At 38.0% G+C, this 57200-nt stretch carries 61 protein-coding genes and 1 other annotated feature (1 of these 62 only partly in view); of the genes, 46 read left to right on the top strand and 15 right to left on the bottom strand.

Annotated elements, in window-relative coordinates:
- The 7 genes from adhE to HMPREF2988_RS09930 all read left to right on the top strand — a co-directional run.
- On the top strand, positions 1–383 hold the 3' portion of the coding sequence (adhE, locus tag HMPREF2988_RS09960; protein WP_002341075.1) for a bifunctional acetaldehyde-CoA/alcohol dehydrogenase. It extends 2215 nt beyond the left edge of the window; the window shows 383 of its 2598 coding nt (coding positions 2216–2598); its start codon lies beyond the left edge, outside the window; it ends in the stop codon at positions 381–383.
- A gap of 230 nt (positions 384–613) precedes the next feature.
- Positions 614–1720 (top strand): beta-galactosidase BglB, encoded by a 1107-nt coding sequence (locus HMPREF2988_RS09955; RefSeq protein WP_002309738.1) that lies wholly within the window; start codon positions 614–616, stop codon positions 1718–1720.
- Positions 1721–1736: 16 nt separating this feature from the next.
- On the top strand, positions 1737–2765 hold the full coding sequence (locus tag HMPREF2988_RS09950; RefSeq protein ID WP_070770577.1) for a TRAP transporter substrate-binding protein: 1029 nt from the start codon (positions 1737–1739) through the stop codon (positions 2763–2765).
- Between the two features lie 5 nt (positions 2766–2770).
- Positions 2771–3250, top strand: coding sequence for a TRAP transporter small permease (locus HMPREF2988_RS09945; protein WP_002329716.1), 480 nt, complete (start codon positions 2771–2773; stop codon positions 3248–3250).
- 15 nt (positions 3251–3265) lie between these two features.
- The gene (locus HMPREF2988_RS09940; RefSeq protein WP_002329715.1) at positions 3266–4561 is read left to right on the top strand and encodes a TRAP transporter large permease; all 1296 of its coding nucleotides are present in this window, start codon (positions 3266–3268) and stop codon (positions 4559–4561) included.
- A gap of 10 nt (positions 4562–4571) precedes the next feature.
- On the top strand, positions 4572–5396 hold the full coding sequence (locus tag HMPREF2988_RS09935) for a sugar phosphate isomerase/epimerase family protein (protein WP_070770576.1): 825 nt from the start codon (positions 4572–4574) through the stop codon (positions 5394–5396).
- Between the two features lie 163 nt (positions 5397–5559).
- Complete coding sequence (locus HMPREF2988_RS09930; protein WP_002293388.1) at positions 5560–6459, top strand: AraC family transcriptional regulator; 900 nt, start codon at positions 5560–5562, stop codon at positions 6457–6459.
- Positions 6460–6575: 116 nt separating this feature from the next.
- On the opposite strand, the gene HMPREF2988_RS09925 is transcribed toward HMPREF2988_RS09930, so the two are convergent.
- Positions 6576–7445, bottom strand: coding sequence for a helix-turn-helix domain-containing protein (locus HMPREF2988_RS09925; RefSeq protein WP_070770575.1), 870 nt, complete (start codon positions 7443–7445; stop codon positions 6576–6578).
- A 152-nt stretch (positions 7446–7597) separates the two neighbouring features.
- On the opposite strand from HMPREF2988_RS09925, the gene rhaB reads away from it, so the two are divergent.
- From rhaB to HMPREF2988_RS09875, 10 genes are all read left to right on the top strand, one after another.
- Positions 7598–9058, top strand: coding sequence for a rhamnulokinase (gene rhaB / locus HMPREF2988_RS09920; protein WP_070770574.1), 1461 nt, complete (start codon positions 7598–7600; stop codon positions 9056–9058).
- The gene (rhaA, locus tag HMPREF2988_RS09915; protein WP_070770573.1) at positions 9055–10311 is read left to right on the top strand and encodes an L-rhamnose isomerase; all 1257 of its coding nucleotides are present in this window, start codon (positions 9055–9057) and stop codon (positions 10309–10311) included. Before rhaB ends, rhaA begins: the two co-directional genes overlap by 4 nt.
- A gap of 13 nt (positions 10312–10324) precedes the next feature.
- Positions 10325–11170: a rhamnulose-1-phosphate aldolase gene (rhaD, locus tag HMPREF2988_RS09910; RefSeq protein ID WP_002293380.1), complete on the top strand. Its 846-nt coding sequence runs from the start codon at positions 10325–10327 to the stop codon at positions 11168–11170.
- A gap of 1 nt (position 11171) precedes the next feature.
- Complete coding sequence (gene rhaM, locus HMPREF2988_RS09905) at positions 11172–11483, top strand: L-rhamnose mutarotase (RefSeq protein ID WP_002315598.1); 312 nt, start codon at positions 11172–11174, stop codon at positions 11481–11483.
- Between the two features lie 81 nt (positions 11484–11564).
- A complete protein-coding gene (gene fucO, locus HMPREF2988_RS09900; RefSeq protein ID WP_070770572.1) occupies positions 11565–12716 on the top strand; it encodes a lactaldehyde reductase in 1152 nt (383 codons plus the stop codon).
- Between the two features lie 126 nt (positions 12717–12842).
- Entirely contained in the window at positions 12843–13601 is a 759-nt protein-coding gene (locus HMPREF2988_RS09895; RefSeq protein WP_070770571.1) for an IclR family transcriptional regulator, read from the top strand.
- 99 nt (positions 13602–13700) lie between these two features.
- A complete protein-coding gene (locus HMPREF2988_RS09890; protein WP_070770570.1) occupies positions 13701–14345 on the top strand; it encodes a bifunctional 4-hydroxy-2-oxoglutarate aldolase/2-dehydro-3-deoxy-phosphogluconate aldolase in 645 nt (214 codons plus the stop codon).
- Between the two features lie 6 nt (positions 14346–14351).
- Positions 14352–15359 (top strand): sugar kinase, encoded by a 1008-nt coding sequence (locus HMPREF2988_RS09885; protein WP_070770569.1) that lies wholly within the window; start codon positions 14352–14354, stop codon positions 15357–15359.
- 15 nt (positions 15360–15374) lie between these two features.
- Positions 15375–16217 carry a 5-dehydro-4-deoxy-D-glucuronate isomerase gene (kduI, locus tag HMPREF2988_RS09880; protein ID WP_002288239.1) on the top strand — a complete coding sequence of 281 codons (843 nt, stop codon included), beginning with the start codon at positions 15375–15377 and terminating at the stop codon, positions 16215–16217.
- A 19-nt stretch (positions 16218–16236) separates the two neighbouring features.
- A complete protein-coding gene (locus tag HMPREF2988_RS09875) occupies positions 16237–17040 on the top strand; it encodes a gluconate 5-dehydrogenase (protein ID WP_002320630.1) in 804 nt (267 codons plus the stop codon).
- Positions 17041–17157: 117 nt separating this feature from the next.
- Here the strand turns inward: HMPREF2988_RS09875 and fni are convergent, their stop codons facing one another.
- Genes fni through mvk form a run of 4 tightly spaced genes read right to left on the bottom strand, consistent with a single transcriptional unit; the run spans position 17158 to position 21222 of the window.
- Positions 17158–18213: a type 2 isopentenyl-diphosphate Delta-isomerase gene (gene fni, locus HMPREF2988_RS09870; RefSeq protein WP_070770568.1), complete on the bottom strand. Its 1056-nt coding sequence runs from the start codon at positions 18211–18213 to the stop codon at positions 17158–17160.
- The gene (locus tag HMPREF2988_RS09865; RefSeq protein ID WP_070770567.1) at positions 18210–19295 is read right to left on the bottom strand and encodes a phosphomevalonate kinase; all 1086 of its coding nucleotides are present in this window, start codon (positions 19293–19295) and stop codon (positions 18210–18212) included. The genes fni and HMPREF2988_RS09865 overlap by 4 nt, the downstream gene beginning before the upstream one ends.
- 12 nt (positions 19296–19307) lie before the next feature.
- Complete coding sequence (mvaD, locus tag HMPREF2988_RS09860) at positions 19308–20285, bottom strand: diphosphomevalonate decarboxylase (RefSeq protein ID WP_010731799.1); 978 nt, start codon at positions 20283–20285, stop codon at positions 19308–19310.
- Positions 20278–21222, bottom strand: coding sequence for a mevalonate kinase (mvk, locus tag HMPREF2988_RS09855; RefSeq protein ID WP_010731800.1), 945 nt, complete (start codon positions 21220–21222; stop codon positions 20278–20280). Before mvk ends, mvaD begins: the two co-directional genes overlap by 8 nt.
- A 315-nt stretch (positions 21223–21537) precedes the next feature.
- Between mvk and HMPREF2988_RS09850 the strand changes: the two genes are divergently transcribed.
- Positions 21538–22197, top strand: coding sequence for a deoxynucleoside kinase (locus HMPREF2988_RS09850; RefSeq protein ID WP_002293362.1), 660 nt, complete (start codon positions 21538–21540; stop codon positions 22195–22197).
- 83 nt (positions 22198–22280) lie between these two features.
- The gene (locus tag HMPREF2988_RS09845; RefSeq protein WP_002313988.1) at positions 22281–23186 is read left to right on the top strand and encodes a magnesium transporter CorA family protein; all 906 of its coding nucleotides are present in this window, start codon (positions 22281–22283) and stop codon (positions 23184–23186) included.
- Position 23187: 1 nt separating this feature from the next.
- On the opposite strand, the gene HMPREF2988_RS09840 is transcribed toward HMPREF2988_RS09845, so the two are convergent.
- A complete protein-coding gene (locus HMPREF2988_RS09840) occupies positions 23188–23820 on the bottom strand; it encodes a pentapeptide repeat-containing protein (protein WP_010722337.1) in 633 nt (210 codons plus the stop codon).
- A gap of 150 nt (positions 23821–23970) precedes the next feature.
- Positions 23971–24096: a sequence feature (ribosomal protein L20 leader region), on the top strand.
- 43 nt (positions 24097–24139) lie between these two features.
- On the opposite strand from HMPREF2988_RS09840, the gene infC reads away from it, so the two are divergent.
- The 6 genes from infC (at position 24140) to HMPREF2988_RS09810 (ending at position 29777) form a co-directional block, all read left to right on the top strand.
- Positions 24140–24664: a translation initiation factor IF-3 gene (infC, locus tag HMPREF2988_RS09835; RefSeq protein WP_002293357.1), complete on the top strand. Its 525-nt coding sequence runs from the start codon at positions 24140–24142 to the stop codon at positions 24662–24664.
- Positions 24665–24735: 71 nt separating this feature from the next.
- Positions 24736–24936, top strand: coding sequence for a 50S ribosomal protein L35 (gene rpmI, locus HMPREF2988_RS09830; RefSeq protein WP_002289309.1), 201 nt, complete (start codon positions 24736–24738; stop codon positions 24934–24936).
- 52 nt (positions 24937–24988) lie between these two features.
- Positions 24989–25348, top strand: a complete 360-nt coding sequence (rplT, locus tag HMPREF2988_RS09825; RefSeq protein ID WP_070770566.1) for a 50S ribosomal protein L20 — start codon at positions 24989–24991, stop codon at positions 25346–25348.
- Positions 25349–25598: 250 nt separating this feature from the next.
- Entirely contained in the window at positions 25599–26936 is a 1338-nt protein-coding gene (locus tag HMPREF2988_RS09820; protein WP_002329694.1) for a hypothetical protein, read from the top strand.
- A gap of 47 nt (positions 26937–26983) precedes the next feature.
- Entirely contained in the window at positions 26984–29113 is a 2130-nt protein-coding gene (locus tag HMPREF2988_RS09815) for a hydantoinase/oxoprolinase family protein (protein WP_002315613.1), read from the top strand.
- The gene (locus HMPREF2988_RS09810) at positions 29088–29777 is read left to right on the top strand and encodes a hypothetical protein (RefSeq protein WP_070770565.1); all 690 of its coding nucleotides are present in this window, start codon (positions 29088–29090) and stop codon (positions 29775–29777) included. Before HMPREF2988_RS09815 ends, HMPREF2988_RS09810 begins: the two co-directional genes overlap by 26 nt.
- A gap of 272 nt (positions 29778–30049) precedes the next feature.
- Here HMPREF2988_RS09810 and HMPREF2988_RS09805 read toward each other — a convergent pair whose 3' ends face one another.
- Entirely contained in the window at positions 30050–30736 is a 687-nt protein-coding gene (locus HMPREF2988_RS09805) for a GntR family transcriptional regulator (protein WP_002312480.1), read from the bottom strand.
- 334 nt (positions 30737–31070) lie between these two features.
- On the opposite strand from HMPREF2988_RS09805, the gene HMPREF2988_RS09800 reads away from it, so the two are divergent.
- Entirely contained in the window at positions 31071–31355 is a 285-nt protein-coding gene (locus HMPREF2988_RS09800) for a hypothetical protein (RefSeq protein WP_070770564.1), read from the top strand.
- Positions 31352–31780 carry a hypothetical protein gene (locus HMPREF2988_RS09795; protein WP_070770563.1) on the top strand — a complete coding sequence of 143 codons (429 nt, stop codon included), beginning with the start codon at positions 31352–31354 and terminating at the stop codon, positions 31778–31780. The genes HMPREF2988_RS09800 and HMPREF2988_RS09795 overlap by 4 nt, the downstream gene beginning before the upstream one ends.
- A gap of 295 nt (positions 31781–32075) precedes the next feature.
- Here HMPREF2988_RS09795 and HMPREF2988_RS13800 read toward each other — a convergent pair whose 3' ends face one another.
- The 3 genes from HMPREF2988_RS13800 to HMPREF2988_RS09780 form a co-directional block, all read right to left on the bottom strand.
- Positions 32076–32243 carry a hypothetical protein gene (locus HMPREF2988_RS13800; protein WP_002292624.1) on the bottom strand — a complete coding sequence of 56 codons (168 nt, stop codon included), beginning with the start codon at positions 32241–32243 and terminating at the stop codon, positions 32076–32078.
- A 77-nt stretch (positions 32244–32320) separates the two neighbouring features.
- Positions 32321–32761, bottom strand: coding sequence for an acyl-CoA thioesterase (locus tag HMPREF2988_RS09785; RefSeq protein WP_070770562.1), 441 nt, complete (start codon positions 32759–32761; stop codon positions 32321–32323).
- A gap of 3 nt (positions 32762–32764) precedes the next feature.
- Positions 32765–33610, bottom strand: coding sequence for an NAD(P)H-hydrate dehydratase (locus HMPREF2988_RS09780; RefSeq protein ID WP_070770561.1), 846 nt, complete (start codon positions 33608–33610; stop codon positions 32765–32767).
- Between the two features lie 148 nt (positions 33611–33758).
- On the opposite strand from HMPREF2988_RS09780, the gene pepV reads away from it, so the two are divergent.
- Positions 33759–35177, top strand: a complete 1419-nt coding sequence (gene pepV, locus HMPREF2988_RS09775; protein ID WP_002329689.1) for a dipeptidase PepV — start codon at positions 33759–33761, stop codon at positions 35175–35177.
- A 75-nt stretch (positions 35178–35252) separates the two neighbouring features.
- Here pepV and HMPREF2988_RS09770 read toward each other — a convergent pair whose 3' ends face one another.
- From HMPREF2988_RS09770 to HMPREF2988_RS09755, 4 genes are all read right to left on the bottom strand, one after another.
- Positions 35253–36455 carry a hypothetical protein gene (locus HMPREF2988_RS09770; RefSeq protein WP_070770560.1) on the bottom strand — a complete coding sequence of 401 codons (1203 nt, stop codon included), beginning with the start codon at positions 36453–36455 and terminating at the stop codon, positions 35253–35255.
- Positions 36442–38229 carry a DUF6020 family protein gene (locus tag HMPREF2988_RS09765; RefSeq protein WP_070770559.1) on the bottom strand — a complete coding sequence of 596 codons (1788 nt, stop codon included), beginning with the start codon at positions 38227–38229 and terminating at the stop codon, positions 36442–36444. The genes HMPREF2988_RS09770 and HMPREF2988_RS09765 overlap by 14 nt, the downstream gene beginning before the upstream one ends.
- 12 nt (positions 38230–38241) lie before the next feature.
- On the bottom strand, positions 38242–39195 hold the full coding sequence (locus HMPREF2988_RS09760) for a glycosyltransferase family 2 protein (protein ID WP_002374319.1): 954 nt from the start codon (positions 39193–39195) through the stop codon (positions 38242–38244).
- Between the two features lie 184 nt (positions 39196–39379).
- A complete protein-coding gene (locus HMPREF2988_RS09755) occupies positions 39380–39730 on the bottom strand; it encodes a PepSY domain-containing protein (protein WP_002292629.1) in 351 nt (116 codons plus the stop codon).
- A 199-nt stretch (positions 39731–39929) separates the two neighbouring features.
- Between HMPREF2988_RS09755 and pepA the strand changes: the two genes are divergently transcribed.
- From pepA to ytpR, 4 genes are all read left to right on the top strand, one after another.
- A complete protein-coding gene (gene pepA, locus HMPREF2988_RS09750; RefSeq protein WP_002294156.1) occupies positions 39930–41009 on the top strand; it encodes a glutamyl aminopeptidase in 1080 nt (359 codons plus the stop codon).
- Between the two features lie 142 nt (positions 41010–41151).
- On the top strand, positions 41152–41472 hold the full coding sequence (locus HMPREF2988_RS09745) for a thioredoxin family protein (protein ID WP_002292632.1): 321 nt from the start codon (positions 41152–41154) through the stop codon (positions 41470–41472).
- 21 nt (positions 41473–41493) lie between these two features.
- Complete coding sequence (locus tag HMPREF2988_RS09740; RefSeq protein WP_002292633.1) at positions 41494–41958, top strand: universal stress protein; 465 nt, start codon at positions 41494–41496, stop codon at positions 41956–41958.
- 204 nt (positions 41959–42162) lie between these two features.
- Complete coding sequence (gene ytpR / locus HMPREF2988_RS09735) at positions 42163–42768, top strand: YtpR family tRNA-binding protein (RefSeq protein ID WP_070770558.1); 606 nt, start codon at positions 42163–42165, stop codon at positions 42766–42768.
- Positions 42769–42873: 105 nt separating this feature from the next.
- On the opposite strand, the gene HMPREF2988_RS09730 is transcribed toward ytpR, so the two are convergent.
- Positions 42874–44163 (bottom strand): S1C family serine protease, encoded by a 1290-nt coding sequence (locus HMPREF2988_RS09730; protein ID WP_002290101.1) that lies wholly within the window; start codon positions 44161–44163, stop codon positions 42874–42876.
- Between the two features lie 427 nt (positions 44164–44590).
- On the opposite strand from HMPREF2988_RS09730, the gene rlmH reads away from it, so the two are divergent.
- From rlmH to HMPREF2988_RS09660, 14 genes are all read left to right on the top strand, one after another.
- Positions 44591–45070: a 23S rRNA (pseudouridine(1915)-N(3))-methyltransferase RlmH gene (rlmH, locus tag HMPREF2988_RS09725; protein ID WP_070770557.1), complete on the top strand. Its 480-nt coding sequence runs from the start codon at positions 44591–44593 to the stop codon at positions 45068–45070.
- 201 nt (positions 45071–45271) lie between these two features.
- Complete coding sequence (locus HMPREF2988_RS09720) at positions 45272–46555, top strand: PDDEXK-like family protein (protein WP_070770556.1); 1284 nt, start codon at positions 45272–45274, stop codon at positions 46553–46555.
- A 30-nt stretch (positions 46556–46585) separates the two neighbouring features.
- The gene (locus HMPREF2988_RS09715) at positions 46586–47203 is read left to right on the top strand and encodes an RHS family protein (RefSeq protein WP_002336125.1); all 618 of its coding nucleotides are present in this window, start codon (positions 46586–46588) and stop codon (positions 47201–47203) included.
- A 108-nt stretch (positions 47204–47311) separates the two neighbouring features.
- Entirely contained in the window at positions 47312–47620 is a 309-nt protein-coding gene (locus HMPREF2988_RS09710; protein ID WP_070770555.1) for a DUF960 domain-containing protein, read from the top strand.
- A 26-nt stretch (positions 47621–47646) separates the two neighbouring features.
- Positions 47647–47946, top strand: a complete 300-nt coding sequence (locus HMPREF2988_RS09705) for a 4'-phosphopantetheinyl transferase (protein ID WP_070770554.1) — start codon at positions 47647–47649, stop codon at positions 47944–47946.
- Positions 47947–48119: 173 nt separating this feature from the next.
- On the top strand, positions 48120–48671 hold the full coding sequence (locus tag HMPREF2988_RS09700) for a DUF1643 domain-containing protein (protein WP_070770553.1): 552 nt from the start codon (positions 48120–48122) through the stop codon (positions 48669–48671).
- Positions 48672–48816: 145 nt separating this feature from the next.
- Positions 48817–49110, top strand: coding sequence for a Mor transcription activator family protein (locus tag HMPREF2988_RS09695; RefSeq protein WP_070770552.1), 294 nt, complete (start codon positions 48817–48819; stop codon positions 49108–49110).
- Positions 49103–49399: a hypothetical protein gene (locus HMPREF2988_RS09690; RefSeq protein ID WP_070770551.1), complete on the top strand. Its 297-nt coding sequence runs from the start codon at positions 49103–49105 to the stop codon at positions 49397–49399. The genes HMPREF2988_RS09695 and HMPREF2988_RS09690 overlap by 8 nt, the downstream gene beginning before the upstream one ends.
- A gap of 74 nt (positions 49400–49473) precedes the next feature.
- The gene (locus tag HMPREF2988_RS09685) at positions 49474–50394 is read left to right on the top strand and encodes a DUF4767 domain-containing protein (protein ID WP_083314639.1); all 921 of its coding nucleotides are present in this window, start codon (positions 49474–49476) and stop codon (positions 50392–50394) included.
- 628 nt (positions 50395–51022) lie between these two features.
- The gene (locus tag HMPREF2988_RS09680) at positions 51023–52060 is read left to right on the top strand and encodes a hypothetical protein (RefSeq protein ID WP_070770550.1); all 1038 of its coding nucleotides are present in this window, start codon (positions 51023–51025) and stop codon (positions 52058–52060) included.
- Positions 52061–52207: 147 nt separating this feature from the next.
- Positions 52208–53854 carry a DUF927 domain-containing protein gene (locus HMPREF2988_RS09675; protein ID WP_070770549.1) on the top strand — a complete coding sequence of 549 codons (1647 nt, stop codon included), beginning with the start codon at positions 52208–52210 and terminating at the stop codon, positions 53852–53854.
- Between the two features lie 178 nt (positions 53855–54032).
- Positions 54033–54272 carry a hypothetical protein gene (locus tag HMPREF2988_RS09670; RefSeq protein WP_070770548.1) on the top strand — a complete coding sequence of 80 codons (240 nt, stop codon included), beginning with the start codon at positions 54033–54035 and terminating at the stop codon, positions 54270–54272.
- Between the two features lie 15 nt (positions 54273–54287).
- Positions 54288–55652 carry a recombinase family protein gene (locus tag HMPREF2988_RS09665; RefSeq protein ID WP_070770547.1) on the top strand — a complete coding sequence of 455 codons (1365 nt, stop codon included), beginning with the start codon at positions 54288–54290 and terminating at the stop codon, positions 55650–55652.
- A 3-nt stretch (positions 55653–55655) separates the two neighbouring features.
- Positions 55656–57200: recombinase family protein (locus tag HMPREF2988_RS09660; protein ID WP_070770546.1), on the top strand; the 1545-nt coding region annotated here is incomplete at its 3' end.

Genomic DNA, 57200 nt, shown 5'->3' with positions numbered 1-57200 from the left:
TCCCTCATGGGCGGACAAATGCGATTCTTTTACCGCATATTATCCGCTACAATGCAAAAGATCCACAAAAACATGCGATGTTCCCTAAATATGACTATTTCCGTGCAGATACAGATTACGCAGATATTGCAAAATTCTTAGGTCTGAAAGGCGAAACAACAGAGGAATTAGTCGAAGCTTTAGCAACTGCTGTTTATGAATTAGGAAAATCTGTCGGCATCAACATGAGTCTAAAAGCTCAAGGAGTCACACAAGAAACACTAGATACTACCGTAGACCGTATGGCTGAATTAGCTTACGAAGACCAATGTACGACAGCTAATCCGAAAGAACCATTGATCTCTGAATTGAAACAAATCATCATTGATGCTTACAATGGATAAGCAAAAGAAAGCATAGAAAAGAGATAAAAAAATAGATGAAAAAGAACTTGGAAAACGTTGTTTCTCCAAGTTCTTTTTTTGTTTTCTAAGTATTTGAAAGTTACTTTTGTTATTTAACGTTTAGGTCAATTTTAGACAGTTTTTGTTCAAAAAGCGATATTTATAGTGAACGGTATTACTGCTATATTAAGGATATAAAAATGAAAGCGTTTAAAAAAGGTGGCATAAAGATGATTATTAAAGAAGAGATTTTTGTACCTAAAGAATTAGTGAAAGAAAAAATTGACCTGCTCGTTGAAAACCTGACAACGATCAAAGACGATAACGGTGAATTTTTATTGGACTTTGATGGATTGAAAGTAGATGACAAAAGCTGGACAGTATGGAATTGGCCACAAGGTGTCGGATTATACGGTATTTATAAAAATTACCAGATGACAAAAAATCCTCGCGCTTATCAAGTAGTCAATGAATGGTTTGAAGATCGGATGGAAGAAGGCGCTCCGCCAAAAAACGTCAATACGATGGCCCCGTTGTTGACGATGGCTTACTTGTATGAAGACACGAAAGATTCACGCTATTTGCCTTATTTAGAACAATGGGCAGAATGGGTCATGAATGACATGCCTCGGACAAATGAAGAGGGGTTGCAACATGCCACATATGGACCGGAAAATAAGAATCAGCTGTGGGATGATACATTGATGATGACAGTGCTTCCTTTGGCAAAAATCGGAAAACTGTTGAATCGCCCAGAATATTTAGAAGAAGCACGTTACCAGTTTATGATCCACATCAAATACTTGATGGATAAACGGACAGGGTTGTGGTATCACGGCTGGACGTTTGAAGGAAATCATAACTACGCCGAAGCATTTTGGGCTCGTGGAAACTGCTGGTTGACGATTGCTATTCCAGAAATCATCGAGATCTTAGAACTATCGAAAGAAGATGCATTGCGCAAATTGTTGATTGAAACACTTGAAGCACAAGTGCGCGCATTAAAAACTTATCAATCTGAAAGCGGTTTATGGCATACGTTGTTAGATGATCCTTCTTCTTATGTGGAATCTTCTGCAACTGCAGGATTTGCTTACGGTATTTTGAAAGCGGTCCATAAACGTTATTTGCCGCAAGAATATAAAGAAGTCGCTTATCGTGCTATCCAAGGATTGCTTGAACAAATCGATGAAAAAGGAGAAGTCCAAAACGTTTCAATCGGGACAGGAATGGGGGATAGTTTAGATTTTTATCGGAATATCGGAATCACAGCAATGCCTTATGGACAGTCGTTAACGGTGCTTTGTTTGACAGAATTGCTCGTCTCTTATTGTTAAAAGAAAGGAAACCCATATGAAAAAAACATCACTGCTGTTTGCAGCAAGTTCGCTTAGCCTAGGTCTGCTAGGTCTAAGCGGCTGCGGAAATAATTCTAGTGTGGCAACTGTCGCAGATGCAGACGTAAATGAGACAGTTACCTTGCGCTTTGCTTATGCAAGCAACAGCCAGCCGGTAATTGATGCAATGAATGAATTTGGGCGTTTAGTAAAAGAAAAAACAGACGGTTCCGTACAGATCCAGTATTTTCCAGATGGACAACTGGGTGGAGAACGGGAACTAATCGAGTTGACACAGTCAGGAGCAGTAGATTTCACAAAAGTAAGTGCCTCAGCATTGGAAAGTTTTTCTAAAGATTATTCGATTTTTTCAGTCCCTTATCTATTCAATGATGAAGAACATTTCTTTAAGGTGATGGATAACGAAGAAATAATGGAACCAATCTACCAATCAACCAAAGATTTAGGGTTTACCGGATTGACCTATTATGATTCTGGTCAACGCAGTTTTTATATGGTAGACGGTCCAATCCATACACCGGAAGATTTGAAGGGAAAGAAAATCCGTGTGATGCAAAGCGAAACAGCTATTAAAATGGTCGAGCTTTTAGGCGGTTCGCCAGTCCCCATGGGAAGTGATGAGGTATACACTTCTCTTCAATCCAATTTGATCAACGGATCAGAAAACAATGAGTTTGTCTTGTATACAGCTGGACATGGCGGGGTAGCTAAATACTATTCTTATGATGAGCATACACGTGTGCCCGATATCATCATCATGAATGATGCTATCAAAGAACAGCTAACTGCTGAACAGGAAAAAGCGATTGAAGAAGCAGCAAAAGAATCGACGGTTTTTGAAATCGAAGCTTTTGCCAGAGCAATTGAAGAAGAGAAAGCTTTAGCACAAGAAGAACATGGAGTTCAATTCAATGATGTAGATAATACACCGTTTCGAGAGGCAGTCGCACCGCTTCATAATACATTCAAAAATGATCCTGCCTACAAAGACCTTTATCAAAAGATCCAAGAGCAAGGAGCGTAGCTGTGATGAAAGTGATTTTAAATAAGGTGTTAGAGATCCTAGGAGCTGTTTTGCTTGTTGGGATGGTCGCTGTCGTTTTATGGCAAGTATTTTCCAGAACGGTTTTAGGAAATCCGAATACGGTGACAGAAGAGCTTGTTCGATTCGGACTTGTCTGGTTTGCCATGTTGTCTTCCGCGTATGTTGTGGGACAAAAAGCACATCTAGCCGTAACGGTTTTAAGTGAAAAATTATCTGGTAAAAAAAGTAAAATTTTAGAAGTCGTTGTTCAAAGTTTGTTTCTGGTATTTGCTGCGATGATCATGGTGTATGGCGGATGGAATGCTGTCACGTTGACAATGGGGCAGATCTCGCCTTCTTTAAGCATTCCGATGGGGTACGTCTATTTGTCAGTACCTGTCTCAGGGATACTCATCATTATCTATAGTCTGATCAATCTAATCGATACATTAAGCAACAAGCCAGCAATTCAAGAAAAAATATAAAAATGGAGGAATAAAATGGCAATAGAAGCCGGATTAGTGTTATTTTTTGTATTTGTCGTGTTGCTTGTATTAGGGATGCCGATTGCTATAAGTATTGCGTTCTCATCAATGATGACTTTATTGTTAGTTATACCGTTTGATGTTTCTGCTTTTAGTTCAGCTCAAAAAATGGTGGGAAGTATCAACAGTTTTTCGCTCATCGCTATTCCGTTTTTCGTTCTTTCGGGTATTATCATGAATAATGGAGGGATAGCCAAGAAACTAGTGGATTTTGCGATGTTGTTTGTCGGACGCGTACCGGGGGCTTTGGCTCATACGAATGTGTTAGGGAATGCTTTATTTGGTTCCATCTCTAGCTCGGCCATTGCCGCTTCTACCGCGATTGGCGGAGTCTTGATCCCTCAGCAAGTGGAAGAAGGATATGACCGGAAGTTTGCGACAGCGGTCAATATCGCGTCAGCTCCGACAGGTATGGTCATTCCTCCAAGTACTGCTTTTATCATGTATTCACTTGTTGCTGGTGGTGCTTCGATTTCGGCTTTATTTATGGGAGGGTATCTCGTAGGGGCTTTGTGGGCACTAGGAATCATGCTAGTAGCATTCATCGTTGCTAAAAAGAATAAATACCCTGTTGTCGAAAAAGGACAGATGGCTCATGCTGGAAAAATAATAAAAGAGGCGATTCCTAGCCTTCTATTGATTGTCATCATTATCGGGGGTATCTTGACGGGGATATTTACAGCAGTAGAAGCTTCAGCGATAGCTGTCATTTACTCCCTGTTGATTGCTATGTTTTACTATAAAACGGTAAAACTAAAAGATATACCTAATATGTTGTTTCAATCAGTAGCAATGTCAGGGACGATCATGTTCTTATTAGCTACTTCTTCCATGATGTCTTTCGCCATGGCGTTTACCGGTATTCCTCAGGCAATTAGTTCGTTGATTATGGGGGTAACGGATAATAAGCTAGTGATTCTGTTATTAGTCAATCTTGTGTTATTACTTGTGGGTATGTTTATGGATGTAGCGCCTGCTATTTTGATTTTTACACCAATATTTTTACCGATCGTCACAAGTGTAGGGGTTGATCCTGTACATTATGGATTGTTTTCAATCATGAATCTGTGTGTAGGCTCAATTACACCTCCTGTAGGTACAGGGTTATATGTCGGTGCAAGTGTAGGAGGCGTAAAAGCAGAAGCCATGCTGAAACCACTTCTTCCGTTTTATGGGATTATCCTAGTCGTCTTGTTTTTGATTACCTATTTCCCGCAAATCGTCATGTGGCTACCCAATATGCTGAGTTAGGAGAATAATTATGTTGAACATTACAATTAGAGGACATGATCTTTCCCAAGTCCAAACGATAGAAGATCTTGCAGAAAAAACAAAAGAACAAGGGATCCATACACTGCAGCTCGCCTTAGGTCTTTCGTTTCCTGAAATGTCTTCTGGCGCAAACGAAATCAATTCTGGGATGGGAAATTATGTCAAACGTGTCTTAGAAAAGCAAGAAGTGTCCGTAGGAATTTTAAGTTGCTATATCAATATGATTCATCCAGATTTAACGATACGAGAAGAGTTGCTGACAAAGTTCGAGCAGTATCTTCGCTATGCTTCTTCCTTTGGTGCGTCAATGGTTGCTTCGGAAACGGGATGTGTTTTGCCGGAAATCCAATATACGGAAGAAAATTTCACAGATGAAGCATTTGCTGAAGCAGTGTACGTTATCCGTCGCTTGGTAAAAGCTGGAGAAAAATACCAAATGATGGTGGGGATAGAACCAGGTTTGAATCATCCGGTGTATTCTTTAGAAAGAGTAGAGCAGCTGATCCAAGCAGTGGATTCGGACTATCTAGGAATCATTTTAGATCCGACAAATTTGATTACAAGTACTGATTATCAAGGACAAGTCCAATTGGTAGAAGAAGCTTTTGAGCGTTTTGGTAAAAAGATATGTGCGGTTCATTTGAAAGATTTTCGCGTCGAACAGGAAAAAATCGTGCCGGTAAATTTGGGAGACGGTGTGATCGAGTACACAAAAATCAAAGAAATCATCAAGAAGAACCGTCCGTATCTGTATGTGGTTCTTGAAGAAACAAAAGATGATGGGATTCGTTATGGAAGAAGTCTTCTTGAATAATGTAAAGAAGACATTGATTAACTAATATTTAGAATGGAGGGGGCGGGGCTAGAAGATGTCACGTCTCTTCTTTTTTATAAGAGTATATAAAAGCAGCTCTTTTTGATTGCAAAAAACGTGATATAATATAATTGTGCACAACTGAACAAAGGAGGTGCAGCACATGCTTCAAAAGAAAATAAGCGGTGAGCAAGTCAATACGATGGTTTCTGATCAGTATGAAATCTATCATGTCAAAGATGTCGTTAGCCAAAATAAAACAATCTACCATCACCATGATTTCTATGAAATCCATGCTACATTAAAGGGCGAAGCGACTTTTTATTTGAACGGACGGCAATTTACGATCAAAGCAGGAAGTGTGCTGCTCATCCATTCCAACGATTTGCATCGTATCGTCCGCCAGTCTTCAGATGTATTTGAGCGTGTCTATATCTTTGTTACCCCTTCTTTTCTGGGAAGTCGTTCCACGCCATGGTCTAATCTATCGGCTTGTTTTCAACCAATGGGAGAGAAAAGGAGTCGTGTATTGCAAGTCGAACAGGAAGTATTGAAGCAAAAATTATCATTTATCGACCACCCTCCTGATAAAAAAATTTACGGTGAAGACATAAAATATGAACAAGCTCTGGTAGAATACTTGATTTTTCTCAATCAAGTAGTACAAAAAGAAGAGAGTGCGCAAGAACAGAATGCTGTAGTTCCAAATGAGCGTGTGGAACAAATGTTACAATATATCTCAAAAAATTTATCTCATCCGCTTTCTTTAGAGGAAATGGAGAAGCAATTTTTTGTCAGCAAATACCATATCACCCGAGAATTCAAAAAGTACACTGGATTTACGTTTCATCAGTATGTAATGAAGAAAAAGCTGATCTATGCCAAGCACTTGTTGCGAGAGTACCGTAGTTCTAGTGCTGTATATAGTAAAAGTGGTTTTTCATCTTATCCGCATTTTCTGAAAGCATTCAAGAGAGAGTTTGGTATAACGCCTAAAGAATTTTTGAAACGCGATACACAAAACCAGCTTATTCATTATGAACATTTTGAAGATGAACAATGAGAATAACCACCCCAAAATAACCGAAGTAGCTGCTGTTGTTTATATAGAAGCAGAAACTGCGGTTATTTTATTATTCTACTATATCTTTTAAAAAAAGTGCGTACATATTATATGAATCAGCTAAATTTACGAAAATCTCTCGGTGATAATCCAGTTTTTGCTTTGAACAAGCGACTAAAATAAGCAAAATTCTCGATTCCGATTTCTTCGGAAATCATTCGAATAGTAAATTCTGTATACCGAAGAAGGTCTTTAGCGTAAGAGAGTTTTTTGCTGATTAAATAATCGATTGGCGGAGAACCGATGAATTTGGAAAAATCTTTGCTCAGCTGATATTTATTCAGTAAAAATTGCTGTTCTAATTGATCAAGTGTGATCGTTTCTTTGAAGTGTTCGTCCAAGTATTGCTTAAGCTTATAAACGTAAGGGGGAATATCTTCTTCTTCGAAATCCAGCTGATACTTCTGCAAAATCAGTTCATTCAACAGCTCGTGGATAGCTACAGAGGACTGGAAATCGGTACGGGCATTCGCACCTTGCTGCATGTGGATCAATTCTGTGATCAGATGATGGATCTTGTTTTCTAATGGATCACCTGTCGAATGGAAGGTGTTATGGCCGTCTTTTGTGAATTCTTGATAAAATGATTGGACGCTCTGACCATTCAAATGGATCCAATCCATTTCCCATGGTTCTTCGCTAATCGTTTGATAACGCTGATATTCTTGGCAGTCAATAAAAAAGAGGTCTCCAGCTTTTAGCTGGTGCTGATTATCTTTATATGTAAGCAAACCCTCGCCAGACAAAGTAAATTTTATCAAATAAGAAGGTAAATGTGCTCGTTCAGTATAGTAAGGGACCGGCGCTTTAAAGTAACCGATTTCTTGGATATAAAAAAATAAATTCCTACTTCTTTGCGTAGGTGTCAAGATCACTCTTTTTGAGTCTTCCGACCATGAGTGATTGGCTTTTTCCCAGTAATCCATGTAAACACTCCCAACTTGTCAAGATAATGCAATTATATACCAAAATAGTGTGAAGCAAAATATAAGTTTATGTAATATGATAGCATTGTTAATAAATGATAACGCTTTATTAAGGAAGTGTTAATCAACAATAAAGTAAAAGAGGTGGAGAAATGAATCCGACATTTGTTGCCATCGATATCGGTGCGTCAAGCGGACGACTAATGAAAAGTACGAGAAATGATGAAGGTTCTTTAGTCTTGGAAGAAGTACACCGATTCAAGAACGGCTTTCGGAAAAAAGACGGTCATGACCGCTGGAAGATCGATTATCTTATCGAAGAGATTTTGATTGGATTTGAAAAATTAAAGAAAACAGGGATCGATCGCTGTTTTGCAGGGATCGATACATGGGCAGTCGATTACTGTTTGATTGACAAACAAGGGGAACGGCTGAATGATCCGATCGCTTATCGGGACGATCGTACCGATGAAGCAGTAAAACAGTTTTCTGAAAGCTATTCTCTAGATAAGTTGTATGAGCAAACAGGGATTCAGATTCAACCTTTCAATACCTTATTCCAATTGTTTGTCGAAGAAAAAGACCATTTGGCAAAAGCACATAAATTGTTATTGATTCCTGATTATTTAGGCTACGTCTTTACTGGCAATATGGTGACGGAGAAAACCAATGCGTCTACTATGCAGCTGCTGAATGCAGGGACAAAAGAGTGGGAAACAGAACTTCTTGAAAAAGTTGGTGTTTCGAAGGGATTATTTCCTCCATTGACAGAGCCGGGAACGATACTGGGAGATTTGCAAAAAGAAAAATTCTCAAAATATGATTTGCCAGATGTGACCTTTATCACAGTAGCAAGTCATGATACGGCGTCAGCTGTATTAGGCACACCAGGGCAAGGAGAACAGTGGGGCTATATCAGCAGTGGGACATGGTCGCTTTTAGGGATGGAAACAAAGATCGTCAATGTTTCTCGCGCCGCTTTTTCTGAGAATTACACGAATGAATGGGGCGCTCATAATACGGTGCGTTTCTTGAAAAATATCATGGGGATGTGGTTGATCCAGGAAGTTGCTCGAATGCAGGAGTACGAATACAGTTACGCGGAATTGGCAGAACTTGCTGCAAAAGAAAAGCCACTGCAACAAGTGATGGAAATCAATGACCCTCGATTTTTGAATCCTAAAAATATGATAGAAGAGATTCAGCAATACTGTTTTGAAACAGAGCAGCCAGTCCCTGTTTCACCGGGAGCTCTCGCTCGTTGTGTGTATGATAATCTTGCTCTTTGTTACGCACAAGAGCTGATCAAAGTAGAACACTTGACTGGAACGAAATTGGAAAAACTGCACATCGTAGGGGGCGGATCGAATAATCGCTTACTGAATCAATTGACAGCAGATTATGCCGGAATCATTGTAGAAGCAGGTCCTAGTGAAGCCACAGCAATCGGGAATGTAGCGATGCAAATGCTCAGTACAGGTCAGTTTTCGAATATAGAACAAGCAAGAAATGTAATCAAACAGTCGTTTCCATGTGAAACTTTTTACCCAGATGAAAATAAGCAAAATACGATGGAATGGTACGTGAATAAAATCAAAGGAGTAATCGTATGAACACGATTGAAAGAAATTACGAACAAGCAAAAGAAAGATATGCAACTATCGGTGTAGATACAGATGCTGTACTAGAAAAGATGCAAGATATCAAAATTTCTATGCATTGCTGGCAAGGAGACGATGTCAAAGGTTTCTTGACACCGGATGGCGAATTGACTGGTGGAATCATGGCAACAGGAAATTTCCCAGGAGCTGCACGGACACCCGAAGAGCTTAGACAAGATTTGGAGAAGGCATATTCGTTGATACCGGGCAAACATAAGTTGAATCTTCATGCTATCTATTTGGACACAGAAGAAGCGGTCGATCTCAATGAGATTGAGCCGAAGCATTTTGAGAAATGGGTAGAGTGGGCAAAAAAAGAAAAGATCGGTCTTGATTTCAACCCCACTTTCTTTTCGCATCCAATGATGAAAGACGGCTTTACATTAGCTCACCCAGATAAAGAAGTTCGTGAATACTGGATCGAACACGGGAAAAGAAGCCGTAAAATCGCAGAATACTTTGGAAAAGAAACTGGACAAACATGTATCAATAACTTTTGGGTACCTGATGGGATGAAAGACAATCCAATCGACCGTTTTACCCCACGGAAACGTTTGATGGAATCGCTCGATGAAATTTTTACAGAAGAGCTAGATGAAGGGTATGTACAAGATGCAGTAGAAAGCAAACTATTTGGTTTAGGCGCTGAAGCTTATACAGTCGGTTCCCATGAATTTTATATGGGTTACGGGTTGACTCGTGACAAACTTGTTTGTCTAGATGCTGGACATTTTCATCCAACAGAAGTGATTTCCAATAAATTGTCTTCCTTAGCTTTATTCAGCAAAGGAATCATGTTGCACGTTTCTCGTCCAGTTCGTTGGGATTCAGATCATGTCGTTTTGATGGATGATGAATTGCAGGAAATTGCTAAAGAATTAGTCCGTAACGAATTACTGGAAAAAACGAATATCGGTCTGGATTTCTTTGATGCAACGATCAATCGTATCGCTGCTTGGGTCATTGGTACGAGAAATACACAAAAAGCATTGATGAAAGCTATGCTGGAACCAGTTGAGCGATTGAAAGAAATGGAGCTGGCTTTCGACTTTACTTCAAGAATGGCTTACACGGAAGAATTGAAAGATTTTCCGTATGCCGATGTATGGAATTATTTCTGTTACAAAAATCAAGTTCCAGTTGGTTTGGATTGGCTGGAAGAAGTCCAAGAATATCAAAAAGACGTGTTGGGATTAAGAAAATAGGAGTGTGGCTATATTGAAAAAAATAGATATTTTACAAGCGCCTTATGTGAAAGAAATGATTGAAACGACATCGAATCTTTATCGCTTGGGATGGGATGAACGAAATGGCGGGAATATTTCTTATTTACTCAAAGAAGAAGAAATCACACCGTTCTTGGATCCTGAAAAAGTGACCCGCCGCATCTCGATGATTTTTGATGCCAGCCGTTTAGCAGGATGCTATTTTATTGTAACTGGTTCAGGAAGATATTTTAAAAATGTAGCGAGCGAACCTGCCGAAAACCTTGGAATCGTTCGAGTTGCCGAGGATGGCAAAACATTAGAGCTTTTGTGGGGGTTAGAAAATGACTGCCTTCCTACAAGCGAGTTGCCAAGTCATTTTATGAGTCATATCGCCCGTTTAGAAGTAGACCCAGATAATCGGATCGTTATGCATTGCCATGCTAGCCATTTATTAGCGATGAGCTTTACGCATGAATTAGACGAACGTTCCTTTAGTCGTACGCTGTGGCAAATGTGCACGGAATGCTTAGTTGTTTTTCCAGAAGGGATTTCCATCATTCCGTGGATGGTTCCAGGAACAAATGAGATTGGGGAAGCAACAGCTGAAAAAATGAAAGAAACTCGATTGGTTTTATGGCCGCAACATGGAATCTACGGGTCAGGAAAAGACATGGATGAAGTCTTTGGTTTGATCGAGACAGCAGAAAAGGCAGCAGAAGTCTATACGTACGTCAAAGCGCAAGGACCAATCTTGCAAACAATCACAGATGAGAATTTGTGGCGCTTAGCAGATGCGTTTGGTGTTACTCCGAAAGCAGGTTATTTGGAGGAAGTTCATACGAAAGCAGGTGTCTGACATGGTGAAAAAAGCCTTTTGCATGAAAGTTTACCCAGAAAAACAAGAAGAATACAAAAAAAGACATGATGAACTTTGGCCAGAGATGCGCACAGCGCTTCGTGAACATGGGGTCATCGACTATTCGATCTATCTTGATCCGAGTACAAGTTTATTATTTGGTTACTTAGTGGTCGAGGATGAAGAGATATGGGGGAAAATGGCAAATACACCGATCAATCAAAAATGGTGGAAATACATGGAAGATATCATGGAAACAAATCCAGATGCCTCCCCAGTCAGCCGTGAATTGACGCCAGTCTTTGAACTGTAGCAACAAGCAACTGGGCAACCGGTTGCTTGAAGTTCTTTCATTTTTATTGTGAAAAATAATACAAATCAGGAGGAATAGAAAATGAGTAATCGAATGATTTTAAATGAAACATCGTATTTTGGAAAAGGAGCGATTGAGTCAATCGTTCCCGAATTTCAGCAGCGAGGATTCAGCAAAGCAGCTGTCATTACTGATAAAGGATTGATCGAACATGGCATAGCGACAAAAGTAACAGAGCTTTTGGATAATGCAGGAATCGATTATGTTTTATACGACGGGATCGTACCTAACCCAACGATCCAAAACGTAAAAGACGGAGTAGCTTTTGTTAAAGAGGCAGAAGCAGACTGTTTGATCGCAATCGGTGGGGGGTCGCCAATCGATACGGCAAAAGCCATTGGGATTATTTTGACGAATCCAGAGTTTTCAGATGTCATCAGCTTAGAAGGTGTGGCTGATACAAAAAATCCATGTTTACCTATCTTAGCTGTACCAACGACTTCTGGGACAGCAGCTGAGGTAACGATCAACTACGTCATCACAGATGAAGCAAATCACCGGAAATTCGTCTGTGTCGATCCACATGATATCCCAATCGTTGCGTTCATCGACAGTGACATGATGATGGGAATGCCGAAAAAATTGGCTGCATCAACAGGGATGGATGCTATGACACATGCTATCGAAGGGTTGATCACAAAAGGCGCTTGGGAAATGACTGATATGCTGCATTTGAAAGCAATTGAAATCATTGGTCATTCTTTGGAAGCTTCTGTAGAGGGTGATCAAAATGGACGAGAAAAAATGGCATTAGGACAATATATTGCAGGAATGGGCTTCTCAAATGTAGGTTTAGGACTGGTGCATGGGATGGCTCATCCGTTAAGTGCATGGTACAACATCCCACATGGTGTAGCGTGTGCAGCGCTCTTGCCAACGATCATGAAATATAACAAAGAATATACTGGAGAAAAATACCGTGAAATCGCTCTTGTACTAGGAATCAAAGGAGCAGCTGAAATGTCTTTAGAAGATGTAAGAGATGCAGCTTGCGGTGAGATCGATCGATTGAGCAAAGCGGTTGGAATCCCAGCGATCATTTCTGAGTTAGGTGTAAAAGAAGCGGATATCCCAGCAATTGCAGAAGATGCTTTGCGAGATGTATGTACACCAGGAAATCCAAGAGAAACGACAGTAGAAGAAATCATTGCTTTATATCAAAGCTTGATGTAAAAACGAAGCGGATCTTTAACTTTGAGTTGCCTATAAAGAGAAATAGCAGTTTGTATTCGGTTATCTCTTTTAAATTGATGGTATTTCCGCTATAATTTTTCTTATAAAGAAATAGGAGAATATTATATGGAAAATAAAAAACCTTATGGAACTGTATTGATCAAAGCTTCTAAAATACTAGACTATTTAGCAGAAAATCCAGACATCTCTTTGCAGACAATCGCAAAGGGTGTGGGAATGACTTCTTCTACAGTCTTGAAAATACTAGATACTTTACTGATGATCGGCTACGTAAATAAAAATTCAGAGAAAAATTATCGTTTAGGTGCAAAGCTTATTCGCTACGCGAATAAAAACATTGAACAAATCGATTTGGTAGAACTGACTTTACCGTTTTTAGAACAGTTGCAGCAAAAGATCGATGAGACTATCCACTTAGGGGTATTGGACAACAATGAAATCTTGTATGTGAACAAACTAGATCCAAAACATCAAACGATCCGTATGTCTTCAAAAATCGGAATCACCCGACCATTATACAATTCTGCGATGGGTAAAGCCGTATTAGCAGAATTCAGTGAAGAGCAGTACACTGATTATCTTGAAAAACATCCGTTGGTTCCTTACACAGAGTATACGATTACCAATGCCTTGCGTTTGAAAAAGGAAATCCAAACGGTAAAAGAAACCCACGTTGCATTTGACGATGAAGAAATCGAACGTGATATTTTTTGTATAGGAGCCTCAATCGTGAAAAACGAACAAATCATTGGTGCATTTAGTGTAAGTATGCCGAAATATCGTTTAACAGATGAGACAAAAGAACAAATAATCAGTGCCCTCAAGCAAACAAAAAGTGAAATCGAGCAAAGAATTCAAAAATAATGAAAAAAGCGTTTGCATTTTTTCTTTTCTGCCGTATAATATGGGTATAGATTTCCAAGTTATAAAATAAAATTTCTAAATAGGAAATAGGTGGAGAAGATGAAAAAAATTGATGTTTTATCTCGATTGAAAAACGCCGGAGTGATTGCGGTCGTACGCGGAAAAAGTAAAGAAGAAGCTTTGAATGCTTGTCACGCAATCATCAAAGGTGGGCTAACTGGCATTGAGTTGACTTTTACAGTCCCTCAAGCGGATCAAGTAATCAAAGAACTTTTGTCATTCTACAAAGACCAACCAGAAATAGTGATTGGCGCAGGCACAGTATTAGACGCTGTCACAGCTCGCTTGGCTATCTTAGCTGGCGCAGAGTATATTGTTAGCCCTTCCTTTGATCAAGAAACGGCAGAGATGTGCAATCTGTATCAAATTCCTTACTTACCAGGATGTATGACGATTACCGAGATCAAAACAGCGCTGAAAAGCGGGGTAGATATCGTTAAACTATTTCCTGGAAGCGCTTATGGACCAAGTATCATTTCTGCCTTCAAGGCACCGATGCCTCAAGTCAATATCATGCCAACTGGTGGTGTGAGCCTGGACAATATGAAAGAGTGGTTCGATGCGGGTGTCGTAACAGTCGGAGTAGGTGGGAACCTTTTAGCACCTGCAGCTACAGGAGATTTTGACAAAGTAACGGAAGTCGCGCAACAGTATGCAGCAAAAATGAAAGAAATCAAGAGGTAACTGCTTATGGGAAAAGTAGTGACACTCGGAGAAATCATGTTGCGATTGTCCACAGAACAGGGAACCCGTATCGATTCAAGTGAACGATTCGCTGCCCATTATGGCGGAGGGGAAGCAAACGTAGCAATTTCTTTAGCTAATTACGGACATGAAGCGGTTTTTGCTACCAAAGTACCTGATAACGCGTTGGGAAAAGCAGTCAAAAAGCACTTGCAATGTTATGGAGTAGATACGAAACAGGTATTATCTGGCGGGCCAAGACTAGGTACTTATTATATGGAAACTGGTAGTGGCGAACGCGCCGCCTCAGTGATCTATGATCGTGCCGGATCAAGCTTTGCTGAAATGGATCATTTGGAATGGTCGTTAGAGGAGTTATTCCAAGGAATAGATATATTTCATGTTTCAGGAATCACCCCAGCTTTGTCTAAAAAATGGCAAAAAATGACGAAACAAGTGATAGAAGCTGCAAAAAAAGCCGGCTGTCTGATCAGCTTCGATATCAACTATCGCGGGAAATTATGGACACAGCAAGAAGCCAGCGAAGTAATCCATCAGCTTTTACCTTTAGTAGATATCTGTTCAGCTGGAAAAATGGATGCTCTTTATTTGTTAGGTATCGAGAAAGCGCCAGAAGCAGAAGAACAACCTCTCATTTATTATTATCAAAAAATGCAGGAAAAGTTCCCGAATATCCAAGTGTTTTATTCGACCAAACGTACCGTTCATTCAGCAAGTGAAAATGAATTGAAGGGGACATTGTGGATGAACCATGAATATGTGGAATCCCAAGTCCATAGAATCACCCCAATCGTGGATCGAGTAGGTGGCGGAGATGCTTTTGCAGGTGGCGTGCTCCATGGGATTTTATCCAATATGCCCCCGCAAGAAATCATTGATTTTGCTACGGCAGCTTCTGCCTTGAAGCATACGATCCACGGGGACTGCAACCAATTCAGTCAAGAAGAAGTCGCACAATTTTTAGCATGCGGCTCTGGAAAAATCATTCGATAGAAGGAGTAGAAGAAAATGCAAGAAATGGAAACACGTTATACACACAGTCCAGAAGATATCCGTCATTATTCAACGGAACAATTGAGAAAAGAGTTTTTAGTAGAAAAGGTATTTGAACCAGGAAAAATCAGTTTGACTTATACACACAACGATCGAATGATCTTTGGTGGCGTGACACCTACTGAAAAAGAATTAGAAATCACATTAGACAAAGAACTAGGTGTTGATTACTTCTTAGAACGTCGTGAACTAGGTGTGATCAATATCGGTGGACCAGGATTCATCGAGATCGATGGGCAAAAAGAAGAAATGAAAAAACAAGACGGCTATTATATCGGAAAAGAAACACGACATGTCGTATTTTCTTCTCAAGATGCTGAAAACCCAGCTAAATTCTATATTAGTTCTGTTCCAGCTCATCATAAATATCCAAATGTAAAAATCAGTATCGACCAAGTAAAACCAATGGAAACTGGTGAAGGTCTGACATTGAATGAACGTAAAATCTATCAATACATCCATCCAAATGTATGCGAAAGCTGTCAATTACAAATGGGTTATACGATTTTAGAACCAGGAAGTGCTTGGAATACGATGCCTTGTCACACACATGAACGTCGTATGGAAGCGTATGTCTACTTTGATTATGCCAATGAAGATACACGTGTGTTCCACATGATGGGCAAACCAGATGAAACAAAACATTTAGTCGTAGACAATGAACAAGCTATTATTTCACCAAGCTGGTCGATCCATTCAGGTGTAGGTACAAGCAATTACTCATTCATCTGGGCAATGTGCGGAGAAAACATCACCTATACAGACATGGATATGGTGCAAATGGATCAATTAAAATAAGCATAAGGGAGAGAAAATGATGGAATTTAATATGGATATGTTTCGTTTAGATGGAAAAGTAGCATTAGTCACCGGTGCCGTCTATGGTATTGGATTTGAGATTGCACGCTCTTTAGCTACAGCAGGAGCAAAAATCGTATTTAATAACTTGAATCAAGAATCAGTTGATGAAGGTATAGCGCATTATAAAGAAGCGGGCATCGATGCAAAAGGTTATGTCTGCGATGTAACCGATGAAGAAGCGGTTCAAGCAATGGTTCAGCAAATCAAAGAAGATGTAGGTTCAGTTGATATTTTAGTCAATAATGCAGGGATCATCAAACGGACACCGATGATCGAAATGGATGCGGCTGACTTCCGTCAAGTGATCGACGTGGATTTAAATGCTCCATTTATCGTTTCAAAAGCAGTTATTCCAGATATGATCGAAAAAGGCGGCGGTAAAATCATCAATATCTGTTCCATGATGAGTGAATTAGGACGCGAAACAGTCAGTGCTTATGCTGCGGCAAAAGGCGGATTAAAAATGCTGACGAAAAACATCGCTTCTGAATACGGTCAATACAATATCCAATGTAATGGAATTGGACCAGGTTATATTGCTACACCGCAAACTGCTCCATTACGCGAAACACAAGAAAACGGTGAACGTCATCCATTCGATCAATTTATCGTTGGACGTACGCCAGCAGCACGTTGGGGTGAGCCAATCGATTTGGCTGGGCCATCTGTCTTCTTGGCTTCTAGCGCATCGGATTTCGTTAACGGCCATGTCTTGTATGTAGACGGCGGCATACTTGCCTATATCGGAAAACAACCTTAAACGAGGTTTAGTACACTGTTTAGTGGAGAGGTTATGAAATCAGCAGCTTGAACGAATACCGAAGGACAGCTGATCAAACATCATTTATTTGAAAAAAAGGAGTATGACGTAAATCAGTCATACTCCTTTTTCTGTGCGTCTTCCATACTTCACTAAGTCGATTCCTCTTGCTTCGCACCAATCCTTCACTGGACCGGAAAAGATGAGAGATTGTTGGTGGAGGGTCGCGATATTCGTTGCGCCGACCATGGTATAAAGCAGACGAAGTTCCTCTTGCCATTGTTTCATTAGCATAATGGTTTCTTCTACGCCATGATTCATCAGGTAAGTCAATACAGTTCCTGAAGTGCCCACTGCTTTTGCGCCTAGACAAAGGGCCTTAAATATGTCATAGGCATTGCGGATACCTCCGGAGGCTAGGATTTCCATAGAAGTGTCTGCTTCATTTGCTTCAAGCAATGAGGCGACTGTCGATTGCCCCCAATCAGCTAGATAATTCAGTTCTCGCTTGGAGCGACGGGCATTTTCAATCTGGGTGAAACTTGTCCCGCTTCGACCGCTGATATCAACTGTATGAACCCCTAAAGAAGCTAAATCATTGATCGTTTCTCTTGTCATGCCAAACCCGACTTCTTTTACGATGAGGGGGACATCAATGGCTGTTTGAATCTCTTGGATAAGTGCTTTCCAGTTAGTAAAATCACGGTCTCCCTCAGGCATGACCAATTCTTGAGGTGCATTCAAATGAATCTGTAAGGCATCTGCGTGAAACAATCGGATAGCTTCTTGGGCTCTTTCGACAGAAGTTCCTGCACCGATGTTGGCAATGATTTTCCCGTGAGGATATTCTTGTCGCACAATTGTATAAGTATCGGCTAAAGAAGGGTCCTTCAAGGCAGCGCTGACTGAACCAGTGGCAATCATCAAATCTGCTTCTCTTGCGACGATTGCAAGATCTTGGTTGATTTTTTTTGTTTTTTCGCTTCCGCCTGTCATCGCATTGATATAAAACGGGCTGCTTAGTGTAAACCCAGCTGCCTGTGTACTTAGATCGACATCAGCAACTGCTGTTTGCGGCAAAGGATTATGAATGACCCGTACGAAATCAAATTCATTTTTTTGCTTATCATGAAAGGCTTTAGCTAGTGAAACATGTTCATCTTTTCGATTCATCTGTTTTCCTTTCTTTGATCGCTATAGACATGTAACGGTAGGGGGGTGATCTCTGCTTTTTCCCATGCACTCATTAAAGGAAGAATGCCAGATTTCTGATCAACGATCACGATGCCGCAATCCCCACCACCTGCACCGGAAGACTTTGCAGCCCCATCATACTGTTCAGCTAAATTACATAATTTGTTCAAAGCAGGCGTTTCGATAACAACTCCGGTGATAGCCGATAAATCATGCAGTAATTGTCGGTTTTTTCGAATCATCTGTTGGATCAACGTAACATTATCTTCTTTAAACCCTTTGATCATTTCGTTGACGCATTCTGTACTATTTTTTAAGAAAAGCTGATAAGCCACCATTTTATCTTCTCTCGAACGGTGAACTTGATCGACCAAATCAGAAGTAGAGGCAGGGCTACCCGTCCAACCAATCAATAAACGTAGATCTTCAGGAGCAATCAATGGTTCAATTGATAGACCAGGCCAATCCATGGCAAGTAACTCACTGATGGAATGCTGAGTTTCTTGTTCTTGGAGCCAAGGATGGTCGAAGGTCGAGAAGGCGATCCAGCCACCATAACAGCTAGCAGCGATGTCGCCGCAAGAACCATTATCTTGAACTGCTAAATTAGCGAGTGCTGCGATCTTGAAAATCTCTAGCTGAGATAAATTCAATGCGTAAAAAACATTCAAGGCTTTGACCGTTGCAACAGTAACGGCGCCGCTAGAACCTAATCCGTATTTCCGACCATTTGAACTGTCTAGCTCGCTTGTTACTTTCAGATCATAAAAGGATAAAAGAATGTTTTTTTCTTGTGCATACTTTTCAGTCAATCGAATAGCAGCAAGGATATAATGAAAAGGATTTTCCCGAATATCTAAAACTAATTCCCCGTTACGTCTTGTCCAACGTACAGGCATCCCGCTATATTGTGCAGATTGGATACTTCCGACTTTTCGTGCGGACTCTACAGTGACTGTCACGAATTGATCGACTGCAGCGATAACTGCCGGATGACCTGTTTCAACAACTGCATATTCTCCGGCAATATAGAGTTTGCCTGGTGCAGATACTTCAATCATAAAAATCTCCCTTTATTCAATAATCGCAATTCCTGGACCAGCGTGGGCAGTAATTACTTGTTCTTTGCTAAATAATTTGGTAAATGTTTCTTGTACCTCAGATAAATGGCTGTTTTCCACTAAAACTTTGACATTAGGGCCAGCATCCATCGTAAAGTAGCATGGAATGCCTTGCTTTCTCAATTGCCGCACCGCATCCATCGCTTTTAAGCTGTCAGGAGACCAGTAAGTGAAAGGTGGTTGGGCAGCTAAAGTCGTTCCGTGCATTTTTAGTCCGTTTCTTTCCATCGTTTCTCCGAGAAGTTGGAAATCTTTTGTTTTGATTGCTTGTTTCAATTGATATAGATCCCCTTCAACGGAATCTAACCAGCCTTGATAAAAACTGGATGTTTCGACTGTCCGACGCATCCCATTTCTGCTAGACACTTCTTTTTTCTGGTCGTTGATCAAAATGAAAACCATTGCTAGCTCGTCTTCGAAAGAATCAGAAGGGACTGGCTTGGCATAAGAGCTTAAGTCATCATGACCTTTTTCCCATTCGACGAAACCACCAAAAATACTTCGGCAAGCTGAACCAGACCCGCGTCGAGCAAATCTTGAAAGAGAAAGATCGTCTAATCCAAGCTTAAGGGCAGTATTACAAGCGCCTGCTAAAGCAGCTAGCCCGCTAGCAGAGGATGCTAATCCGGCTGCGGTAGGAACGAAATTCTGACTGATTACTGAAGCTTTTAGTGAGATGCCGGCTTCTTTACGAAAAAGGTCAAGAAACTGACTAACTTTTTTTGTTGCTTTTTCGTCTTGCAAGGTGTCATCTAGATAAAATTCATCTGCTATATAGCTATCAGAAAAGATGACTTCTGTTTCGGTATAAAATGCATCCAATGTCAACGAAAGACTGTTGTTCATCGGAAGGATGAGTGCTTCATTTTTCTTACCCCAATATTTGATTAGGGCAATGTTGGTATATGCGCGTGCTTTGCCTTTAAACATAGGTATGTACTCCTAATCCTTGTATCCAAGTTTCAGCCGCACCCGCATCTTCAAGTGCTTGACTGATTTCTTGGGCTTTTGTTTTTGTTTGTGCTAATGCAATCATGCAGCCACCGCGTCCGCCACCAGTTAATTTAGCACCTAATGCACCGGTATCTTTAGCTGTTTGGATCAGTAAATCAAGGAAATCGTTGCTGATCGTCAGTTTTTCCAGAAGTGATTGTGATTCATCCATTGTTTGAGCTAACATTTCTGGTGAATTTTCAATGATTGCTTGCTTCGCTTGCTTTGTCAAGTATCCTAATTTTTGGATCATTTGTCCAGTTTCATGTGGTTGTATTTCAAACAGGTGAGCGACATCTTTGACGGCTTCTCTTGTTTGTCCTTTGATTCCTGTATCAGCGACAATCAAAAAAGCATCGATATTCAAAGAAAAATAATCAAAAGGATGCCCTTTTGTAAAATAAATTGGCTGCAAACTGCTAGTAGCGGCTGCATCGATTCCACTAGGATTGCCATGTGCGATTTTTTCCGAAAGTTGTACATTCTCTAATAGTATTTCACGAGACAAAGGAAGTGCTAAGTAATCATAAAAAGCACGAGTGACTGCTGTGGCGACCGCAGCACTTGATCCCATTCCACGTTCAGCAGGAATCGTGCTTTCGATGGTTAGTTGCAAGTTTTTATGGATATCATGCTCTTTTTTTAAATGGATGAATAATTTTTTGATATTTTTTAATGTATGAGGAGCTTCGGCTAAATTTCCTGAATAGTAGGAAGAAACCAATTGATCGTCCATTGCATCCAGCTCTTCAAGGAATGCGGTGACTTTTGTTGCATAAAAAGGAAAGGCAATCGCCGGTTCTCCATAAACAACCGCGTGCTCGCCCATCAAGATAATCTTTCCGCTTGATTCTCCTTGGCCATAGTTTGCCATAATCTAACTCCTTCTCACGTAAAAGTGATTTTTAAGCAAAAAATAAAGCGCCCAAAACGAGTTGCGCTGCTTCACGAAATTTTTTGTCCGCTAAGGGTCTCAAAAAACATTCCTTCTTTATTTTACTAAAATCATCCCAGAAGTAAAACTAAGAATACGTTTTCTAAAGGAAAAACCCTTTTTTCTTAAGAATTTTTTGACCTTTTTTCTTTTTTGACTAGAAAAAAATACAATTGACACTACTAGATATTGGGGGTATATTTAAAAAGGTTGGAGTTAAACACAATATTTAGTGATGAAGTGAGCTGGAGGTAAATGAGCGTGATCGTTTTAGCAGGTACAATTGGTGCCGGAAAATCAAGTTTGACAGAAATGATGGCTGAACACTTTGATAGTCAGGCATTTTATGAATCAATTGATGATAATGAAGTCTTGCCCTTATTTTATGCAAACCCTGAACAGTATGCTTTTTTGTTGCAAATTTATTTTTTGAATAAACGTTTTGCAAGCATCAAACAAGCAATGAAAGATGACAATAATGTATTGGACCGTTCGATTTATGAAGATTCGCTGCTTTTCCATCTAAATGCAGATCTAGGAAGAGCGACGGAAACGGAAGTTCGTGTGTATGATGAACTGCTGGAAAACATGATGGAAGAACTGCCCTATGCTGCCCATAAAAAACACCCGGATTTATTAGTTCATATTCGTGTATCTTTTGATACGATGCTAGAACGGATCGAGAAACGTGGTCGTTCGTATGAACAATTGTCCTTTGACCCAAGTCTGTACGATTATTACAAAGAATTGAACAGACGGTATGATCAATGGTATGAAGAATACAAAGAAAGTCCAAAAATCCAAATCGATGGAGATCGCTATAATTTTGTGGAAGATCCTCAAGCAAAAGAAGAAGTCTTGAAAATGATCGAAGAAAAATTAGCAGAAATCCGCCAAACTGAATTAGCTATTTGATTTAAAGCTACTCAAAAAAGGATGCTCCTTTATTTGAGTAGCTTTTTTCTTTATACTAGAAACAAATATCAGGAGGATGGAGTATGCGGGAAAAACACTATTTTAATCAAGAACGTAATTTTTGGATCAATATACAGCAAGATGATGTGCTAGCTGTTAAAAATTTAAAAGAAGAATATGGCATCAGCGATGAGATGCTGACTTATTCTCTAGATAAAAATGAGCGGGCACGCGTAGAGTATGACTCTTTTGATGAAGCGTTACTACTTGTATCAAATGTCCCGCACCAACAAAAAGTTGATAATCATTACGAAACTAGTCCTATCGCTTTTATTTTAAAAGAAGATGGTTTGTTTACATTTACCACGCCGAATACCGAGTATGTGATTCGACTGATTCGATCACTTTTGGAGCGAATGCCAGACATGAGTGTATACAGTTTATTGTTTCGTACATTATTTTTAATTTCCGATTCCTTTTTTCCTTTAATCGAGGAAGTAAATAGCGAACGTCAACGGCTCAACCTAAAGTTAAGGGAAAAAACAACAAACAAGAATCTACTGCAACTTTCAGATTTAGAGATCGGTTTGGTTTACTTAGTTACAGGAACAAAGCAAAATGTAGTACTTTTGGAACAAATCAAGGCATTGGCCATTTATCGCAAGTTGTCAGAAAAGGAAAAGGAAGAGTTGGACGATGCACTGATCGAAGCACGACAAGCAGTTGAAATGACGAACTTAGCTTCGCAGATTTTAGATCAGCTTTCTGGCACTTATAATAATTTACTGAATAATAATTTAAATGACACGATGAAGTTTTTGACTGTCTGGTCGCTGATCTTGACTGTACCGACTATTGTGACAGGATTTTTCGGGATGAATCTTAAGCTACCATTTACCCATTCCGTTTTCGGATGGGGAATCGCCTTGATCATCAGTCTGGTTTTATCTGTTTGGATGCTCATTGCACTATGGCGGCGGATTCGTTGATCTAGTCTTTGATCTGCAAACCAAGGGCTTGAGCAATCACAAGTGCTTGCTCCTGGTTGACGATCAGTCCTGCCAAATAATCTTGAGATAAAGCAATGGCAGTGAAGAAATTAGTCGTAAAGTCTAATCCCTTCAGAGAAGTTCGGAACCAATTCGAACCAGTTAACTGATTGTCAGACAAAAAAAGATTTTTCCAAGTGACCTCATAAAATTCGCTGTCTTCTAACTGGCAATGATCGAAGGATACGGCTTTCAAGTTTGTGCTGCTAAAGGAAGCCATCGAAGCAATGCAGTCAGTGAAAGTGCAGTCTCTAAGATAACTTTCGGCAAAATTCGTACCTGTTAATTTACATTGATGAAACACGACTTGGTGGAAACTGCCACCAATCCACTCCAGATTGGACAAATCACACTTTTCAAAAATGACATTACTGCATTCAAAATGACGTAAAGCTGTTTTTTGCATGGTCAGTTTTTGGACATGACTCTCTCTTAATACCATATTTTTGGCATCAAGATAGCTTTGATCACCTCCATTGATCAGAAGACCAGAGAGGATTTCTTCATCTTCTAAATAAAAATCTCCTTTTGTCAGAGGAGGAAGAGAAGGTGGGATAGGTTCGATTTTTTTCATTTGGATTCACCTCGTTTTTCTTTAGTATAGCAAAGAAGCGGGAATCACTGCTAGAAAGTCTGCTAGACCAATCATTTTCAGAAAAGGAAGAAAAACTGTATGAAAAACATTGACAGAAGGATTGGTTTTTGCTATACTATGATGGTTGAGAAATAAAAGCAGAAGCACCCGCTTCTCGCCTTAGTTGATAATGTCACTGGGCTAGATAGTTTTCACTGGTTCTATTAGGTGAAGTACGCGCGGGTTCTGTAAGAGAACTCGTTTTTTTATTGCCGTTTATTCGGTAAGCTTTTCTTTCTCTCATAATATTTGGAGGTGAATGACCATAGCAAAGGATATGATGGTTAACGACGGCATTCGTGCACGAGAGTTACGATTGATCGGTTCAGATGGTGAGCAATTAGGAGTTAAGACAAAAGCAGAAGCATTGAATATTGCAGAACAAGCAAACTTGGATCTTGTGTTAGTTGCCCCTGGTGCGAAACCACCAGTTGCGCGAATCATGGACTACGGTAAATACCGTTTCGAACAACAAAAGAAAGACCGCGAAGCGCGTAAAAAACAAAAAGTGATCAATGTAAAAGAAGTTCGCTTAAGTCCTACGATCGACTTGAATGACTTCAATACAAAACTTCGTAATGCACGTAAGTTCTTGGAAAAGGGCGATAAAGTGAAAGCTTCTATCCGTTTCAAAGGCCGTGCCATTACCCATAAAGAAATTGGTCAAAAAGTCTTGAATCGCTTAGCCGAAGAAACTGCTGATATTGCAACAGTGGAACAAAAAGCGAAAATGGACGGACGCAGCATGTTCTTGACGCTGGCACCGAAAAACGACAGTAAGTAATTTGAATGACTAACTGGCTGTTGGACAGCCGATAGTCGGATAACGAAAGATTTTGAGGAGGAAATATAGTCATGCCAAAACAAAAAACACACCGCGGATCAGCAAAACGTTTCAAACGTACTGGTAAAGGCGGATTGAAACGCTTCCGCGCGTTTACAAGTCACCGTTTCCACGGCAAAACAAAAAAACAACGCCGTCAATTGCGTAAAGCAAGCATGGTTTCTAGTGGCGACTTCAAGCGTATTCGCCAACAACTAGCAAAAATGAAATAAGAAGTACAAATAACAGAATCTGAAGATTTATTTTTATTAGGAGGAATTATACATGGCACGTGTTAAAGGTGGAACAGTAACTCGTAAACGTCGTAAAAGAGTGCTAAAATTAGCAAAAGGTTACTACGGTTCAAAACACACTTTATTTAAAACAGCAAAAGAACAAGTAATGAATTCATACAACTACGCATATCGCGATCGTCGTCAAAAGAAACGCGACTTCCGTAAATTGTGGATTGCTCGTATCAACGCAGCAGCTCGTATGAATGGCTTGAGCTACTCAAAATTAATGCACGGTTTGAAAGTTGCTGAAATCGACATCAACCGTAAAATGTTAGCTGACTTGGCTGTTAACGATGCAGTAGCATTTACTGCATTGGCTGACCAAGCAAAAGACGCTTTGGCTAAATAAGCTAAACAATTATAAAGAGGAAAGAAGATAACGAAAAGTTATGTTCTTTCCTCTTTTTTATTTACAATTCTTCACCATATAAAACGGGATAATAGCGTATAAGGCTAAAATAGCATAATTAAGGTTTTTTAATTGAAATCCGAACATTTATGGTCATCCTCTAATGAAAGCGCTAACTTCATAAGTTAGAATGAACTTGACTGATATATTAGTTTGTTTATCAGAAAAATAAAATGGACGGAGGAATAACATGAGTGATATTATTATTGGTATTTTGTTAGTTATCTCATTCTTTTTCATGGTCTGGTACTGTGTAAAGGGCTACAACTTGATGGTCGGTTTTGCCATCATGGCGACTGTATGGATGGGATTAGCGCTAGTCGGAAACACGTTTTCGCCGAACCCGGCGATGGAAGGACAAGGAGTAATTGATGTATTGACGCATATCTATACGACTGGACCTGCTGAGTACGCCAAATCGATCTTGGTAAATGTCTTCTTTGGTGCCTTTTTCGGGCGTGTTCTAGTAGATAGCGGGATAGCAGCCACACTGATTCGTAAAGTAGTCGAACTTGGAGGGGACAAACCAAGAATCACGATGAGTTTGCTGTGTGTTGTAACCGCTGTTATATTCATGTCGATGACAGGAATTGGACCAGTGATTTCTATCGCAGTCATTGTTTTACCGATCTTGATGTCTTTAGGAATCTCAGTACCAGTTGCGCTGTTCTCATTTATGGGCTCGATCATGGCTGGGATCTTTGCTAATATCGTCAACTTCAAACAGTATCAAACGATTTACGCTGGTTTCAACCCAGCAGCTGAAAGCTACACTTATAATGACTATTTCCAAATCGGTATGATTGGGATGGTTGTAAGTTTAGTTGTTGTACTAACGGTGGCTAATATATCAATGAATAAAAAGAAACGCTATGCAATGGCAGCAAATGTACCGGCTGAAGGCGGCGACGCACCAATGATCTCATGGTTAGCCGTATTATTACCAGTTTTAGGGGTCGTTTTGTTAGATCTTCCAATCATCTTAGGTTTTATTCTAGCAGGTATTTGGGCATTGCTGTTTACTGGAAAATTGCGCGGAGGTTATAAAGAAATCTGTCGTCAATTTGCGAAATTATTTACAGATGGCGCAGTCGATGTCGCACCAATGGTCGGTTTCTTGATGACCTTAGCGATGTTCAATAACTCAGCTGCGTACGCTTCTCCTTATTTTTCAGCTATTTTCGGAGATTTGATACCGCAATCACCATTAGTCTTAGCAATCGTATTTGCTATATTGACACCATTAGGATTTTTCCGCGGTCCAATGAATCTAGTCGGTTCAGGATCAGCTATTTTAGCTGTTGTATTAGCTGTGAACCCAACAATGTCGCCAGCCTTTTTGTTCCCATTGTTTGCAATCACAACGATTGCCCCTCAGCATTTAGATATTACACAATCTTGGGTCGCTTGGGGATTAGGGTATACAAAAGTAACGTCTCGAGAATACATGAAGAAATCCATCCCAACTGGTTGGATCATCGGTGCGATCTTATGTTTGATTACATTCTTCTTGTACGGGAACGCCTAGTAAACAAAACGTCGATAGAAATGATTAGATGAATGGAGGAAAAGAAAATGAAACGTTTTGTGCGAATGGGAATTGATGTCGGTGGTACGCATACGAAAGCAGTGGCAATCGATAATGCGACACATGAAATCATCGGAAAGTCTTCAGTGAAAACGACCCACGACGATGTTCGTGGGGTGGCTGCAGGAGTCGTTCAATCTTTTCAAAATTGTTTGCGGGAAAATAATATTAGTCCAGAAGACGTTGTTTTTGTTGCACATTCTACTACGCAAGCGACGAATGCGCTGATTGAAGGGGACGTAGCAAAAGTCGGTGTAATCGGTATGGCAAAAGGTGGATTAGAAGGTTTTTTAGCAAAACGCCAAACTAGATTGAACGATATCGATTTAGGGAATAAGAAAAAAATAGAGATCGTCAATGCATTCTTACCTGTCAAACACTTAAATGTAGACCGTGTTTCAGAAACGATTTCTTCTCTAGAAAGGGAAAGAGCGGAAGTCTTGGTTTCTTCTATGGCATTTGGAGTAGATAATGGGGAACCAGAACGGGTCGTTTATGAAGCAGCATCGGTAAAATCGATCCCTACAACGATGGCTTCTGACATCACAAAATTATATGGATTGACAAGAAGAACTCGGACAGCAGCGATCAATGCGTCTATTTTACCAAAAATGCTAGATACGGCAACATCGACAGAAGACTCTGTACGAGAAGCAGGGGTCAATGTCTCTTTGATGATCATGCGCGGAGACGGCGGAGTAATGGAAATCAATGAAATGAAAAAACGACCTGTTTTAACCATGCTTTCCGGTCCAGCAGCATCAGTCATGGGCTCTTTGATGTACTTGAGAGCGTCTAATGGGGTTTATTTTGAAGTAGGCGGAACGACAACCAATATCGGGGTCATTAAAAATGGACGTCCAGCAATCGATTATTCAATTGTAGGTGGCCACCCAACATATATCTCTTCATTAGATGTTCGGGTTCTAGGTGTGGCAGGCGGTTCGATGGTACGGGCTAATCAGTCAGGAATCATCGATGTCGGTCCACGTTCTGCACATATTGCCGGTCTAGATTATGCAGTATTTACGGAGACAGAAAAAATCAAAGGTCCTAAGGTTGAATTTTTCTCTCCTAAAGAAGGAGACCCTGCTGATTACGTCAAGGTAGTGATGGAAGACGGAGAAGAAGTGACTATTACAAATACATGTGCAGCCAATGTCCTAGGCTTAGTGCAAGAAGAACATTTTTCTTACGGAAATGTCCCATCTGCACGAAAAGCCATACAGGCATTAGCAGACTATTGTCATACGACGATTGAAGACATCGCAGAGCAGATCATGGAAAAATCCTATGCTAAGATTGAACCAGTGATTTTAGAATTGGCAGACAAGTATCACTTGGAGAAAGATCAGATTTCTCTTGTAGGTGTAGGGGGCGGCGCTGCCTCTTTGATTACTTACTTCAGCAATAAAATGGGTGTGAAATATTCTATCCCTGAAAATGCTGAAGTGATCTCTTCTATTGGTGTAGCACTTGCAATGGTCCGAGATGTTGTAGAACGTATCATTCCTTCACCAAGTAAAGAAGATATCCGATCATTGAAAAATGAAGCGATGAATAAGGCGATTGAATCAGGTGCTACACCAGAATCGATCGAAGTCCACGTAGAAATCGATCCACAGACTTCAAAAGTAACGGCTATCGCTACTGGTTCTACGGAAGTGAAAGCAACCGATCTAACCAAGGAGATCACAACAGAAGAAGCATTAGAGCTTGCTGCAGAGGATATGCGATTAAATAAAAATGAAGTTTGCTTATTGGAAAATACACCTTTCTTTTATGTATGCGGCGAACAGAATCGTTCAAAAAATGCTGGAAGTCTTCGGATCATCGACCAAAAAGGATTTATCAAGGTCCAACGTGGACATGCTTCTTGTCTGAAAACAACTGCAGCTAATTATATGGCAGCAGTCGAACAACTTTGGGAAGATATGGCAGTTTATCAAACGGAGTTGATCGCCCGACCAGAATTTTATCTCTGTTTAGGAGCAAGAGTCTCTGATTTTACAGCGACGGATCTGGAACAACTACAGCTTTTGATGGATCTGGAAGTATCTACTATGGAACCAGAGGAAGAAGTGATCGTCGTTGCCGGAAACATCAAACAAACATAAGTTAGAAGAGTTACTAAACGAATTACAACAGATCCCCGAAGAAATTTGGGGATTCTATCAGTTTCAGCGAGATTTGTTTTGGAAAAAGATCCCTTTGTCCAAGCAGAAAATCCTCATACAACAATCAATCGATTGTGGCATCGAAACGGCATGTAGCATCAAAAAAAAGTACCCTTTTGCCGATGTAGGAGAAATTTGTAAACAAATGGCTGTTCCAATCGTTTCCTGTGAATCAGAGCAAATAAACGAACGAATCACTTTTGCAACTTATGCAGAAGATGAAGGGATCCGATTGATGACGGAGCCGTTAGAAAAATTAAAATGTTCAGGACTTACTTCGATCTCTAAAGAAACAGCGCAAGCTTTGATTATTGGACATGAACTATTTCACCACATCGAAGCTTCTGTTAAGGGGATTTATACTCAAAACGAAAAAATTGTGCTATGGCGGCTGCCTTTTTATACACACCAATCAAACATTCGTGCATTGAGCGAGATAGCAGCGATGAGTTTTTCAAAAGAGATGAATCAAAGCCGTTTTTCGCCTTATGTATTAGAGGCAGTCTTGCTTTGGCCATATAATGAAACGCGTAGCCAGGGGATTTTAGAAGAAATAAAAGAAATAGAAAAAAGATGTGCGGAGTATGATTTTGCTCACAAATAAAGAGGTTGTGACAGAAGTGGTCAGCTTCAAGAAATAAGAAGGAATTTACGAAAATGGCTTCTCAAATTTTTGTGACATTTCGGTTTATTTTTCGAAGAAGCTACTTCTGGAACACCGTGTATGAGAGGTTGTGAAAAAGCTGTCCTGCATCAAGTAATAAGAACAGCCAAACAAAAATAGCTCCTCCTATTTTGCCGTTTTTTGAGCTAATATCGAGGAGTTGGCAGGAGAACACTGAAAGGGACTGTGACACGATTTTTGTCACAGTCCCTTTATTTGATGGGTCTTTCCTGAATATCTTCAAAATAATCGGGGTAATTATGAATCACGTATTCTTGCTCTTCGATAATCATATGTAAATGCATCGTACAAAGAAACCCGACTTCATCAAAGTTATGATCAATCATTGATTGAAGCATTGTCTGATGTTCATCCAATACTCGACCCCAATCTAATTCTGAAATCGTCAAACGCAACCATCTGAAACGGTTCAAGTGCGTACTATAACTTTCCAGCCAGTCCCAAATCTCTCGTTTTCCTGCAATTTCATAACAAGTTCGGTGGAAATCAGTATCCAAATCAAAAAAAGCTTTTTTATTTTGAGCGATCACTGCCTGATCGGTTTGTTCTAATATTTTTTCTAGTTTAGCTTGATCTTGCGCTGTCATTTTCGCACTACATTCTTGCAGGATCGGTTTTTCCAGCTTTTCCCGCGTATAACGGGCTAATGAAGCAGATCGGATATCGATTTTTGAAACATAGGTGCCGGACTGTGGAATGGTTTTTACAAGCTCCTGATTACGAAGCTGGATCAGTGCTTCCCGAATAGGTGTGCGCCCGATAGCTAGTTGTTCTTCTAACACTTTATCGGAGATTTTACTTCCAGGTGCTAACTCGGAATAAATGATCTGTTTACGGATAGATTCATAAGCTTGCTGCTGTAAATTATTGATACCCATTAAAACTTCCTTTCTGTGTAAGTATAATCTATTATAACATAAATCGCTTACAAAACGTAGAAAGTAGCTACCGACAATGTGGTGACTATAACAAGTCATAAAAATTATAAAAAATAATGCTATACATTTAAACGAAGTAAAGATACAATCAATCCCAAGATAACGCTTTCTTTCGTAAGCGTAATTAGAAAGATGTTTTGTTAGGTCGATTATTTTATATTATGATCTTACTGCGAGACTGTTATCATTTTTTACAGTAAACATATTCTGGTTTTAACCACATTTTTTTATGTGCTGTCATTAGGTTGATAAAAATAATATTTTAGGAGGGTATATGTTGAAAAAATTGTGTTTCGCTTTAACTTTAGGTATGTTAACTATAGGTACAAGCGTTGTAGCTCAGGCTGACTCTATTTCTGACTATGATACTGATATAGGCAATGCTATTACAGTTGATGAATCTAATGTAAACCACGTCGCTAATGACTTAATAGGGGTTTACCCGAAGTTAAGTAAAGGTTGGAATTATCCTACTTCTGTGTGGAATGTCGCTACACAAGGTCGAATGAATATGCAAGCGTCTTCTCGTGATTATGTATTCAGTGGGTATGTAGAATGAAAAATTCTAAACGTGTAAGAAAATCTTTATTACTTGTAATTTTTTTATTAGTGGGGATAGTAAGTGTTCATTCTGTTTACGGGGAAGAGCAGGACAAACAATTGGAAGGTGATACCCTAAAAATTATTTTTTCTGGTAGCGAGACATCCCCTTTGGAAAATAATTCGTATTTAGAAAAAAGTGAAATTTTGGGTGTTGTGGCGGACAGCACTGTGTTAAAAGTCAGTTATAAGCTCGATAAAGGATATACTTTTTTTGGGTATTTTGTAAGTAAAGAGATTTCAGAAAATGGGAAAGAAGTACTGGTTACTAGATTATACAAAAAAGAATCTTCTAAAACTAACAGTGAAGATGTGACTGGAGAAATTACGATTGATTTATCAAATGTGAACGCTGAAAGTCAGCTACAATTCATCATCAAGTGAATTTTTTCCCTTAGCACGATAAAAATGAGTTAGCCACAACTGTTTTTCAACGTACGAATGTACATGTAGTTAAGATAATGTCGGTGTATAATGTGTAATTGATTTGAAAAAAGGGGAGATGACAAAAAACATATCATCTTCCTTTTTTCAAATAAACGTCAAAAACCAGTTTCTCGGTATGAAGTCAAAATTATGCAAAAAATGTAAGAAACCATTTTCACATCCTCTTATATACGGTGTTCCAGTTTCTTAAAGTTGATCGTTTCTGTCACAAGCTCCTTGTCAGTATAGATGATCAATCTGGTCGTACCTCTTGGATCGGTTTGACACGACCGCCGATTCTTTTAGCAAAAGCTTCGGATTCTTTTTTGTCTTTGAAAATGAGCAGATTGTCTAAGTTTTTTTCCCTAGTGCGGCAGCCAGTTTTATCGATGTAACCGTGCATTACTTTAACGACATACATGGGGATCACCTGCTTTTTTCTTTTCATTATACGAACTACTCGACACAATACAAGAAAAATGCTTAGACGGTTTTTTATTAAGAAATAGCATTATCCAGAGAAGCGTACGCTTGGAATAACTGATCTAGCTCCGGATTGACTTTGCTCAGCTTCACTAAACGTTGCGAATCAGAAAGTAAGAAACAGTGTTTACTGCTACCAATAGTTTTTAATTTTTTGTCTTCAGTTCCCACAATTTCGTAGCTAAAATCTAAACGTGTCCCCGTATATTTTTGGATAGTTGGATGGATGCTCACTTTTTCTCCGTAATGGATCATTTCTTTATAGCTGCAATTTACTTCCAGAACGGGGATAATGATCCCAGATTCTTCGATTTGTTTATAGGGAAACCCTAGATGTACCAATAAGGCTACCCGAGCCTCTTCAAACCAGCGGATATAATTGCTGTGATGAATAATCCCCATTTGATCTGTTTCATAATAAAAAGGTTCTCGTACATAACCTGTAAATTTCTCCATGATTCATGCCTCGTTTTCCATTGATTTTTTACAAAAATAATTCATCCACTTCGGAAGTGCTTCGCTGATCTGTGTCGGCAAAACGACATATTGTTCTTTTGCTAGCTGGTCTCCGATGAAACTATGAAGATAAACAGCTGCCGCAATCGTTTGGTCATTTTGAGGGAATTGGGCGAAGAATCCTGTGATCATTCCTGCTAAAGTGTCCCCCATGCCGCCTGTTGCCATAGCAGCTGAACCTAAAGGATTGGTGTAGAAGTGTTGGTAACCATAAATTTTTGTCTCATGACTTTTCAAAACGACCGCAGCACCGATTTCCTGTTGCTTCTTTTTGTTTTCTTCATCTCGCTGTTCTTTTATCGGTAGAGCACTCAACCGTTGCCACTCCATTTGATGAGGTGTAAGTACTGTTTGTTCGGGATAGGGTAGCGAAAGATGGTTAGCAGCCAGTAAACTTAAAGCAGAGCCATCAATCACCAGCCATTGTTCTTTTGATTGGTTTTCTAGTACTTGTTTGAAACGTTCCAAACTCTTGGAAGAAGTGCCCAATCCGGGACCAATCAAGAGTACATCTGCTTGCTTTATCACGGAAAGAAACTGGTCAGTATCCGTCCAATCTACGATCATTGCTTCTGGCAGATGACTGTGAAGGGCACTCCGATTTTTTTCATCAGTTACTACTGTCGTGAGACCTGCTCCACTGTGTACGGCAGCTAAAGCACTCATGATGATTGCTCCGCCGTATTGTTCATTGCCGCCAATCAAAACGACACGTCCAAATGTTCCTTTATGTGAAATTTTTGGACGAGGTGTGATGACTCTTTTCACTAGTTGTTCGTCTATCAGCATCAAAAAACCTCCTTTTACTCATTATAGCGTATATTTTTTTTAGAGAAAAACAGATAAGAAAAGGAATTGTCAGATTTTTTGAACTATTTTTTTCTGTAATTTGTGGTATCATGAACACGAAGACTTAAATAAGTGGAGGATTAACTTTATGACAATTGATTGGCAAAAAGAAGTAGAAGCACGTAAAGAAGACTTGCTTGAAGACTTGAAAAATCTTTTACGTGTCAACAGCGAGCGAGACGACTCAAAAGTAACACCAGATGCACCATTTGGACCTGGACCTCGTGACGCATTGAAACATATGTTAGCTTATGGTGAACGTGATGGATTTAAAGTAAAAAATGTCGATAACTATGCAGGGCATATTGATCTTGGCGAAGGAGACGAAACACTAGGGATATTTGGACACATGGATGTCGTTCCTGCAGGAGATGGCTGGGACACAGATCCTTATGAACCAGTAATCAAGGATGGAAAGATCTTTGCACGCGGATCAAGTGATGACAAAGGCCCAAGTATGGCAGCTTACTATGCGATGAAAATCATTAAAGAACTTGACTTGAAACTATCGAAAAAAGTGCGTTTCGTAGTCGGTAGTGATGAAGAAAGCGGCTGGGGCGATATGGCTTATTATTTCGAACATGAAGAAGAACCAGATTTTGGTTTCTCGCCAGATGCTGAATTTCCAATCATCAATGGTGAAAAAGGAAATGTTTCTTTAGCTTTACGATTCAAAGGCGACAATGCAGGAGATTATGTATTGAAATCTTTTGTTTCCGGACTTCGCGAAAACATGGTGCCAGGAACAGCAACTGCAGCACTTCAAGTACCAAGTGCAGATACAGCTATCGCGATGGAAGAAGCATTTTACCAATTCATCGAAGCCAATCCAGTAAGCGGAACGATTGAAGCAGACAATACGTATGTAAAAATCGAATTAGTTGGTAAAGGTGCACATGGTGCAAGCCCACAATCTGGTATCAATGCAGGTTCTTTCTTGGCATTGTTCTTAGATAACTATGAATTCTTAGGATCTGCTAAACAATTTATCCATGTAGCAGCTGCTTATGTCCATGAAGATTTCTATGGAGAAAAACTAGGAGTCGCTTATGAAGATGAAAAAATGGGCAAATTGACAATGAATGCTGGACTGTTTGCTTTTGAAGAGAATGGTACAGAGGAAGCGAACTTCATCAATATGAATTTCCGTTTTCCAAAAGGTGTAACAGTAGACGGATTGCAAAGTGACATCGAACAAACAGTGGGGCAAGAAGGCGCAACGGTTACTCGAGGTGCTCGCGTAATGGAACCACATTACGTACCAATGGATGATCCATTGGTGGCTACATTATTGCAAGTCTATGAAGACCACACTGGAGAAAAAGGCTACGAACAAATCATCGGTGGCGGAACTTACGGACGTTTGTTGAAACGTGGCGTTGCTTATGGAGCGATGTTCCCAGGATATACTGATACAATGCATCAAGCAAACGAATTTATGAGTCTTGATGACTTGTTCAGAGCAACAGCAATCTATGCAGATGCTATCTACCGTTTGGCGAAATAAAAATACTAAAAAACTCCGGCTATCTCTGATAGCTGGAGTTTTTATGTTTAAAAATGAATCAGTACATCGGTCTTCCTAAAAGTAATTCAGTTCGTCTTTTGATTTCTCAGGAGGGATCAAAAAGGCGAAAGCACTAAGTATAGCAAAACTTGTGATGATTTGCGTACGATACGTAAACCAATAATGAATCTGTGAGTGATTAGCTAAAATGTTGTACCAAATATACGGCGTTACAGCAGCTAAGACAAACAAAACTAGAAGTTGGAACGGATGCCAGCTATTTCGTTTACGATAAGCAAAATAGAGAAAAACAAGGCAAGTAATCAATAGCAATAATATTGCTACTTTTGGATACATCAATTTAATATTGCTTTTCAGCATCTCTAATCGATGCAACGGGTATTTGTCGTTTCCTTCCGTTCGAAAGAGGATTTGGTTGATTGCATCTTTTACAATGTTTTTGTTCAATATGATCGATGACAGGATCCATTTAGTCACCCATGTCAAACCATAGCCTAATCCCCAAAAGATACCGGTAAAAACAAAACTGCCTACTTGTTTGCTCAATGAACTGCGTTTATCCATTAAATACTTATTTGTTACATAATAAATAATGATCACGGGTATCCCCCAAGAGATGACCGGTGTTGTCAACAAGTCAAAAAAGTTAGCTAAAGAACCAATGACAAAGAAATACAAGAATAATTGTTGATTGGTCTTGAACAATTGTGGTTTTGTTAAAAATAGTAATACAGACAATAATGTCAAAATCCAAATATTTGAAAACTGCATACTGAAGAAAAAGATTGCGGCATTTCCTATAACAAGCGAGATTAATAAGGCTATCGCTAAATAGATGTCGCTACGCTTGATTAAAAAGTAGCTCGTTAACCCAATCAACAGAAAAAGAACAGCTGCGTAGATCATCCGAATGCTACCTAAACTCATCACTAGCAACAAAGGACGCAAAAAGAGCTGATAACCATGCCAATAACGAGGATAATCCGCCATAGACATCGCATTCTCCAATGGGTTCAATTCAGGGTCTGCTTTTGTTTTTCGTATCATCAAATGATCAGTAAAGTTATCTAACCGAGTACCTAGCATATTTCCTTGATTGATAGAAGGATACATCCCTTCTTTTTCAACCATCTGTAGAGATTTTTCTGCATTTGATTCAATAGAATGCTGCGGAATGACAAAAGTAATTGTCAGCAGTACGCAATAGCTAGCAATCAAGAAAACAAAAGCAAAAAATATCTTTTTAAATAGTTTCATGAGTATCTCCTATATCTGTTTTCATTTTTTCTCTTTTATCTAGTAAAAAAGGAGAGAGGATATAGACAGGCAAACTTAATGCTAAAACAAACACATACCGTAAACTAAAAGCCACAGGAGTAGCAATCATAATAGTAGCAAAAACAAGCATACCGGGAAGAAAAAGGAGTAAATACCGATATTTCTTCTTAAAGATTGCTAAAAGTGCACTGCCGATAGCTAACCACAGTAATGTGCCGGAACCAAAGAAATCACGAGCATCGATGATTTTTTTCATTCCTGACAATCCAGTAAGATGTTCAATCAAATCTACTTGTTTTATCCCATAATTATTCGTATTTACACGAGTATCTAAAAAGCCGTAACTATTTTTTGTACCAGGTACCCAGAACCCGAACGTTTCTAAAATATAAGCATCTGTATAAATTTTTATATTACTTGGTAAATTTCTTGCCCATAGTGATAAAAATTCTTTTTTATGTGTATTCAAAAATTCATTGTTAAAATTTTTATGCCACTTGATTGAGTCTGCGAGACTAGGAGAATACGCTTCATAATCTTTTATCGGGAGTAGCTGATTCATGAATGCTTTATCTTTCTTAGACAAGTCACCATCCATAACAATAGTTCTAGAAATTTGCTGCAAAGGAATACCTAATTGTTCGGCAGTTTCTGTAGGAATAGCATAACGAGCCATCAACGGGTGGATGAGTAGTCCAGCAATCACTGTATAACCGAGTACCACTTGAAAGAATGCTTGATACCTTTTTTGTTTCAAAATAATCAAGCCGCAAATCAAACCTGTGCCGATTACTACATAAATCCCATTATTTCTTAGATAGGTAGTCAGTAAAGCAAGGATGATTACGTAAATCTGATTGGGAATTGTTGGCTTTTCTCGTTGAAAAATAAAGTCAAAAACCGCTAAGGAAAATAAAAAGCAAGCGATAGAGAACAAAGTATCTTTTTGCATGTTCAAGGCGTAGATTGGAAAAACCGGTGCAAATGCAAAATAGCATAAACTAATGAGTACCGGAAAAAAATGGATGTGTCTTTTTAACAGCCAGCAAAGAGAATAACTTATCGCTGAAGCTGTTATCAATGTTTGGAAAATAGAAAATAAAAATACACCGTGATTGATCGTATCAGTTGGTAAATCATGAACAAATAGCTTGACCAGTAAGGTGAATAAGACTGGATGATGATTGCTTATAGGAACATCACCCATAGATTGGGCGACCGAACTTAACGAATCAGGCAAAACCACTCCAGGATACAATGCCAACAGATAAGGAAGCCAACACAGAACTAAAAAGATAGTAAAGAATAAAAAATATTTTCTTGAAGAGAAAGCCTGTGTGTTTTGAGCAGTAAAAAATGTTTCCAGTTTTGGCATTGATAAATAAATCGATTGTAAAAATAAAAAAGAATACACAAAAACGGAGAAAAAAACAAGAAAGTAAAAAATACTTCCATCAGCAATCGTTGTCTTTGTATAGTTTGCTGAGACATACTGAAATTGTATCTGTCTGCCAATAGAAAGTGTAAGAGCAAAAGCTGCAGAAAAAAACAATCGGGCAATAGCTGCAACTTTGTTTTTTATTGAAAACAACTCTATTCCATATTGCTTAAAAGCAAGTAGCAAAACCATGGCTAAACCAATGATTACTGCTGGATTCAAAGTTCCTAAACCATAAGAAGTAAAAAAAGCAAAACCTGACGCAAATAAAGTTGCAAAAAAAGCAGGAAATAGATTCTCCTTTTTCTTATGCATAAAAAAGGCCTCCTACTTCATTTCTTTATTTTGATATTCGTGGTAGACATGGTATAAATTCAATTCATATTCTTTCTTGGCATTTGTGACGACCGTATCCAAAATCAACCCTGTTACTAATGAAAGAAGGGCTAAAGTCATCAATCCCGTACTTAAAATCGCAGAAGGGATGCGTGTAATAAAGCTTGTCAGCATATATTCACGAATCACAGGAATCCCTGTGACCAATCCAAATAAAAAGAAGAAGATAGTCCAGATCCCAAAGAAAAGCAAAGGTTTATAATCTTTGCACATTTTGATGATCATCATGATCACTTTGAATCCGTCAGAGAATGTATTCAATTTTGATTCGCTACCTTCAGGACGATCGCGATAATCGATTGGAATCTCAACGAACTTGAATTTTTTATCTAGAGCATGGATCGTCAATTCTGTTTCGATTTGAAAACCAGAACTCATAATAGGGAAGCTTTTGACAAAAATTCGATTGAATCCTCGATAGCCGGTCATGACATCGCGAATTTTTGTTTTATATAAGTAAGTAATTGTATTTTTAACCAGATTATTCCCAAAATCATGGAAAGGACGCTTATTTTCATCAAAATAGGTTCCATTTGATAGACGATCGCCAATGACCATATCTGCTTCGCCAGAACGTAATTTCTCAAGCAAACCATGTGCAGCTTCTGCAGGATAAGTATCATCACCATCTACCATCAAATAATAATCGGCATCAATATCAAAAAACATTTGACGGATTACATTTCCTTTTCCTTGACGTGGTTCTTTCTTTACGATTGCTCCACCTTGAACGGCCAATTCGTATGTTCGATCGGTCGAATTATTATCATAGACATAAATATCTGCTTCTGGTAATTCCCTTTTAAAATCTTCAATAACAGTTGAAATTGTCGCCTCTTCGTTATAACAAGGAATGAGCACGGCAATTTTTTCACGTGATTCCATTTGTCACTCTCCTTATATAATAAAACTAATCTTATTTCAAGAATACCGTATAATAACTATAAATACTAGCTATTCCAAGAGGAAATAGCCCTATTTTTATAAAAACCACCCACTATAAAAGAAGGATAGGAGACCTCTCTTTTAGATAGTGGGTGCGTATTCGTTATTTCATTTTTTTGACGTATTAATCTATTGCGCCCTTTTTTCTTGAAATGTCTAATACGGTTCCTGTATGAGCATCTGCTAAAAATTCATAATAAACAGTTTCGCCATCTTCTATCCGGGAAAGCCCACCCCGATAAGCACTCGACCGAACGGCGAATTTTCGAATAGGTTCTTTTTCAAAAGAGATCCAAGAACCTTCGATTGCGCCTTCTTTTAAAAAAGATGTTTTGATATTTTCAAGCACTTGGTCTGCTGACAATACTTTTTTGCGATGATACCAAATCGTTGAAGCTACCCCGCTCAATAATCCTAGACCGATCCCAACGGCTAACCCGCCTTTAAAATAGCTTAATTCGCTTTCTTCATACATGTGGATATACCTCCTTCTTCTCACTTGCTACTCCTTGTGCTTATTTTACCACACTCTCATATTTTCTTTGAAATAAATAACCGCTACCAGAAAAAATAAGCTATAATAAATACGATCGGTCTGCAGAAAAAATCATATTTTATCCGCAGATCAATATAAGTCTGAGAGGAGTTTAGTCTGAAATTTAGACGAATAGCATATGGAAGAAAAAACATTTCAACGAATCAAAGAGTTAACAGAATTACAAGGAACAAGCGGTTTTGAACAAGACGTTCGCGCCTATATGGAAAGTCATATGGAACCGCTGGTAGATGAGTTACAATTAGATGGTTTGGGCGGCATTTTTGGGCTGCGCCACCATGAAGAAGCGGATGCACCTCGTGTAATGGTCGCAGCACATATGGATGAAGTCGGATTCATGCTGACACAAATCCAAGAAAACGGGCTTTTCAAAGTCGTACCTCTAGGCGGCTGGAACCCTTACGTTGTTTCTGCTCAACGTTTTACACTTAAAACCTCTACTGGTAAGAATTATCCATGTATTTCTTCTTCCGTTCCCCCACATTTATTGCGAGGAACAAGCGGACAAAAATCAGTAGAAGTAACAGATATTTTGTTCGATGCTGGGTTTGAATCAAGAGAAGAGGCAATGAGTTACGGTGTCCTTCCAGGAGACACAATTGTGCCTTATGCTGAAACGATCAAAACAGCCAACGGAAAGAATATCATCAGCAAATCGTGGGACAACCGCTATGGCTGTACAATGGTATTAGAAGCTTTAGAAGCGTTACAAAATGAAACATTAGGTCATACATTGATTGCAGGCGCGAATGTCCAAGAAGAAGTAGGCTTACGTGGTTCTAAAGCTTCTGTCAATAAATTCAAGCCAGATCTGTTCTTTGCAGTAGACTGCTCTGCAGCAGATGACACAGTGACGAAAAATGGCACATTCGGACATTTAGGAGAAGGTACATTGATGCGTATCCAAGATCCAGGTTTGATCATGCTTCCTCGTTTGCGTGAGTACTTGCTGGATATTGCTGAAACAAACAATATCCCTTATCAATACTTTGTTTCAAAAGGCGGTACAGATGCAGGTGCTGCTCATACACAAAATGAAGGAATCCCAAGTACAGTGATTGGCGTAGTGGGACGTTATATCCATACGCATCAAACGATGTTCAGTATTCGCGATTTTGAAGCTGCACGAGAAATGTTGATTCAAACACTGAAAGGTTTGGATAAATCAACAGTGAACACGATCGTATACGGAAAATAACGCGATAGTAAAACTATAAAATCTGGCAAAAGCAACCTTTTGTCAGATTTTTTTTATAAAAAGAGGATCAATGTTTGTTAGTTCGTAAGAAAGGTGTATAATTTAATTGAAAAATACATAAAGAGAAAGTAGAGGAAAAAGAATGATTATCCCAAATAGTTTAGAAGAATTAGCAGGCTACGTAGAAACTGGAAAGAGTGTATTTTTCTTTACTGCCGGCTGGTGCGGAGACTGCCGTTTTATCAAACCGCAAATGCCTGAAATCGAAAATGACTTTTCTGATTGGCAATTTATTGAAGTAGACCGTGACAAGTACATAGATGTAGCCGCTGAATGGAACATTTTTGGTATCCCAAGTTTTGTCGTGATCCAAGACGGAAAAGAATTAGGTCGTCTAGTGAATAAAGATCGTAAAACAAAACAGGAAATCGAATCGTTCCTAGAAAGTGTAATAAAAGGCTGACATCTGTTAGGAGGGGTCAAGATGAATCAAGAATATAAGAACATTTTAGTAGGTATCGACGGTAGTGAACAAGCGCTTGCTGCTTTCAAAAAAGCGGTAGAAGTGGCTCGCCGTAATAATGGGAAAGTATATGTAGCAAACGTAATCGATCAGCAATTTTATAATTTTATGGGCTATGCTCCTATTGATCAAAATCTAGTCGATCAGCAAACTGAAACAGCCAAGCAAATGATCGAAGAATGTAAAGAATATGGAAAATCTGTTGATTACACAAATATAGAAGGAATTATTGCCTACGGCTCTGTTCGTGAATCCATGGCAGTCAAATTGCCAAAAAAATATGCAATTGATCTAATCATGGTTGGGCAGTCTGGACTAAATGCAGTCGAACGCTTTATGACAGGAAGTGTAGCCAGCTACGTTATACGTCATTCACCTTGTGATGTCTTGATCGTTTCTGACGAAGAAGAACAGCCAAGTAATTAAGCAAGTGGAACTTGTATAATCTTTTTAATCAATTCACTAAAACAGTAAAGGGACTGTGACAAAAGTCTTGTCACAGTCCCTTGTTACGAATAAATGGTGTTCCAGAAGAAGCTTCTTCGGAAATAAAGCATGAAAAAAATCTCATGCAGTGAATGCAATTTTTTGTTAAGATAAATCTCAGCAAAGGATAATGGAGGAAAGAACATGATTTTTGCTTATAACAAAGCACACGTCGGAGACACTTTGATGGTTATCATAGCCGACGATAAAGGAACAGAAAACACTGTTGAACGTAAATGGAATGTTGCTCGGATCAAAGATGAACAAGGTCAAGTTGTTGCTTGGAACTTTTTCCATATCTCCGATCATCTAACAATCGAAGGGAACGGCCAAGTAAGCTTAACAGATGAAAAATTAGCGAAATTGAATCGATTGATCAAAGAAGCAGGATTCGAAGAACAGCTTGAAGCTGATCATGAACCGAAGATCGTTGTCGGTTATGTCAAAACATGCGTCCCGCATCCTGACTCTGACCATTTATCGATTACTGAGACAGAAGTAGACAATGGGACAGTATTGCAAATCGTTTGCGGTGCACCAAATATCGAAGCTGGACAAAAAGTTGTCGTTGCAAAACCAGGAGCCATGATGCCGGATGGAATGATGATCTGGCCAGGAACTTTGCGAGGGGTAGACAGCTATGGAATGATCTGTTCCGCTCGTGAATTGCATTTGCCAAATGCTCCAGCAAAAAAAGGAATCTTAGTATTGCCTGAGGATGCCGTAGTCGGAGAAGCATTTCCAAAATAAAGAGGTTGTGAGCCTGCCGTTTCACTCTGAGTCGCAAGAAGTTGGCAGAAGAACACCATTTAAAAAAGAGGTTGTGACAAGTCTTTGTCACAACCTCTTTTTTTATTAATTTTCACTATTTTGATTTTGTTTTAATGCCGATTGATCGATCGTCAATTCAACAGTAGTTGTTTTTTCTTTCGAGCCTTCATAGTAAGTGATTTTGACAGAATCTCCCACTTTTTTCTTATACAAAGCAGATTGAAGTTCTACGCCAGAAGAAACTTCTTTGTCATCGATCTTAGTAATGACATCATATTGTTTCAATCCAGCTTTTTCAGCCGGTGTAGCTGTTTGGACATTTGTCACGATGACACCGTTAGTTACAGATGAAGGAATCTTCAAGATTTGTTCTTGTTGCTGAGTAGAAACGGCAGATAAGTCGACCATTGTGATACCTAGAGCTGGACGTGTCACTTTTCCGTCTTTTTCCAGTTGATTGATGATATTCACTACATCGTTACTTGGAATAGCAAATCCCATTCCTTCTACGCTTACATTAGAAGTCGATTCAGAAGTACTTGCGATCTTACTTGAGTTGATACCGATAACTTGTCCTTCGATATTCACTAAAGGACCACCAGAATTTCCCGGGTTGATCGCTGCATCTGTTTGGATCGCATTGATATTGACTGTTTCGTTCGATTCATTCGTACTTGTTACTTGTCGATTCAAAGAAGAAATGATTCCTGAAGTGACAGAATTCGCATATTCAGATCCTAATGGGGAACCAATCGCAATCGCAGGTTCACCAACCTTCAGAGCGCTTGAGTCACCAAAAGAGGCAACCGTTTCGACTTTATCTGAATTGATCTTCAACACCGCTAAATCTGAATAAGCATCTGTTCCAACTAATTCAGCTTTTACTTTCGTCCCGTCTTTCATCATGACTTCCAAACCTTGCTGTCCATCTACTACGTGGTTGTTTGTGACTACATAAGCAGTATTCCCGTCTTTTTTATAGATTACGCCGCTTCCTTCACTATAAGCTTCCAAATTACTATCATCTGAGCTGCTACTTTCTTCTTGCTGCCCGAATAATCCGCCAAAACCGCTTGATTGATTTTGACTTTGTAAGTTGATAACAGAAACGACAGCGTCTTGAACTTTATCTACCGCTTTGGTGATATCAGAATCTACATTGACTTTGACATTTTCGACAACTGTTTCACCGGCTGAATTTTGATTGCCGCTTGTAGCAGTAGAACTATTGTTGCCAGTGCCCATCGCTGCATAAAAAATGCCAGCTGTCAGTAGTCCTCCAACGATCCCTCCAACAAGCCCCAGACCCAACTTACGCCAGAGGCTATTATTTTTATTTTTTTTCATCTTTGGTGTCACATTTTTTCTATCCATGTGTTCCTCCTCCAATTACATTCATTTATCTACTTTTAGTATAGTCTTATTTGTTGACTTTAGTCTACTTTGAGACTGTGAACTTTTTATGAAAAACTTTAGGAAAAATCATTGTTTTCAGATGAAAATATTTGATTTTCTTTTTCCACAGATACTGTGTAAAACTACGCGAATAGGATTGGAAAAATAAGGGATAAAACATATCCACAGCCTGTGCATAAAGTGGATAAATTCTTATAAAACGTATGTTTGCCTAATAAATGTGATGAAATAAGGTAAAATAACACTATTTTCTGTGGATAAACCTGTGGATGTTGTGCATAACTGTTGGGGAAATCTTTTTAACAAAAATAGCCAAAATAAACATATAGACGAAAAAATTGATTATAATAAACAAAGTGAGCGTGAAGATCAAAGGAGAGAAAACATGAATATCAAAATTATTTCAGTAGGAAAATTAAAAGAAAAATACTTGATCCAAGGTATCAATGAGTATGTCAAACGGCTGAATGCCTATGCAAAAATCGAATTGATCGAAATTCCTGACGAAAAAGCCCCGGAGAATTTAAGTGAAGCGCAAATGAGACAAGTAAAAGAAAAAGAAGGAGAACGAATCTTAGCGAAAATCAAAGAACAAGAATATGTCTATGCCTTAGCAATTGAAGGGAAAAATCCCACAAGCGAATCTTTTGCTAAACAAATCGACCAATTAGGTATCCAAGGAAAAAGCCACCTTGTTTTTGTTATCGGCGGCTCTTTAGGACTCAGCGAAGCCGTCATGAAAAGAAGCAATGCTCAGATCTCTTTTGGCAAAATGACGTATCCACATCAATTGATGCGTCTGATCCTCGTCGAGCAAATCTACCGTGCCTTCCGGATCAATGCGGGGGCTCCGTATCATAAGTGATGATATTTTTTAAGAGAAAAATTATCCCTATTTTAAATAATAGCAATAGGTAGTGGTAGGGAGAAATTTATAAATAACTTTGTTATTTGCTTTGGTAGCCAAGTAAGTTGCAAGAGAAAAATAGATACTGTTAAAAAGATAATGTAGACATAGAAATAAATACGTAAAATTTTAGTTAGAATAATGGCAAGGAGAAAAAATATGATAGATGAAAAAAAGTGTTTAAAAAATCTATTGGAGGATATGGATGATATTGAAGAAAGGCTATCTAAATGGACTGGAAAAGCAAATATATTTCAGATACTTAAGCTATCTAAAAATGAAATAAGACATAGTAATTTTTTAGCTTTTTTGTTTGCTCCAAATGAAACCCACAATTTATCTGATGAGTTTTTTAAAATGTTTTTGAAAAGGTATATAGATTCTAATGATGATACCAAAGCTGCTATCAATTATTTCGATGCTTTACTTAATAGCTATGAAGATTTAATTGTTTACAGGGAAAATAATAATATTGATATTTTATTGGTATCGGAAAAAAATAAAATAGTGGTGTGCATCGAAAATAAAATTCTGTCTTCAGAGTCTAGAGGGCAACTTAATAAATACCAGAGATATATAGAACGCAATTATTCTAACTATAAAAAAATTTTTGTTTTTTTAACTCCAGATGGAAATGAACCCACAAATCCTAGTTGGGGCATAATTACTTACAAGGATATCGTTGAAATACTGGAGCAATTAATGCAAAAAAATAGTATGGAAAAGAAAGTATATTATTTGATAAAAGACTATGTTGATATTTTAAGGAGAGATGTCGGAATGGATGATGAAATCAAAGAAATCGTTAGAAAAATTTATCAACAACATAAAGAAGCATTGGATCTAATATTTGAAAATATACCAGATAATTTAAGTTTAATGAGTGAATTATACATTGAAGCTTTGGAACAGATTGCTAAAGAAAATGAAATAATTTTTGATCCCAAATATAGCGGAAAATCTATAGTGAGATTCCAAATACCAGAATTCACTGATTTATTTCCAGATTTGCCTTTGTCTCATCCAGGTGGATGGAGTAACCACAAAATGTATGCTTTCGAAATATTAAATAAAGGAGGAAATAGTGTCGGAAAGATAAAGCTTGTATTTACTGGTAAGATTCCAGAAGAAAATAAAAAATTTGTTGAAGAATTAATGTTAACGACAGGAGTAAAAAAGAAGAAGGAAAATTGGGAATGGTGGAACGTTGCCGAATGGAAAATTAACAAAGTGAATATGAGATTTATTGAAGAACTTTATACAAAGTTAGAGAATGAAGGAAGGGATCAAGTTGTAAAAGAAATCAAGAAATCGCTTGAAAAAATTTTAAAGGATATAAAAGAAAAAGCCAGTGAATACGAAAAGATAAAAAATAATTTTATTCTGAAGTCAGAGAATAGTATAATAAATTTTGAGAAAACAAATGTAAATTTAATTGAATAGAAGTTCAGATACATTCTTTGGGAGGTAAGTATGAATATTAATGAAATTTGGCAATCAGAAGATGAAGAAATTTGGAAAAAAGCTTTAACAGAAGCTATGGTAGAAACTGGTAGAGATAATTGTATTGAAACAAAATTATCGAGGATTAATATTGATTATGTGAGTCAACTTGAAGTAGAAGATTTTTATGATTTTTTATACGATAGTTATTTCGTTTGGAAATATACGGCAAAAAATAGATTAGCTACTTCAAGATCATATTTTGAAAAACATAAAAATAATCTATCAGAGTTAAGTAAAATTCAAAAGGAAATTTTTAGCTTTGAATTACCTAATACTAAGTTGGGACTAATGTACGCTACACAAATCAACGGACTTGGTGTAGCTGGTGCATCAGGATTACTAGCGTTATTATTTCCAAGCTACTTTGGTACGGTGGATGAAATGGTTGTTCGAGCGTTATTAAAAACTGAAGAATTTAAAACTGATGAAAAAATAAAACAAATGAATCCACAAAATTTGAAGATAGAAGATGCAGTATATTTAATTGATATCTATCGTAAAAAAGCAAATCATTTAAATAAAATTTTTAAAACTTACAGCTGGACACCTAGGAATATTGACGTTATTCTATGGTATTTCCGGTAGTATTAGTTATCTGAAATAAATATAATTTCAATTATATATTATATCCATGAAGTCCAATCTTCTTTATAGAAGATTGGGCTATTTTTTATGGCAAAGGAGGGAAAAGAAATGTTTCAAAACAAAGGACAACGTTATGTCACAAAGGGAGTAAGGGACAGTTTACCAGTGGAATTACAAGCTTTATGTTGGAATCTAATCGATCAAAACGTTCAAAAGCAACTTCCTTTAGACTATCTTCAAATTTTTGAATTTTCGATTGAAAAAGGAAATCAAAAGTTGGTTCATCGTCAAGAAGAACCGGAAGCAAGAAAAGAGTATCTGATTTCACCTAAGCTTCGTTTGAAATCAGCGTCTCAAAAAATATGGGTCATTGATTCGGGTGAGTATCAAACGATGTTATTACCAGAAGAATACTAATATCTAAAAGAAAGGAGAGAAATGACTTGTTAGAAACGGCTATCGAAGTACTGGAAAAGCGTGCACAGCTAGTCACTACTCCTGAAGAGTGGGGCTATGAATCCGTTACGATGGAAAAAGAGGAAATTGAAATGGGTACGCTTCCTAAAGATGTTACTCTACCACGTTTAGTAATGACACATCTTTATATTTATTGCGCACTAGAAGATGGGAAAGACTACGTGGTTTATTTCATTACAGATATTACCAGCCAGCGAGAATTTGTTCGCGGGTTACTGGTAGAAGGACGTTTGGTTTGGAGTCAGATTGGAGGAACCAATGAATAAGATCGATTATTTGAGAATGATTGCGAAATGTTTAGAAGATATCCTTACCGCGATTTATCGAATTCTGAAGAAAAAAGGAGAAAGAATATGAAATATTTTCAACTAGTATTGACACTTATAACGGCAATGGTGATTGAATTGCTTGAACAAAAATTGGCGTAGGAGAAAAAGATATGATTGAAAAAGAATTAGTGACCACACAAACAGAGGTTTGGCGAGACCCTCATCATACCCATCGCTATGTTTTCAAACGACAATGGGCAATCAAAGGAAAAGAAGCGGAAGAAAAATTAGCGGTAGTCATTACCATTCGTCCAACAGATACAGAACCATTTACGAATGATTTGAGTATGTTGCTCATCGAAAAGAATATCCGACAATTGGGATTTACTGGTTTTGTTGCTGTGAATCTTTTTTCGTATACAAAAGCGAAAAGTCCTCGGGTATTTCCTCGTGGCAATGATGAACAATCTTTGGAAATATTAACGACTGTTTTCACAGAAAAGAAAATCAACACTATTATTTTTGCTTGTGGTTCGATTACAGCGATGAGTCAAGTGGCTTATGAACAAGCGAAGACCATTTACGATCAATTGAGTGCGAAACAAAAGAAGATGACCAAAGTATTGATAAATGCAGAAGGCAAGTTATCTCACCCATTAAGTATTCATGTTCGTAATGAATGGCAATTGGCAGATAGTCAATTATTATTTCAAGAAAAATAACATTTTATTTTCTCTTGTTATTTATAAGTAGGTTTACATGCTTTTTGCCTTTAAAAATACATGTGATGGTACATGTTATATGAATTATCAATGTACTCAGTAATATGCTATTTTCATTATGTAAAAAATAACAGGAGGTGTGTAGATGGAGATTGATGAAACTTGTTTGAGTAATTCTTATAAAAGTATGAATGACTTTTTTGAGGAAATGGAACTGGATTCAGAATTGCTCTATCAATTTTATCTTGCTTTTCGAGGGCAACAGATTTCTTTTCCAATGAAAATGTACGATCGCGAGTTAGTTAGAAAAAGAATCGAAAACATGATAGAACAGGAAAAAAATGTGGATATCCGTCAATTGACAGAAATTTATGGTTTCTCTGCAAGATGGATTCAAGAAGTAATTAAACAAAAAGAAAGGAGAAGAGTACATGGCTAAGCTGATTTTATTAGGTGGCTTAATTTACGGTGGATATTGGTTATATAAATATATTCTTGCACATCCGAATATAGATAAAGGAAACGTAATTAAGACAGTTGGGGTAATCATAGTTGGACTCATAGCTCTAACTAAGAAAAATAATGCTAATAGCCCAAAAATGATGAGAACTTATCGCTGTAGAGGATGTGGAAGGGAAATTTCTACTATTTTTAACCTATCTGAGAGTCCTCAAGGAAGAGACCGTTGCTATACTGGCTATCGACATTATTGGGAAAGAATTGATTAAAAGATTACCGTTGAGATCAATTAATTGTCTGATAGAATAAATACGTGAGGGAGAAATTGAAAGGAGTAAATAAAATGAAAAAATGGTTGTTATTACTAATTGGAATGGGAATTTTATTCACTGGTTGTACATCTGGGAATACGAGGACTAAAGCGACTGTAGAAACTGATACAACAATTGAGACTAAAAAAAGTAAAACGCAATCAACTGAACAAACTACAACAGAAATGAAGCAATCTGTGGAAGCAAGTACAAGTGAAAGTTCAATCACTGAATCTTCTTCTGAAGAGGTTAAGAATACTTTGTGGGATAGTGAGAAATTTACCCAACTAGCAACTTTTGTCACACAATGGGGAAAGACATTAGGGCAAGAATATAAAAGCTACAATCCTCAGAATAATGTAAGTCTGTATGGCACTCCTTTACCACAAGCCGTGATTAATGGCAATTGGAAAATGGCAATCAATGAAGCACCAGTTACCGTACAATGGTCAGAAGATGGAACTGGTCATGCAGATTTCAATTTAGTAGCGGTTTATTCTGATGTAGAAACTGGAGAATATTTAGGGCAGCATGTTTACTTTTTCGGTTTTCAAAATGGACAACCTAAAGTTTATTTAACGCAACAAAATCAAGGTAATGAAAATAATTATATGTACTTTAACGAAACTCAAAATCAACAATTAAAACAAGGTTTCATTGATATTGTGAATGGACAAACTCCTCAAACTCCAGTAGTAGAAGAAGCTACTCAACAAGCAACAACTACAGAAGAATCAATAGTGTCTTCGGATTCTCCTTCTGCTTATAGTGTTGATCTATATGAAAGAGCAGAAACAATTAGAGGGTTATATGCTAGTCAAGGGCTTAATGAAGATATTTTAAATTCAATCCCAGATCAAGAAATTGTTGATTCATTTGTAGGTAATGCTACGAATGCACAACTTGCACAAAGTACAACGAATCTATTAGAAAAATACCCTAATTTGAAATAAGAGTTACAAATGGACGAGGCTTTTAGGATGATTAATCATTCTAACACGGTTTAATAATTAGAGTTATACATCATCAAGTAATAACTGATTCTTAAAAAGCTCCATAAGCTTTTTAAGAATCAGTTTTATCTATAGAGAGGGGGAATGAATGTATTAAATGATTTTTTAACTAATATACATAAAAATAATAATAGGAACGATAATTGAAAGAGCACAAGCATTCTTTTGAATGAGATATTTAATTGAAAACCAATACAGTACTAGACGTACCCAAAGTGACCAAAAGATAGTTGATAAAAAATGAGTGAGAAAAGTAAAATGAAATAAAAAATTGTCACTTTAGGTACTTTGGTGCTAAGAAAGGCTTGTTTTTGTCTATTTGTTTCACTAAAGTATATAAAACGAAATTAATGCAGGAATCATAGAAAGTTTGTCATACTTTCTATGTGTCCATATTAAGTAAAGGTTCCCCGTTTTCCCGTTAAATTTAAAAGATAAACAAATAATAAAATACATAGTTTTTTAATCTTAATAAAAAAGAATCTTCTTTGAATTTTAACGGGGAAACGGGGCATTTTTATAGTATTTATTTTTTGATACAATAATAAAAAAGAAAGGAAGTATAGAAATGGAAAAAAGAATTAAAGAAAATGCTATAAAAAATCAGTTTTATGTGTCTAAAAGTACAGTCGATCCAACACTCTATGATGGAAAGAAAAACTTTTATGTTACAACATTTAATTTTGAAGGAAAAGACGTGAATGAGGATACGCAGCTACAAAATCATTTGAAAGAAATGTGGGATTGGTTGTATATAGATAAAGGAAAAAAACTAGATAACCTCATTTTGGAAAAGGAACTTGGCGAGAATAAAGAGGATGTTAAAGAAAAAATATTGACTTTTTGTTTATATATTTTATTGCTTCATTCTCGAATTATTGATATCTATAACGCTCAAAGTAAGAAAAATCCAAAAGATAAGGGAGCATTTGAATTTTTCAAAAATCATGAATTAAGGCATAGAGTAACAGGTGTATTTTTTGAAAAGGAAGAATATCATCCACAAATGGCAAGGGAAATTCAAAAAGAAGTAATTTACCATGAGATTTGTTTAGATACAACTTGTGCTTTTGCGAATTATTACTTAAACTCTGCTGGAAATTTTAAAGAGTTAATTGATGATATATTTCACCAGGCGAGTAAAAAAATTAGAATGATAAAAGATAAATTGGAAAATGAAAAAAAATATGGTTTTGACTTATATGCACTAGAAGAATTAGAAGAATCTATTGCTGAGATATGCAAATTGCCATCAAAAAAATACTATATATTAGCAATGGAATATTTTACTAGATTATTTGATATAAAAGTAGAGTCTCAGACCAAAGAAATTATTATGGAAGTTGAAGAGAAATATTGGGTAGAATTCAGGCTTACCCCACCTTCTTCAAAAGTAAACTATCCAAATTATCACCAAAAGGGATTGGATAGGTGGAAAAAAATTACTAGAAATATTATAGAACTTGATCGTCCACGTAGTTGGGAAACTCCTATTATAAAACAATTGATAGAAGACTATTACATGAAGAGAGATTTCTTAGCTTCTATTGAATTAATGGATTCTATTTATCAAGAAAATTTTGAAAAGAAACGAGATAGTTTATAAAAAGTATGCTTATCTTTTTTGATAAGCATACTTTTTATTTTTTGTCAAGATACTCAGGTGTAGAGTGAGAATGACCTAACGTTATCGCAGCACAGTAATAATAGATTTATACTCCTGCTATAACAATAAAAAGGAGGTAATTCAAAAATGAGAAGAATACAAACAAGTAGTAGGGGTACTCCCAAAACCTATTCTTCAATAAAGGAAGCTCTTATAAATGGAAAAGGCTTTTTATATGACTGTTATTATTTATCTAAAGAAGGAGTGAAAGTTGAAAATCGAGTCATAGCGAAACAACCAATTTGGATTGATCAAGAGTTGTGTGATTTAGAAACAGGCTTGATAAAAGTGGAAGTCAAATTTTGTCGCAGGGAAAGATATCATTCGATAACCCTTCCTTACGAAGAAATAATGAACCATTCTCCAAAGAAATTAATGGCTATGGGATTGCCTATTTTACCAAAATACTGGAGCGATTTACAAGATTATTTAGCACGACAAATCGAGGAAAGTAGTTTAGGAATCATTTCTAAAACGATTGGTTGGCAAAGAGTGGGAGAAAAATGGCATTATTTACTTCAAAGTGAAAGACAGTTATATTGCATCGAAAATCCTTTATTTCACTTAAAACAAAAAGGAAGTTATGAAGCTTGGTACGCTGATTATTGTCAATATATTCGAGGGAACTTAGATTTAGAGTTATTGGTACTATTTGGTTTGTGTCCAGTTGTTATTGGATATACACCTGTAGCCGAACAATTAGATTTAGAACCGTTTGTTCTCCATCTTTATGGTGATTCGAGTAGCGGAAAAACTACAACTTTGATGTTATTGATCAGCATGTATAGTAGTCCAACTATCACCGAACCTAAGGGCTTATTTCGCTCACATTCTTCTACTATAAATGCTTTAACTAAATTGGGGAACTTACAAGGAGTGTTAGTCGGATTGGATGATTCAGCAGCTAGCCAAAATTTAGATTATACTAATTTTATTTATCGTATAGCAAATTCTGTTGATAAATTTCGTTTGAATTCTGCTAGTGAATTGCAAGAAACTGACACATTCAAGGTCGTAATTTTTTCTACTGGTGAAGCACCGTTGGGGAAAGGAAACCAAAGTGGTAGTTTCGTTCGACTTTTACAATTGACAGATCTAACTTTGACTCAATCTGTTACTCATTCACAAGCAATTAAGAGGATGGCTAGTACCAATTATGGATTTTTAGCCAAAAAATTAGCACAGCATCTTCAACAGATGGACATTTCTCAGATTGTAGAAAGAATCCAATTCTATTCCCAGTATTTGCTTGAGGAAGTTCCGATTGAAAATTCCAAAGTACAACGTATAATTTTGAGGTTTTCAGTAGTTCTTTTTATTGGCGAGATATTGAACGAGTTGGATTTTAATATATCTATCGATCAAATAACACTTAAATTAACAGAGCTGTTAAAGCGAGAAGCTCTCAAGTTAGATATTTTAATGGTTGCTTATCCATTAATTAGGGGGTATATCGAGAGTATGCAAACACAGTTTAAGATAAATGGATATTTACGCAATGGCCATCAAGTAGTATTAGGAAAAATAGACAAAATGGAGAATAAATATTACCGAGTTCGTATGACAGAGCAACAATTCAAAACAATGTTAACATCTTTAAATCTTCCGTCTGAAAGAAGTATTTTGAAAGAAATGAAGAAAAGAGGTCTGTTAGTTGGTTGCGAGAAAGATCGTCTCTATCTTCGGTCTAATGGAGGGAAATATGCTTCGTTTCGAATTAAGTTAGATTTATAGTTACAAATTAAAATAACTTAGAAAGAGGGGATCTTATTGCAGGAGTTTTTAACAATGCTCTCACAGCAACTGATTACTTATCTGTATGATAGCGAGCAAACCCAAACGGAAGTAAATGAAGCTTGATCTATGCTTCATTTACTTCATTTAATCAAACATGAAAGAAAGGAAAATTCTAATGACTAAAAATAAAATGACACTAAAAGCAGAGGTTCTTCTGTATATTCAAGAACATTTTTCAAATCAAGCCTTTTTTACACAACCAATTTACTTGGATTTCGAAATAAGAGGGGTATCTGCTGGATCTATTGGAGGTACTCTTCAAGCGTTGAAGAACGAAGGATATTTAGAAAATCGCTTTGTGCAACGTTCGTTCAATGGAAGAGTCGTGAAAAAATGGTATTTAGTTCATTCATAGAGAGGGGAATCAAGCATGCGTGTGGCTTGTTATGATCGAACGTCTGTTTATGAAGAAGCGAAAATCAGTAATGACGCTCAATATGATGCGGTGAAAGAGTATATTTTAGAGAAATATGAACAATTTCCCCAACGATTTTCAGACAAAGGAGAATCAGGGGGAAAAGCGGATCGTCCAGCTTTTCGACAGCTTAGAGCTTGGGTTTGTGCGTCAGAAGAAGAGGGGGTGATCTATGTCTGGCGTTATGATCGATTGGCACGTCAAGCCAAAATAGCCTTAGAATTTATTGAGTTGTGCCAACAACATCAGGTTCAAGTTTGTTCGATTTCTGAACCTCTTCCTGCTTCTTTCTCGCACGCTTCAATGAATAAACTATTTGTGCAATTATTGTTCACTTTTGCAGAACAACAACGAAATGTCATTATTGAGAATGTTCGTGCCGGACTTGCCTATAAAAAGCAACAACGGCAATATCTATCTTCTGCGGTTCCATATGGGTATCATTTAGTGAATGGGAAAATCAAACAAGAAGCAAAAGTTGTCCGCCATATCTTTCAACTTTATTTGACTAAAAAATATGGCTACAAAAAGCTTTGTCAACGATTGACGCAACAAAAGCTCTTCTTCCGCGAACGTCCTTTTCAGTCCTATCACATTTATAGTATCCTAAAAAATCCATTGTATTATGGCGAAGTGAAAGGGGGTTCTTTTGGAAAGTATCTAGGAACCTTTGAACCGATTCTCTCGAAAGCAATCTTTTTACAAGCCCAACAGATTCGACAATCAAGGCGTACAGCTAAAAAAGATACGTATCCGTACTTATTACGTCAAAAAATTCGGTGTCCCTTCTGTGGTCGTCATCTGAGTTCGAAATATCAATGGAATACAAAGAAGACGAAGACGCTTCATTATTATCATTGTACCGACCGAAGCTGCCAAGGAATCTTTCTTCGGGCAGAAAGGGTTGAGTCAGAAGTATTGGAAAAGATACAGGCGTTTTTTCAATACGAAGGCGTCTATCAAGCTTTGATTGCCCAATTGACGCAACAATTAGCCGAAAAGCGAAAAGATGAAAAATGCAAAGTAATCCAACAAAAGAAACAAGAAGCACAATGGATTAAGGCATTTGAAGAGGGCAATTGTTCACTGGAAGAACTCAAGCAACAACTGCAAGCTCTTCAAAAGCCGATGTCTACTTCTTCGTTTCTTTCACTCCAACAGTGTGAAGCAAAAGTGAAAGAATGGCTTCAACTAAAAGACCTCTCTAGTCGACAATTGTTATGTGACTATGTTTGTCGGATTGAGGTAACAAAGGATAAAACAGTCTGTGGGATTTACTTCCGGCAAATGACACAAAATATTTTAGAAAGGAACGAATGATCTATGGAAATGATACAAACCAAACGAGTCGCATTGTATATTCGCGTGAGTACACAAGAACAAGCTTTAGAAGGACATAGTATCCAAGCACAAGAACAAAATGGACGACAGTTTGCCAAACGGATGGGCTATGAAGTGGTAGAAGTTTATGCCGATGAAGGAATCAGTGGAAAATCCACGAAGAATCGGTTCGCTTATCAACGGATGATGAAGGATGCTCGAAACCATCGCTTTGATCTATTAGTGATTTGGAAGTTGACTCGCCTCGGACGTAATATGTTGGATGTCTTACAAACAGTCGAGGAATTATTGCGATATGACGTAGGATTACATTCGATCTCGGAACAATTTGACGTAACCACTTCGACAGGAAAACTGATGTTACAACTTCTTGGGAGTTTCGGTGAATTTGAACGCAACCAAATTGCGGAGAATGTTCAAATGTCAATGCAAAGCTTAGTGAAAGATAAAAAGCGTTATGCAGGAGGACGACGTTTAGGCTATGTCAGTGGTATTGACACGAATGGTCAAAAACAATTGGTCATTGAACCAGAAGAGGCGAAAATTGTTCGACTGATCTATGCAAAATATTTAGGTGGAGAAGGGTATCGAGCGATTGCCAATTTTTTGAATCGTCAAGGATATAAAACAGTTAAACAGAATGCTTTTTCTACTACGGCAGTCAAAGATATCTTACGCAATAAAATTTATGCAGGGTATTTAGAGTATGCGCGCTATATCAATTGGGAAACCAAACGACGGAAGGGGAAGAATCCGAGACCGATTTTAGTGAAAGGAACCCATGAACCGATTATTTCGGAAGGAGATTATCAAAAAGTACAAGAACGTCTTGCTTTAGAAGGCAAACAACCCAAATGGAACCATACAGGTGAAAATGTATTGACAGGCTTGTTACGTTGTCCAGAATGTGGGGCACCGATGGCAGCGAGTAATGTCACAAATACCCTAAAAGATGGCACAAAGAAACGGATTCGATATTATTCTTGTTCAGTTTTTCGAAATAAGGGAGCAAGTGTGTGTCATGCCAATTCGATTCGTGCCGAACAAGCGGAAACATTTGTCGCCGACCGATTAAAGGAGATCGTTCAGCTACCAGAAGTTCTTCCCCGATTGGTGGCAGCGTTAAATAAAGAAATAGTGCGACAAAGCCAACCATTGGAACAAGAACTCGTGGTGTTACTGGAACGAAAGGAAGAATTGAAGACTAAAATTGAAAAATGGGAAGCTGCTTTGGGAGATAGTTCTGAATTGTTTCCGATGTTAAAAGACCGCTTAGACGAATTGACTGAAAAACGACGACAGTTGCACATTCGAGAAAATGAAATCTTAGGGATCTTTCAACAACAAGGAGAGCCGATTCAAGTCAAAGATGTCCAACAGATATTAACTAGTTTGGATCGCTTTCTTGCCCAGAGTGAGAAGAAGCAAGTCAAAGCCTTGTATCGAACTTTTATTGAGAAAATCACCTTTGATCCTAAACAGAAGGAGATATTGGAAATTACGATGAAATTCACGCCTGCCGTGGTA

The sequence above is a fragment of the Enterococcus sp. HMSC061C05 genome (genome assembly GCF_001814765.1).
Taxonomy (GTDB): Bacteria; Bacillota; Bacilli; order Lactobacillales; family Enterococcaceae; genus Enterococcus_B; species Enterococcus_B lactis.
Note: the sequence above shows the minus strand (reverse complement) of the source record. Positions and strands in the feature narration are given on the sequence as shown.

Excerpts from the sequence above, each read along its gene's own strand:
- mvk (WP_010731800.1), bottom strand. The coding sequence starts at position 21,222 with ATGGCAAACTATGGCCAAGGAGAATCAAGCGGAAAGATTATCTTGATG.
- HMPREF2988_RS09875 (WP_002320630.1), top strand. The coding sequence starts at position 16,237 with ATGGAATTTAATATGGATATGTTTCGTTTAGATGGAAAAGTAGCATTA.
- HMPREF2988_RS09745 (WP_002292632.1), top strand. The coding sequence starts at position 41,152 with ATGATTATCCCAAATAGTTTAGAAGAATTAGCAGGCTACGTAGAAACT.
- HMPREF2988_RS09815 (WP_002315613.1), top strand. The coding sequence starts at position 26,984 with ATGAAACGTTTTGTGCGAATGGGAATTGATGTCGGTGGTACGCATACG.
- HMPREF2988_RS09685 (WP_083314639.1), top strand. The coding sequence starts at position 49,474 with ATGAAAAAATGGTTGTTATTACTAATTGGAATGGGAATTTTATTCACT.
- HMPREF2988_RS09955 (WP_002309738.1), top strand. The coding sequence starts at position 614 with ATGATTATTAAAGAAGAGATTTTTGTACCTAAAGAATTAGTGAAAGAA.
- rhaB (WP_070770574.1), top strand. The coding sequence starts at position 7,598 with ATGAATCCGACATTTGTTGCCATCGATATCGGTGCGTCAAGCGGACGA.
- HMPREF2988_RS09765 (WP_070770559.1), bottom strand. The coding sequence starts at position 38,229 with ATGCATAAGAAAAAGGAGAATCTATTTCCTGCTTTTTTTGCAACTTTA.
- fni (WP_070770568.1), bottom strand. The coding sequence starts at position 18,213 with ATGAATCGAAAAGATGAACATGTTTCACTAGCTAAAGCCTTTCATGAT.
- rlmH (WP_070770557.1), top strand. The coding sequence starts at position 44,591 with ATGAATATCAAAATTATTTCAGTAGGAAAATTAAAAGAAAAATACTTG.
- HMPREF2988_RS09720 (WP_070770556.1), top strand. The coding sequence starts at position 45,272 with ATGATAGATGAAAAAAAGTGTTTAAAAAATCTATTGGAGGATATGGAT.
- rhaM (WP_002315598.1), top strand. The coding sequence starts at position 11,172 with ATGGTGAAAAAAGCCTTTTGCATGAAAGTTTACCCAGAAAAACAAGAA.
- HMPREF2988_RS09680 (WP_070770550.1), top strand. The coding sequence starts at position 51,023 with ATGGAAAAAAGAATTAAAGAAAATGCTATAAAAAATCAGTTTTATGTG.
- HMPREF2988_RS09690 (WP_070770551.1), top strand. The coding sequence starts at position 49,103 with ATGGCTAAGCTGATTTTATTAGGTGGCTTAATTTACGGTGGATATTGG.
- HMPREF2988_RS09895 (WP_070770571.1), top strand. The coding sequence starts at position 12,843 with ATGGAAAATAAAAAACCTTATGGAACTGTATTGATCAAAGCTTCTAAA.
- infC (WP_002293357.1), top strand. The coding sequence starts at position 24,140 with ATGACCATAGCAAAGGATATGATGGTTAACGACGGCATTCGTGCACGA.
- HMPREF2988_RS09770 (WP_070770560.1), bottom strand. The coding sequence starts at position 36,455 with ATGAAACTATTTAAAAAGATATTTTTTGCTTTTGTTTTCTTGATTGCT.
- HMPREF2988_RS09940 (WP_002329715.1), top strand. The coding sequence starts at position 3,266 with ATGGCAATAGAAGCCGGATTAGTGTTATTTTTTGTATTTGTCGTGTTG.
- HMPREF2988_RS09695 (WP_070770552.1), top strand. The coding sequence starts at position 48,817 with ATGGAGATTGATGAAACTTGTTTGAGTAATTCTTATAAAAGTATGAAT.
- HMPREF2988_RS09740 (WP_002292633.1), top strand. The coding sequence starts at position 41,494 with ATGAATCAAGAATATAAGAACATTTTAGTAGGTATCGACGGTAGTGAA.
- HMPREF2988_RS09785 (WP_070770562.1), bottom strand. The coding sequence starts at position 32,761 with ATGGAGAAATTTACAGGTTATGTACGAGAACCTTTTTATTATGAAACA.
- HMPREF2988_RS09845 (WP_002313988.1), top strand. The coding sequence starts at position 22,281 with ATGCGGGAAAAACACTATTTTAATCAAGAACGTAATTTTTGGATCAAT.
- HMPREF2988_RS09755 (WP_002292629.1), bottom strand. The coding sequence starts at position 39,730 with ATGTATGAAGAAAGCGAATTAAGCTATTTTAAAGGCGGGTTAGCCGTT.
- HMPREF2988_RS09715 (WP_002336125.1), top strand. The coding sequence starts at position 46,586 with ATGAATATTAATGAAATTTGGCAATCAGAAGATGAAGAAATTTGGAAA.
- HMPREF2988_RS09885 (WP_070770569.1), top strand. The coding sequence starts at position 14,352 with ATGGGAAAAGTAGTGACACTCGGAGAAATCATGTTGCGATTGTCCACA.
- HMPREF2988_RS09730 (WP_002290101.1), bottom strand. The coding sequence starts at position 44,163 with ATGGATAGAAAAAATGTGACACCAAAGATGAAAAAAAATAAAAATAAT.
- HMPREF2988_RS09950 (WP_070770577.1), top strand. The coding sequence starts at position 1,737 with ATGAAAAAAACATCACTGCTGTTTGCAGCAAGTTCGCTTAGCCTAGGT.
- HMPREF2988_RS09925 (WP_070770575.1), bottom strand. The coding sequence starts at position 7,445 with ATGGATTACTGGGAAAAAGCCAATCACTCATGGTCGGAAGACTCAAAA.
- rpmI (WP_002289309.1), top strand. The coding sequence starts at position 24,736 with ATGCCAAAACAAAAAACACACCGCGGATCAGCAAAACGTTTCAAACGT.
- pepV (WP_002329689.1), top strand. The coding sequence starts at position 33,759 with ATGACAATTGATTGGCAAAAAGAAGTAGAAGCACGTAAAGAAGACTTG.
- rhaA (WP_070770573.1), top strand. The coding sequence starts at position 9,055 with ATGAACACGATTGAAAGAAATTACGAACAAGCAAAAGAAAGATATGCA.
- HMPREF2988_RS09890 (WP_070770570.1), top strand. The coding sequence starts at position 13,701 with ATGAAAAAAATTGATGTTTTATCTCGATTGAAAAACGCCGGAGTGATT.
- HMPREF2988_RS09930 (WP_002293388.1), top strand. The coding sequence starts at position 5,560 with ATGCTTCAAAAGAAAATAAGCGGTGAGCAAGTCAATACGATGGTTTCT.
- HMPREF2988_RS09760 (WP_002374319.1), bottom strand. The coding sequence starts at position 39,195 with ATGGAATCACGTGAAAAAATTGCCGTGCTCATTCCTTGTTATAACGAA.
- fucO (WP_070770572.1), top strand. The coding sequence starts at position 11,565 with ATGAGTAATCGAATGATTTTAAATGAAACATCGTATTTTGGAAAAGGA.
- HMPREF2988_RS09700 (WP_070770553.1), top strand. The coding sequence starts at position 48,120 with ATGATTGAAAAAGAATTAGTGACCACACAAACAGAGGTTTGGCGAGAC.
- pepA (WP_002294156.1), top strand. The coding sequence starts at position 39,930 with ATGGAAGAAAAAACATTTCAACGAATCAAAGAGTTAACAGAATTACAA.
- HMPREF2988_RS13800 (WP_002292624.1), bottom strand. The coding sequence starts at position 32,243 with ATGTATGTCGTTAAAGTAATGCACGGTTACATCGATAAAACTGGCTGC.
- mvaD (WP_010731799.1), bottom strand. The coding sequence starts at position 20,285 with ATGTTTAAAGGCAAAGCACGCGCATATACCAACATTGCCCTAATCAAA.
- rplT (WP_070770566.1), top strand. The coding sequence starts at position 24,989 with ATGGCACGTGTTAAAGGTGGAACAGTAACTCGTAAACGTCGTAAAAGA.
- HMPREF2988_RS09865 (WP_070770567.1), bottom strand. The coding sequence starts at position 19,295 with ATGATTGAAGTATCTGCACCAGGCAAACTCTATATTGCCGGAGAATAT.
- HMPREF2988_RS09820 (WP_002329694.1), top strand. The coding sequence starts at position 25,599 with ATGAGTGATATTATTATTGGTATTTTGTTAGTTATCTCATTCTTTTTC.
- ytpR (WP_070770558.1), top strand. The coding sequence starts at position 42,163 with ATGATTTTTGCTTATAACAAAGCACACGTCGGAGACACTTTGATGGTT.
- HMPREF2988_RS09800 (WP_070770564.1), top strand. The coding sequence starts at position 31,071 with ATGTTGAAAAAATTGTGTTTCGCTTTAACTTTAGGTATGTTAACTATA.
- HMPREF2988_RS09840 (WP_010722337.1), bottom strand. The coding sequence starts at position 23,820 with ATGAAAAAAATCGAACCTATCCCACCTTCTCTTCCTCCTCTGACAAAA.
- HMPREF2988_RS09710 (WP_070770555.1), top strand. The coding sequence starts at position 47,312 with ATGTTTCAAAACAAAGGACAACGTTATGTCACAAAGGGAGTAAGGGAC.
- HMPREF2988_RS09780 (WP_070770561.1), bottom strand. The coding sequence starts at position 33,610 with ATGCTGATAGACGAACAACTAGTGAAAAGAGTCATCACACCTCGTCCA.
- HMPREF2988_RS09850 (WP_002293362.1), top strand. The coding sequence starts at position 21,538 with ATGAGCGTGATCGTTTTAGCAGGTACAATTGGTGCCGGAAAATCAAGT.
- HMPREF2988_RS09670 (WP_070770548.1), top strand. The coding sequence starts at position 54,033 with ATGACTAAAAATAAAATGACACTAAAAGCAGAGGTTCTTCTGTATATT.
- HMPREF2988_RS09675 (WP_070770549.1), top strand. The coding sequence starts at position 52,208 with ATGAGAAGAATACAAACAAGTAGTAGGGGTACTCCCAAAACCTATTCT.
- HMPREF2988_RS09795 (WP_070770563.1), top strand. The coding sequence starts at position 31,352 with ATGAAAAATTCTAAACGTGTAAGAAAATCTTTATTACTTGTAATTTTT.
- HMPREF2988_RS09665 (WP_070770547.1), top strand. The coding sequence starts at position 54,288 with ATGCGTGTGGCTTGTTATGATCGAACGTCTGTTTATGAAGAAGCGAAA.
- HMPREF2988_RS09805 (WP_002312480.1), bottom strand. The coding sequence starts at position 30,736 with ATGGGTATCAATAATTTACAGCAGCAAGCTTATGAATCTATCCGTAAA.
- kduI (WP_002288239.1), top strand. The coding sequence starts at position 15,375 with ATGCAAGAAATGGAAACACGTTATACACACAGTCCAGAAGATATCCGT.
- HMPREF2988_RS09935 (WP_070770576.1), top strand. The coding sequence starts at position 4,572 with ATGTTGAACATTACAATTAGAGGACATGATCTTTCCCAAGTCCAAACG.
- HMPREF2988_RS09945 (WP_002329716.1), top strand. The coding sequence starts at position 2,771 with ATGAAAGTGATTTTAAATAAGGTGTTAGAGATCCTAGGAGCTGTTTTG.